Raw genomic sequence first — 57,671 nt, 5'->3', positions numbered from 1 at the left:
AGACATTTGGTTATGTTATGGACAATGCCGGCGCAAATTACCCGCGGCGCGACCCTGTAGATGAATTTCTTGCCGAAGAACTCGCTTCGGTCGGAATTTCCGGTGCACTGATCGCAGATGAAATGGATTTGCCTACCCGCGGTCCGGGAGAAGTATTCGGAGCGCCTCCTCTCCCGGATACCGATCGCGATGGTATTCCGGACAGCTGGGAGACAGCTAATGGTCTGGACCCGGACAATCCCTCGGACGCCATGCAGATAAGAGCAGACGGGTATGCCAATATAGAAGTTTATATAAACAGTCTGGCCGATACGCCGGCCCCCGATTTTTTGCGCCCGCCTTCCCGGTTAGAGACAGACTCGGTTTCCACCTCAAGCATAAGCCTGAAATGGAAAAATAACGATATCAGAACTATAGGGATCGTAATAGAACGCTCTGCAGACGGCACAAACTTTGAGGCTCTGGATACACTTGAGGGTGACATTATCACTTTTACGGATGAAGAACTCGAACCCGATACGGAATATTTTTATCGCCTTAGAGGGCAGAATGATAATTTTTCCTCCGTTTACACTGCTCCTTTCCCGGTTAAAACCTTTTCGGTACCCTCCGCTCCGGATATTCCTGTTTCCCCGTCACCGGAAGACGGGTCCGATTATATAGAAACTTCCGGCTTGCAAATGCGTTGGGCAGGCAGTGAGAATACCGAAGAATATACACTGTATTTTTCCACCGACCCGGACAGTCTTACCGCGGTTGCGACAACAACAGATGCTTTTTATGAAGCGGAAACCCTGGAGGCCGGTACAACCTATTACTGGAGAGTATATGCCATGAACGAACTTGGCACCACTATCGGCGAAGTATGGTCTTTTAACACACTTTCTCATTTTCCCGAAGGGCCTGTCGGTACCTGGCTGATGGATGAACAGGACGGCCCGGCAATTATAGATAGCTCAGATTACGGAAATCACGGGGAGATCAGGAATACGGACAATCATATACGTGCGGAAGGTAAAGTGAACAAAGCTGTAGACCTTGGCTCGGGGGAAACTACTTCGCATATCCGCATACCGCACCAAGATTACCTCTATCCTGCAAGACAGTCCTTCAGTATATCACTTTGGATGAAAGCTACGGCACCGACCGGACCGGTCTATCTGATTCATAAAGGGACTTTTGCAAAAGACGAAACAACGGGAGCCACCGGAAAATGGTACGGTATAGAAATAAAGGACGGGGACATACGCTTTGCTGTGGACGACAATATTACCAAAACCCAGGTATCAGCAGATGCAGCGCCTTTTTTTACGGACGAATGGGTACATCTTGTAGTAGTGAGGGATACGGATGGACAAAAGCTGAAACTTTACAGGGATGGAGAACTCTTAAATGAAGTAACAGATAATACCCTGGAAACCATCGGGCAGACAGATCCGGTTATTATAGGAAACAGCAGTGACCTGAATACTCCCTTCCGGGGCGATCTCGATGAATTTAGGATGTTTAATTACGGGTTGAGCCAGCAGGAAATACTGGAACTGTACCAAACGGAACCCACCCCTCTGCAAACACGTGCTCCTGACCCTTCCGATGCGGCTGTGCTCGAAGGGTTCGGAGAAAATACGGAAGCTAACTGGACAGGAGGAATTAATACCACATTATATAAAATCTATATCGGCACCGATGCGGAGAATATGTCCCTGGCAGGAGAAACGGATGTAGAGAGTCCCGGTTTTTCCTTTCAGGACCTCCAGAGAGATACCGATTATTACTGGCGTGTGGATGCCGTGGGGCCTGAAGGTACTACCACCGGGCAGATTTGGACGTTCCGGACAACGGCCCCGAAAGGCCTTGTCGGGTATTGGAAGATGGACGAAACCGAAGGTATACAGGTAGCCGATTATTCGTTTTATGAGCACACGGGCATGATCGCCGGATTTCCCGGAGTGGTCTGGGAAAAAGGCATGTCGGGCAATGCCTTCCGGTTTGAACAGCCTTCCGATACGGCAGCTAGTCATATACCACATGCCGATCATCTTATTTTTGACGAAACCTCATTCACCATCTCTCTTTGGGTTAAAATTCCCGAAGATACTTATGCTTACGGAACGGATTGCTACCTCATACATAAAGGAACTTTTGAGCCCGGTACCGGAAAATGGTACGGTATACAATTGCGCGACGGCCGACTAACCTTTGCCGTAGATGACGGAAGAACAAAGACCGACATATCTGCTTCCGTCAGCAATTCCTCATCTTCTCCGTTATTTACCGGCGAATGGAAAAATATAGTAGCAGTAAGAGATAGGGGAGCAGATCAGATACGGTTATATATGGATGGTATAGAAGTAGCCGAAAAGACAGACGCGACCGCTTCCATAGGGAAAACAGACCCTCTGAAACTGGGGAATTCCGAAGAAAACAAACCTTTCCGGGATCTTATGGATGAGGTAAAACTATACAATTATGCCCTTACGGAAGAAGAAATAGTACAGCTTGCCGATGGCCACCCGGTTAAGGTGCTTTATCGGGATGGTGAAAGAGGCAAGCCCGGAAATAATACAATCGGACCATTCCTGCGCATTGTCAATAATGACGGTATAGATATTCCGTACGGAGAATTGTCTGCCCGCTACTGGTTTACTCCGGAAGACTTCTCAGAGATAAATGCCTATATCGATTATGCCGCGTTGGGGACAGGTAACATTTCCGCGGTATATCATCCCCTGGAAATACCGCATGAAGGGGCTTACGGTTATGTAGAGTATGATTTTAAAGGTATGGAGGAGCTTAAAGCCGGGGAAGAAACCGGGGTTATAGAATCCCGGATAGCAAAGAAAAACTGGACGGATTTCGACGAATCTGATGACTATTCCTATCAATCAGGAGAAACCTATGGAGAAAATAAGCAGATAACGCTTTACCGCAACGGACAATTGATATGGGGAGTAGAACCAACTCAGCAGCACCCGGTTACGGCATTAAAAATAAATTCCAGGAACCGGAATGTAAATACGGAGACCAATACCATACGCACTTATGTTGATATCCGTAATGACGGCAATGTACCGTTGCAATATAACGACCTGGAGGTGCGATACTGGTTTACTGCCGAAGAAAATCCGGGGCTGAATTACTGGATAGACTATGCGGAGATCGGCAATGGCAGTATACAAGGCGCTTTCGTTAAACCCGATACCACTTTTGCAGGTGCCGACACCTTTTTTAAACTGACGTTTAATCCGTCGGCCGGACAGTTATATCCGCTCAGTGGTTCCGGAGATATACAATACCGTATAGCCAAAACCGATTGGAGTGCTTTTGACGAAACTGACGATCACTCTTTTCTGCCGGCAGGGTCCTATTCGGAAAATATGCATATCACAATTTACCACAAAGGAGAACTGGTTTACGGAACAGAACCGGGAGATACTGCCATTTTACAGGATTTATCCGCAACGGAAGAAGACAGCCCCCGGGAATATACAGGGGTGTCTGTATATCCCAATCCTGTCCGGGATCATGTAAATGTGCAGGTAGACGATCTCCGTAACGGGAGCATGACATTATTTGACGCCACCGGGCAACTACTTCTGAACCAGGAAATAAAACAAGATATATCGAAGATGGATATAAGACATTTTCCCGTAGGGGTCTATATTCTTCAGGTGAGAAACAACGGAAAAACAACAACACATAAAATTATCCGGAAATAAACATGCTTACCGATCTCCCCGGACATTGGAGATCGGAATGACCATACCCATAACCAAAATCTTAAATACCATGAAAAACAACTACTTTTTACCTGTTATCCTGCTTTTTGCAGGAGCCTTTAGTGTGCATGCCCAGCACCGGATGGAAGACCTCGATCGGGGTCTTGTCGCCGTTCGGACCGGACCGGATGCAGTATATGTAGCCTGGCGTTTGCTGGGAAATGACCCGGATTCACTGGCTTTTAACGTATATCGTGACGGGGTTTTACAAAATGCCGATCCCATAACACAAAGTACCAACTATATAGACAGCACTGCTGTAGACGGAGCGTACTACATTCGTCCCGTTGTCGGTGGAGAAGAACAAGACCCTTCGAAAACCATAGGGATGTGGCAGCAAAACTATCTGGAAATCCCCCTGCAACAGCCCCCCGGAGGGACCACCCCGGATGGAGTGGCATATACTTATACTGCGAACGATTGCAGCGTCGGAGATCTTAACGGGGATGGCCGGTATGAAGTAATTCTCAAATGGGACCCCACCAATTCCAAGGACAATTCACACAGTGGTTATACCGGGAATGTATTCCTGGATGCGTATACGATGGACGGGGACCAGCTATGGAGGATAGATCTTGGCCGCAATATAAGGGCCGGAGCGCATTACACCCAGTTTATGGTATATGATCTGGACAGTGACGGTAAGGCCGAAGTTGCCTGTAAAACGGCAGATGCGACTGTGGACGGCCAAGGAACGGTAATCGGAGATCCGAACGCGGATTACAGGAATAGCGCCGGTTATGTCCTGGATGGCCCCGAATTCCTCACCGTGTTTAACGGGGAAACAGGAGCGGCAATGGCTACCACGAATTACGTACCGGCAAGGGGAAATGTGGGTGATTGGGGCGATACTTATGGTAACCGTGTAGACCGTTTCCTGGCCGGGGTGGCCTATCTCGACGGGCAACGGCCCAGCCTGGTCATGTGCCGCGGATATTACACACGTTCTGTACTGGCTGCCTGGGACTGGAGAAACGGGCAGCTCACGCAGCGCTGGGTATTCGATTCCGATGATCCCGGGAATGAAGGCTATGCCGGTCAGGGTAACCACAGTCTCAGCATAGCCGATGTGGACGGTGATGGCCGGGATGAGATCGTTTATGGTTCCATGACCGTCAACAATGACGGTACGGGCCTGTATACCACCGGGCTGGGCCATGGGGACGCACTGCATGTTTCCGATCTGGACCCGTTGAGGCCCGGGTTAGAGGTCTATATGCCCCACGAAAATAAAAGGGACGGCATTACGTTTCGCGATGCCCGTACAGGAGAGATCATCTGGCAGCACAAAAGGGATACCGATGTAGGAAGGGGCCTTGCGGCCGATATAGATTCCACCCATATCGGGGTCGAATTCTGGGCTTCCAGCGGTTTGGGAGTGTACAACACCACGGGAGAACAGGTACATACCAGTATCCCGTCCATCAATCACGCGGTCTGGTGGGATGATGACCTCCAGAGAGAACTGCTCGACGGAACAAGTATTTCCAAATACGGAGTAGGGACAGTTTTTACGGCAGAAGGTTGTAGTTCCAATAACGGAACAAAGGCAAATCCCGGCCTGCAGGCCGACCTGTTCGGGGACTGGAGGGAAGAAGTGATTTTTCGTACCTCCAACAATACCGCTTTGCGTATTTATATGAATACCGAAGAATCGCACCGGAAGATGTATACGCTGATGCACGATCCGCAATACCGCGTAGCCATTGCCTGGCAGAATGCTGGATATAACCAGCCGCCACACCCCTCTTTTTATATTGGTACAGGTATGGAAACCCCGCCTCCTTCCCCCATAGCCAACAACATGCTTCGCTGGAACGGGGGAGACATATGGGATGTAGGAACCACTGCCAGCTGGGTGCGACAGGACACTACGTCTGTATTTAACCAGGGCGATGACGTATTGTTTGATGTTTCCGGAAATAATAACGGAAGTGTTGAAATCGCGGGAGAAATACATCCTTCGGTGGTTACAGTTAATGCTTCAGAGGATTATCGGTTTACAGGAACAGGCTCATTGTCCGGTTCCATGCAATTGGTAAAAAGAGGAACAGGAATACTGATCCTGGACAATGACAACACCTTTACCGGAACGACCACCATATGGGGAGGTACAATTATTCTGAATGGGAACTTAACCCAAAGCCGGGTAATTACCAAACCTTATGTAAACATAGGAGGGAATGGCACCTTTGGGAATGGTATAAACCTGCGAAAAGGGGTGACAATTCTGCCAGGAGGAGGAGAAGACACAGGTGTCCTGACTGTAATCGGTAATACGACAATTACGGAAGAGGTGGTATTTTCCTTTGACCTTTCCGAAGACCCACAGGGCGATAACGATAAGATAATCTGGAATGGCAATCTCGATATAGCAGCCGAAACAGAGCTTCGTGTCCATGTCCGTAACGAAGGACTGAATACCGGAACTTATACCCTGATGGAATATTCCGGGGACTTTACGGGCGATGTCGAAAATATACAGGTAACGGGAATACCAGGAGTAAAACACCAGCTTCGGAATTCGGGAAATGCCATCGTAATGGATGTGGAATGGGTGCGCAATCCCGCTACCGTGTTTTGGAGAGGTTTTGAAGACAATACCTGGGACATGGCCGAAACATACAACTGGTTTAACGGAGACACTACCGACCTTTTTGCCCCCAATGATACCGTAATTTTTAACGATTCCGGCATGTTGCATATGACGGTGAATAAAGTCGGATTTTTACCGATAGGAAAAATGATCGTGGACGCATCTGCGGATTATGTTGTGGAAGGAGAAGGTAGTATAAGCGGTAACGGGGGCCTCGAAAAGTCCGGTACGGGAAAACTGACCATGCTGGGTAACAATGACTATACGGGAAGTACCGTAATCCGGGAGGGAGTGCTGGCGTTGGAGGCCCTTTCTGACGGAGGTGTTCCCGGGCCCCTCGGAGCTGCCGGGAAAGAAGCGGAAAACCTGGTCCTTGACGGAGGAACAATGGCATTTCTCGGCAATATTCAATCCGACCGTGGCATGACCCTGGCGGTTGATAACGGAGTCGTAGATGTGCTTACAGGGGCTACAGCTGCTATAGGAGGTATCCTTAAAGGTGAAGGACAACTGATAAAGGAAGGCGAAGGAACCCTGGAACTTACCGGAAAAAATGCCCATTTGGGAAATACCGTGTTGAAGGAAGGAACTGTTTATCTAGGTTCGGAGGATGCCATATCCTCCGGTTTCGGAGAAGGAACCATAGTACTTAAAGGAGGAACTCTGCGTATGCGGGAAGACAATAATTCGTACAGTTCGGCATCCTGGAACGTGGAAGTTCCGTTCGGGGAACAGGCCGAATGGCGGCTGGATGGGCGTTGTACCTTTAACGGAAGTCTCACCGGAGGAGGGGAACTCGACCTCTATTCGCCCTGGATACGATCCGAGATGATGGGAGACTGGAGCACTTTCAACGGAAAGTTACGGGTCACTACAGATAATGATGGCGGCTGGCTTATTTTAGGTAATAATAAGGGTTATGCCGGAACTTCCCTGGAACTTACGGAGAATGTACAGGTGGTATACCGCCTTGGTTCCAGCGATACCATTGCTGTCGGTGAACTGTCCGGACCGGCTTCCTCCATGTTGGGAGCGGGCAATGGGAATACCCTTACCACCTGGAAAGTAGGAATAAAAAACACCGATGCTGTCTTTCATGGAACAATAAGCGATATACCGTTTAAAGATTCCGGTGCCAGGGCAGCTATTCTTAAGACCGGACAAGGATCGTGGACACTTACCGGAGCTAATACCTATTCCGGGGGAACATTGGTCGAAGCGGGAGAACTGGTCATAAGCAACGTTTTGGGCAGCGCTACCGGAAGCGGGAATGTCACGGTTACAGGAGGAGCCTTACTGTCCGGGAATGGCAGGATGGGCGGGAGCCTGACGATTGGCCATAGCGCCCTGCTCCTCCCCGGAGGCAGAAAGGAAACAGGGACCCTTGCTATTGAGAAAAACCTATACCTGTCCGAAGGAGCAAGGACGGAAATAGATATGGATAATGCTTCCGTTTACGATATTCTGGAAGTAAGCGATACCCTTTTCTTCGGGGGATTGTTAAAGATAAACAGGAGAGGGATGCGATTCCGGGAAGGGGACAGCTTTACGGTGTTTCAGGCCGCTCATTTCGAAGGGGCGTTCAAAAGGATAATTCCTTCTCCCGGGGGACCCCTGGAATGGGACACTTCGGAATTGTATGACAACGGAATACTGAAAGTGAGGCGTAAAAAGCAGGGTCGGGAAGAGATCTCGGAAGAAGAACAGGTTGTAGTATATCCCAACCCGGTACGGGATGACATCAATATTTATCTTCAGGAAATACCCGAAGAAAAAAATGAAGTACAACTGTACAATTTTTCAGGACAGTTGGTGAACCGTTATAGTTTTAAAGGAGGTAGCTATTCGTTTTCAACCCAATCCTTATCCCCGGGAATTTATATAGTTAAAGTTAAAAATGAGAAAGGAGAAATAATTCAGAAAATCGTAAAGAAATGATTACACTCCCCTGCCCCCCTCAAGTGGGGGCTATAACACTCTTAAAAAGAGACAAGACTTCCCCCTTGAGGGGGGCAGGGGGGTGTCAACCCAAAACCAAATAATGAAATGAAGAAAATAGTATGTATTATCATCGCTGGAATATCTGGTATACTACAGGCACAAACCCTTCCCGACAGGACAGAAATCCTCGGAAAAATGGAGCTGGCCAATAAGTATTTTATGGAGAAGTGGCCCGATGTGGGGAAAACCATTATTACCAATAAAGAACGTCCCAGCCACATCTGGACAAGGGCGGTGTATTACGAAGGGCTTATGGCTCTGCATGAAATATATCCGAGGGAAGAATACTATAACTATGCAAAAGACTGGGCCGATTTTCACCAATGGGGATTCTGGGGAGGTAATACCACCCGGAACGCCGATAATTATTGTGCGGCTCAGACCTATATAGACCTTTACAACCTTTCTCCTTCCCCCGAAAAACTGAAGAACACCAGGGCACAAACAGCAATGCTGCTACATACGCCGCAAAATGATGACTGGTCCTGGATAGATGCCATACAAATGGGAATGCCCGTACTGGCAAAAATGGGAGTACTGGAAAATGATGACAGGTATTTCGAGAAAATGTACAGCATGTATATGTTCACCAGGAACAAACATGGCAAAAACGGGCTTTTTAACGAAAAAGACGGCCTGTGGTGGCGCGATGCCGATTTTACGCCTCCATATAAAGAACCGAACGGAGAGGATTGTTACTGGAGCCGGGGCAACGGATGGGTTGTTGTCGCACTAGCGAAAGTATTGGATATTATTCCGGAAAACGCCCCGCACCGGGAGCAGTATGTTAAAGATCTGAAACAGATGGCCAAAGCCCTTTTACCCATACAACGCAAAGACGGTTTCTGGAATGTAAGTCTGCATGACCCTACCAATTACGGAGGAAAGGAATTAACAGGCACCGCCATGTTCGTCTACGGCATGGCATATGGTGTTAATAACGGTATCCTGGACAGGGACACTTACCTCCCCGCGATTCTCAAAGGATGGAATGCGATGGTAAATGAGAGCCTGCACGAGAATGGTTTCCTGGGGTATGTACAATCTACCGGGAAAGAACCTAAAGAAGGACAACCGCTCAGCCATACTAAAATTCCCGATTTTGAAGATTACGGACTGGGAAGCTTTTTGCTGGCGGGGAGTGAGGTTTATAAACTGGAAAAATAAGAAAGAGGACTGGCGATAAAGCCATTAGCGGAAAAATCAAAAATTATAGCTAAATTTGAGAAAAAGAAAAGATGATAGTTGAAAGAAAAAATAACGAAATTCTGGTTAGGTTCTCCGCTAAGGCTAAAGTTTCTAAAATTCAATCCATTCTCGATTATCTAAGGTACGAGGAGTTGACCTTCGACTCCAAGGCTACAAAAAAAGATCTGAGTAATTTGCTAAAAGAGACAAAAAAAGGCAGATGGGACAAAATTAAGAGAGAAATCGGATTGGATGACTAAGCTTATAGTAGATTCCAATATTGTTTTTAGTGCAATTCTTAATATCCATAGCCATATCGGTCAGATTTTGATTAATGGCAAGACCTTTTACGAATTTTATGCACCTAAATATACCAGAACTGAAATTTGGGAACATCAAAATAAAATAAAGAAAATCTCCCGACTTGAGGATGACCAGTTTATAGAAGTTTATGAGTTGGTTATGAAAAATATAATTGTTTTAGATCATTCCATCGTCCCCTTGGAAAATTATAAAAAAGCGATCGATATATGTAAGGAGATCGATGAGGATGATGCGGTATTTGTCGCATTTTCAGAATACTTGAAATGTAAACTATGGACAGGGGACAAAAAATTGATAAACGGTTTAATAAACAAAGGGTTTAAAGGTATAATGACTACAGAAGAATTATATAAAGATTTTCTCATTAAGAGTAAAAAACAGAGAAAATAGTACTAAAGGATGTATCATCATTAGAAAACTATGAGATTTACACTATCATTTTTCACTTTATTATTTTTAACGATAATCTATAGCCAGAATACTACGGTTAAGGTATGGCCCGAAACCATCCCCGGGGCCGTTGACAACCCGGACTACAAAACAGAGACCGTATATGATAACAACGGGAAATCGCCCCGGATAAGTAAAGTAACAGACCCCGTCATGGAAGTTTTCCTTCCCGGGAAGGAAAAAGCTAACGGGACTGCCGTACTGATCTGCCCCGGTGGAGGGTATGCCCGTCTCGCCATAGACCACGAAGGCAGGGACGTCGCTGCCTGGTTTAACGAGATGGGAATTGCAGCTTTCGTCCTGCAATACCGCCTGCCCAGCGATGTTATAATGAAAGATAAAAGTATAGGCCCTTTGCAGGACGGACAGGAAGCGATTCGTATACTGCGCAGAAATGCGGAAAAATGGAATATTCAGCCGGACAGGATAGGTATTATGGGGTTTTCGGCCGGGGGACATCTGGCATCTACCGTGTCTACTCATTTTACGGATGAAGTGTATGAGACAGATGACGAAACCAGTGCAAGACCTGACTTTTCCATGCTTATTTACCCGGTGATTTCCATGGATACGGAAATTACCCATAAAGGTTCCCGTGACAATCTCATCGGAGAGAACCCGGATACCGGGCTTACAGAACGGTTCTCTAACGAACTTCAGATAAACAAAGATACTCCGCCTGCGTTTCTCGTGCATTCTTCCGATGATGGAACCGTTCCGGTGGAAAACAGTATACGCTATTACCTGGGGCTAAAGGATCACGGAGTACCCGCAGAAATGCACATTTATACACAAGGAGGGCATGGCTATGGTATGGGAAGAACGGAAAATACCGAATCCGCATGGCCCGAAGCTTTAAAACACTGGCTGCGAATGAACGGCTGGCTGTAATATCAGTTTTTACCATAAGTGGTTTCCGGCCAGTCGTCCGTTCGGAAAGGGGAAGCGGGTAAACCCTCTTCGTTGAATAAGTTGTGCTCGGGGATATTTTCCCAACCGAAACGTACGGCAACAGGCTCGCGGACATCCGAATTAGAAACCACGATGGTATTACCTTCGATTTCTGCCCTGGCCTGGAGGAAATTTTTGTTTTCCCCCGCTATGGTAAAGCGAGTTAACGAATCTCCTTTGCATACCAGTCCAGAACCCGTATGATCGAAATACAGGCGAACCTTGTTTCCCTCTTTTTTCATTTTACTGTAAACAGGGCCCGAATAGACTAGGTTGGTCTCTTCGTAAGTTTTGGCCCTTGCCCACAAAGCGAGCCTTTCACCCACTACCTGTTTATTCAGGGGATGTATATTGGTGGCGTTACCCGCATCCGTAAGTACTGCCATTCCGGTATTGGTTACGGAGAGCATACTTAAAAGTTGTGCTTCCCTTATTTCCGGGTTTTGTCCGCGATGAGGTGCGATCTGCACAAAATAAAACGGAAAGTCTCCCTGTTTCCAATCGTTCCTCCAGTTTTTTATCATGGCAGGAAACAGTTTGCGATACTGGTATGCTCTTTCGGCATTACTCTCTCCCTGGTACCAGATAGCGCCGCGTATGGTATAGTTTAACAAGGGATATATCATGGCATTATAGATCAGTGAAGGAGATTTGCTGTATTGTGGACTTTTTGGTTTTTTCAGTGTTTCCGACACATCGTTACCGGCCTTGTGTTTTTGTGACTCGTATTCCTTTAATGCCGCTTTGTAGTTGTTATAAGTTTCTCGATAACGATCCAGTATGGGGACAAAATCGGAATCTCTTTCGAGGACTTCTCTTTTTGTCCAGGCTTCGGCTGGTGTCCCTCCCCAGGCGGATGTGATCAATCCCACTGGAACATTTTGACTGTGTAGTATTTCCCTGCCGAAAAAGTATCCTACTGCAGAGAAATCGTAAACACTTTCCGGACTGCATGCCTGCCACTTTCCTTCCACATCGGTCCGGAGGGAATCGGATGTTTTGAGGGCCACAGTAAAAAGCCGGATCAGGGGGTAATCAGCTTCTTTTACCTCTTTTTCATAGTTTAACACCCCGGTTTTCCAGGTTTTTTCGTATTTCCCGACAGGCATATGCATGTTGGACTGCCCGGAGCATATCCATACTTCTCCTATAAGTACATCAGATAGTGTTATTTTGTTTTCTCCCTGTAAAACAATAGTATAGGGCCCTCCGGCTTTTGGGGTGGAAACCGGTATTTTCCAGTTTCCCTGTCCATCGGCCGTAGTGCGTATTAATTCTTTTTGCCATCCCGGGGCGATAGTAACTTCCTCGCCGGGGTTTGCCCATCCCCAGATGTTTATTTCTGCCTGTTGCTGCAATACCATATGATCTCCCACCAGTGCAGGAAGCTTGATTTTTGCATTGGCAGGAAAACTCAAGGATAAAAAGAAGACAAGGGTGAGCACAAGTGATTTCATTTTCAGACTTTTATTTATAATTTTTTGTAAAACAAGATAAAATTAAATGAAGACAAAAAAAATACTGTCCTGTACTGTGATGCTTTCTGTCCCTGCCGGGCAGGACTGTACAGGATACGGTATTTAAATAAAAGAAAGAAATTGCGTAACGAACAAAAAACAGGCCCTTATGTATACCTTCCGGTTGTTGGTTATGCTTTTTGCTTTAAACCTTCTCTCCTGTGACGATCCTGAACCACCGGCAAAGGAGGTACAGGCTACTGCGTGGTGGCACGATAAGGAACGGGAAGTCCACTATCTGCCGGATGGAAGTGATTTTGTTTTACATAAGGGGAAACAAAGGTTCAACAGGGCCTTGTACGGCACCAATACAGGCTTCCGGGTGGAGGCCGGAGACCTTCCGGAATTCGCCATGTATATGCCGGGCATGGGAGGAAATTTTAAACTTGGGGTTATTCGGGGAGAAGATAGCAAGTGGATCATTGACTGCGACTCTATTGCCACCCGTTATCGTCCCGGCAGTATGCTATATACGATAAAGGATAAACTATTGGGTAAAGGAGCCCTGCATCTCCGGATATTAGCCCTTGCAGATGAAGAAGGTTTTGTTCTCAAGGCAGATATGGAGGCGATCCCGGAAGGGACCGAACTTCTTTGGGTATATGGCGGAGCGAGCGGAAAGAAATTTTCCCGTAACGGTGACATAGGAGCCGATCCGGAATCGGTATTTTATCTGAAACCGGAATATTGTACAGGAAACACCTACGAGATCAGGGAAAAATCGTTTATGCTCCGTTACGGTTCTGTTCATAATAAGAAAAAACGGGAAAACGATAAGTCTGTGTTCGGGATATTTCCGGAAAAATCCGTGATGCATATTGCAGATGCCGGACAACAATCCTCTCCCCTGTCCATAAATGCCTCCGAAGGGGACTCCCTTCCCGTAATTACAGGTAAACTAGAGGCACAAACTTCGGAAAGTCTGTTCTGGCTGCTCAAAAGAGGGGGAAAAGATGATTTTTCACTTCAGGACAACCCTTCGGAACAATTTCTGCATGCCGAAGAAGTACGGAAAGAACTCGCAAACCGGGTTAAGGTCCGTACTCCCGACCCTTATATCAATACTTTGGGAGGGGCCCTGGCCTTTGCCGCCGATGCTATCTGGGAGGCTCCCGCCTATCGCCATGGGGCGGTAGCATGGCGGATGCCGCTCAATGGCTGGCGGGGAGCATATGTGGCCGATCCGCTGGGCTGGCATGAGAGGGCTAGATTACATTTCGGCAGTTATGCGAATTCACAGGTTACCGAACCGGTCACAGGGCCGGTGGTGGCAGATACGCTGCTCAACCTGGCAAGACAAAAAGAAGAAATAGGAACGTCCTTGTTCAGCAGCGGATATATAAGCCGGAATCCCGATAATAATACCAAAGCACATCATTACGATATGAACCTGGTTTTTATCGATCAGTTGCTCGACCATTTCCGGTGGACGGGCGATATCGATTTCCTCCGGAAAATGTGGCCGGTCCTGGAAAGTCATCTCGCCTGGGAAAAACGCAATTTCGATTCGGACGGAGACGGGCTTTACGATGCCTATGCCTCCATATGGGCCAGTGACGCCCTTCAGTATAACAGTGGAGGTGTTACCCATTCTTCCGCATATAACTACCGTGCCAATAAGATAATGGCACAACTGGCCGAAAAGATCGGGGAAGATCCTGCTCCATACAAAAGAGAAGCACAGCATATCTATCGTTCGGTCTATGAACAATTATGGATGCCGGAAAACGGACGTTATGCAGAATATAAAGACCGGATGGGGAATAAATTGCTGCATCCTTATCCGGGATTATGGACAATATACCACGCTATGGAGGCCGGCATACCCGATCCCTTCCGGGCCTGGCAGCTGCTGCGGTATGCAGATACGGAAATACCGCACATCCCCGTACAGGCAAAAGGACTGGACAAACAGGGACTGTATACAATGTCCACTACCAATTGGCAGCCTTATACATGGTCGGTAAACAATGTGGCCCTGGCGGAAGTATTACATACCGCCCTGGCCTACTGGCAGGGAAACAGGCAGGAGGAAGCTTTTCGTCTGTGGCAGAGTGCGCTCATAGAAAGCATGTACCTCGGGGCCAGTCCCGGCGGATTTCACCAATTATCTTTTTACGATGCCATGAGAGGGGAACTGTATCGCGATTTTGCTGACCCGGTCGGAATGGCCGGACGAACCCTGGTACAAGGTCTTTTCGGAATACAACCCGATGCCATAAACGATACGTTGACCATTAGCCCGGGGTTCCCGGCGGATTGGGACCACGCATCCCTTGAAGTTCCGGATATTGTCTTTAACTATAAAAAAAGCGGAAACCGGGAAGAATTCACCATTATTCCAAGGTTTAAGACCAAAATGCACCTGAAGTTGATATTAAGGGCAACCAAAGACGCAATAAAGTCCGTAACCGTGAACGGAAAAGAAGTCGGATGGAAGGCAGATGAACAAGCTATAGACAGCCCGGTCCTGGAAATAACCGCTCCGGAACAATCCGGATACGATGTAGTGGTGGAATGGCAGGGCAATGACCTGAAAAAGAATTATCCGGATGGAGACGTACGGCCGTACGTCTCCACAGGGCAGCAAATTCAGATGGATTTCCGTCCTGCCGAAATACAAAAAATTCACGATCCTCAAAAGATATTGGAAAACCCGTCATTCTTGGGGGGCAAATTAATTGCACAGGTAAAGGATACCCCGGGAGAAAAATCGGTTTTTTTACAATTGAAACAAGGTCAATTCAGTTGGTGGGAGCCTTTGAATCTTTCGATACGGCCTAAAGTAGAGGTTGTCCGTTTGGTTAAGAAGGATACTGTAAAAAAAGAAAGAAAAGAGATCGTCTTGCGCAACAATACCCCGGAAGAGCTCACGGGTAAACTGGTGGTTAATCCCGGGGTAAAAGAATATGCGACAGATATTACTTTACCCGCCAACTCCGAAGCGTTCGTAAAGGTCCCTGCCGGAAATCTTATTCCGGGGAGCAATGTATTGGTGTTGAGGTCGGATGAAGAAGAGGTTTTAAACACGAATTTCCGGGATTGGGATGTAAAAACCCCGACCGGTTCACAATGGGAAACCCTGGACCTCTCGTCTTTTTTTAACAGCAGTGTCACTGACATTTTCAGAAATGAATACCTGTCTCCCCGGCCGGTGTCACCTACCTTGCAATTGCCCGTTCACGGTATAGGGAACTGGTGCTATCCGAAAGTGGAAACAGATATTGACGATTCCGGCTGGCGTAAAAAAGCAGGGAAAGACAACCATGTGGAGACACCACAGGGAATTCCCTTCATGACTCCCGGGGAGAAGGAAAAAGATAATATAGTCTTTACCTCTATGTGGGACAATTATCCGGAGGAAATAGCAATTCCTTTGTATGGTAAAGCTTCGCATTTGTATATGGTCATGGCCGGGTCTACCAACCCCATGCAGAGCAGGATTATTAACGGAGTGGTCACTGTGGAATATGAAGACGGGACCAAAGAAGAACTGACACTTAAAAATCCGGAAAACTGGTGGCCGATAGAACAGGACTATTTTATCGATGGATATGCCTTTACTACGGGAGAAACAAAACCACCACGTGTTTATCTGAAAAGCGGGAAGATTACCAGAGAATTTGAAGCATATACTCCGATAAAAGGATTTACTGAGTTTGGTGTGGAAGGAGGCGCGGCTACTATTCTGGATTTGCCGCTGAACCCGGAAAAGGAGTTAAAAATTATGGAACTGAGATCCGTAGCCAATGATGTGGTTATCGGCCTGATGAGCGCAACGCTTCTCCGTGATCTGAAATGATAAATTATGAATACCGGGAATGTTTATGAGCAATAAAGCCTTTATACATTCACATAAAACTTTAAAGTGTGGACCGAAAAGATTTTTTACAAAGTATATCCCTTTTTTCTGCTGGCCTCCTGATCCCGGGAACGGGATTTTCCGCAGGTAATCCGGAAAAAGAGGGAAACTTCGGATTTGCGGAAAGGCTTGTACCTGTAGGCAGAAGGCTGCAAATGGAAGGATATTATGTTTGGTGCAACAGCCCTATAGAAGGACCGGATGGTAAAATTCATGTGTTTTTCTCCAGGTGGGCCGCAGAAAAATCGATGAGCGGATGGATAAGGGGATCGGAAATATGTCATGCCGTAGCCGATCATCCCGAAGCGCCGTTCCGTTTTGTTAGCGTGGTATTGGCTCCACGTGACGGAGACTTTTGGGATGCAACTACATGCCATAATCCGCATATCCGGTATGTAGATGGAAAATACTGCCTGTTTTTCATGGGAAATTCCAATGGGAAAACCAATACCAAACGTATAGGCCTTGCTACTTCTTCTTCATTGTACGGTCCCTGGGAACGTCCGGACAGCCCCTTGTTGGAAACAGGTAAAGAGGGAGCGTGGGACGATCATTGTACAACGAACCCTTCTTTTGTAAAACACCCCAACGGAGAATATTGGCTGTTTTATAAATCGTGGAATACCCTGGAGTATGAGCAGGCAGCCGGGAAAAGTGTGAGGGGTAACCGGAAGTACGGGTTGGCCGTAGCGAAAGATTTGCAGGGGCCTTATGTGAAATACGAAGGAAATCCGATAGTGGATTTTTCGGGCAGGGGAGGAAACGCCCAGTTCGAAGATGCTTTTATCTGGCTCGAAAAAAACCGGTTCCGGATGCTGGCCAGGGATATGGGAGTTTTTAGTGATGATGTAGGGCTTTATCTGGAATCGACGGATGGAATAGATTGGGGAGAACCTTCCATCGGATATCATCCTCTCAAAGATTACGCAAACGAACCCCCACCTCCCGGATACTTAAAACGATATGGCAGACTGGAAAGGCCGCAGGTATTGTTTACAGATGGCAAACCTTCCTATCTTTTTACGGCGGGACAAGGAGGGAAATACGGAACTTCAACATCTTTTGTGTTTAAAATAGTGTAGAAAAAGAGATTTTCGTAGTCATAATTGTCCAGGGGATATGCCCATCCAAATACTGCACATATGAGTACTAAAAATAACCGCAAAAACCCAATCATAATAAGACATGAAATATAGAATATTAAATCCGGAAGGCATACCTAAAAAGATTGTTCTTGGCCTGTGGATACTGGCAGGGATAAGTTGTTCCGGCGTCAAGAAAGAAAAACATGAGACAGGGAAACATATAGACAGGAAAGCACTGGTACAAAGACATAATGTAGTAGTAGAAGAGGCGGATACACTGGCTTCGCTCTCTGTTGGAAATGGAAAATTCGCCTTTACAACAGATATTACGGGCTTACAAACCTTTCCGGAAACTTATCAGAATGGCATTCCCCTCGGAACGCAATCCGAATGGGGATGGGACAGTTTTAAAGACACGATAGGATACAATTTTGAGGAAAGTCTTAAATCTTATGACCAGTATGGGCGTAAAATCACATATGCCGTACAAAGGTCCTCCGAACCAGGGAGAAACAGGGATGCTGCCGACTGGTTCCGCAAAAACCCTCACCGTCTGCAACTCGGCAACCTGGGTTTTGAAATATACAAAGAGGACGGAAGCATGATCGCCGTAGAAGATGTAAAAGACATCCGGCAGGAGCTTGACTTATGGGCAGGGGAAATACGAAGTTCATTTACTGTGGAAGGAGAAAAGGTTGAAGTCCGGACCGATGCACACCCGGAAAAAGATATTATAGGGGTAGAGGTGAAATCCGCGCTTATAAAAGAAGGCCGCCTGAAAATCAGGCTTCGTTTTCCCTATCCTACGGGAGAATGGACAGATGTTGGTGTAAACCGGGGAAATGCCGGGAAGCACAAAACAGAACTGACTGTTTCGGAAGCGGACAAGGCGGAAATTATACATACCCTGGATACGATGTCCTATGCCGTTAAGATGCAATGGAAGGAAAAGGGAATGGCAGAGCAGAAAGAACCGCACTATTTTGTGGTGACTCCCGATAAAGGCTCAGACACTTTCAGTATGACCTGTTTGTTTGCTTCCCAAGGGAATAAAGAAACTTCTCTGCCTTCTTTCGCAGAGGTACAATCCGCGAGTACCGATGGATGGGAGTCTTTCTGGAATTCAGGGGGAGCAATAGATTTTTCGGAATGTACGGACCCCAGGGCGGCGGAACTGGAAAGGCGGGTAGTACTTTCCCAGTACCTTACCAGGATACAATGTGCAGGAAACGCCCCGCCACAGGAAACCGGGCTTACCCATAACAGTTGGTTCGGGAAACCGCATCTGGAAATGCACTGGTGGCACGGTGTACATTTCCCGTTATGGGGCCGGCCGGAATTGCTGGAGAAGAGTATGGACTGGTATGCCAAAGTCTCCTGGAAAGCCGGTAAAATTGCGGAAAGACAAGGATTTGAAGGAGTCCGATGGCAGAAAATGACCGATATATACGGTAATGAATGCCCGTCTTCCATAGGATCGGTACTTATCTGGCAGCAATCACATTATATTACCTTTGCCGAATTGCTCTACCGCGCTGACCAGGACAAGAAAACCCTGGAGAAATATAAGAAACTGGTTTATGCTACGGCAGATTTTATGGCGTCGTTCGCACATTATGATAAGGACAAAAAACGATATATGCTGGGGCCTGTGGTGATTCCGGCACAGGAACGTTTTAAAGCGGAAGAAACATTTAATCCCACATACGAACTGGCGTACTGGCGTTGGGGGCTGGAAACGGCGCAAGAATGGAAAGAACGCCTTGGTGAAGAACGAAGCGCTAAATGGGATGATGTGCTTAACGGACTTTCCCCGCTCCCGGTGCAGGACGGCGTTTATCTTGCCACCGAAAGCGCCACGGATTCTTATACCAATCCGAAGTATAAAACGGATCATCCGTCCGTATTCGGAACTTATGGTATGTTGCCTGAAACATCCGGGCTGGATAAGGAAATCATGCGCAATACATTCGATCTTATTTGGAAAGACTGGATGTGGGAAGATACCTGGGGCTGGGATTTTCCGATGACAGCCATGACAGCGGCAAGACTTGGCCTGCCGGAAAAGGCGGTGGATGCCCTGTTTATGGATATACCAACCAATACTTATTTGCCAAACGGGCATAATTACCAGGATAAGCGCCTGCGGTTGTACCTTCCAGGTAACGGAGGGATACTAACCGCAGTGGCTATGATGTGTGCCGGTTGGGACGGTAGCGAAGGTGAAAATCCCGGTTTTCCGAAAGACGGGGCATGGAATGTTCACTGGGAGGGCCTGTCAAAAATGCCGTAGCAAAAGGTATTCTTCCGAAGGACTACCGGATAAAGTCGCGATAAATATCCTGAATTTCCGCAGTGGTCAGGTTTCCCGGATGAACAATAAGCCGGTTTCGGAATTTCAAGGGCTTTTCCCTGGGAATAGGAATTGGGTTTTTCCCCGGAAAAGCAGCATTTTGCATGCTTTCGTTTTTTCTCAGTATCCAGCCCTGAAATGAAGGCAAGTTACCGGGATCGCAGAAAAGAACGATCCCGGTTTGTTCTTTTTTGCCTGTGTTATAATCCGGAATAGCTTGTACCCATCCACCGGTCTTTACCGGGGTGTTTTGGGGAACAACCTCGCCTTGCCCGGAGAAAAATGTTATTCCGTCAGACGATTTGATCCTGGCCGAAAATCCTCCGTATCCCTTATCGTCTTCCGAACCTCCTATCTCTACACCATCCGTCAGGGCGGTCAGGGAAATGTCAAAATCCATAAGATAATAACCTTCTTTCCGTGTATAGGAAATACTGGCCTTTTCGCGGATAACGGCTTCTTCCGAATCGGTAACCCAGTAAACAACAGTATTTAATATTCCGGAATTTTTACGAACTTCGGTTCGGGTTGAATCTACTTTCCACCGTATCCCTTCACATAACCAGGGGTCACTTACCCTTTTTCCCCGGACAAATAGTTGGTGCCAGGTCCAGAAAATGCCGCGGTGATGCAGGTGATCCTCCGGGAAATCTTCGGTAATAATATCCCCTTCGGGGCCATAGAGCGGGTGGATATAATTGGCCCTGGGGAATTTTCCGTTTTCCGATCTGGTTTCCTTTTGATACGAAAAACATGGAGAATCTCCCTCATAAAGGGTTATTTTATCACTTTCTTCTTTAAAATGCAGTTGCTGTGCGTAGCTGCCTGAACAAAAAAGGAAAAGCAGGAAATATGCACAGACGCTTTTTGAATTTGACATGGGCAATGGTTTCAATTCCTTAAAGATACGTCGATATTGCGTTATACCGAATTTCTGTCGAGAAAACGAAACACATTCTTTACCTGGTCTTTGCTATTATTGAGTAGCATATCCGCAGCGGTTTCTCCCATTACTTTGAAATCGGTGCTGATCACGGTAATACCTAAAAGTTCTTTAAGAGGAGTATCGTTATAGGAAATAATGCCGATGTCCTCTCCCAATACGAGATGTTGTTCCCGTACCTGTTTTACCAGGTTGACCAGGTCGTTTTCTTCAATGATAACATAGGCGTCACGCGATTGTAATCCCATATCGTCATATATTTCATTCAGCACCTCAAAATCGAAAGAGTGTTCCACACAGAATTTACGGAAGCCGTGGAGTATGCGAAGTGGATAGGGATATATGGATTTTTGGGGATAAACCAGGATGAGTTTATCGTAACGGCTCAGTTTTTCCAGTCCTTCGGTTAATGCCTGGTAGATGTCGTTTTCGAAATCCTGGTAAATAGAAGCATATTTTCCGGAAACGGACGGTTTGAGGTTGTCCATCAGGAGTAATTTATCTTTTGGGATCTTTTCTATGGCCTTTATTACCTGGTCCGTATTGCTGATATGCATCATTTTTTCATTTTTAAAATGCGGCATGATAACATAATAATCATAGGCCCCTATATTCTTTTCCAGGGTTTTTACAAAGAGGGACTCTTCGCAGTGATAAATAAAAAGGTTGACATGGCCGTTAACCCCCACACGGTCTACAAAGGAATTGTATATCCGCATTTTATAGGAGCTAAGTTTGTTTACCATAAAGAAAATATTGATCTTGGAAATAAGGTCCGTACGTGCCGTATAATACCCCTTGCCCTTAACGGAAACAATGATCTTTTTTTCTTTTAGCAACCGGTAGGCTTTCTCTACGGTATCCCTCGAAAGATAGCATTCTTCGCTCAGTTCGTTAATAGAAGGTATCTTCTGTCCTATTTTAAGATCTCCCCGCGCAATGCCCTCTATAATGGAATCTACGATCTGTTTGTATTTCGGCACTCGCGAATCTTCATTTATCCTTATGTCTGCAATAGCTGGTGCAATATTCATAGTTGGTATTTTTAGTGTTAATATATGGAGGTTTTGGTAAATTAGCGTATAATTTTTTTCGAAAAGGTAAAATTAAATAATTTTGGTGTATATTCTACACTATGTCATGAATATCTAATAATTAACCATTTGTGAGCAGCACACCACAGGATAGTTGTTTTGCGTATAACTTATATTTTCGTCCATGCTTGAATAGAGAATCTTAATCCATGAAACAAGACATAACCGGCCGGCCCCAGAGACAGGTCAGGGGTGTTCTTGGGAACTAAAAATGTAAATCGATGAAAATACTGGAAAAGAAAAATTTCAAATATGTGGACTACCTATGGGATGAGGAAAAGGCCGCCGCTATGGAGGGCAATGAAGTGGATCTGCTGCTCTACCGGTCCAACCTACTTGGATCGGACCTCCGGATAACGAACTACGGAGGAGGAAATACGAGTTGCCGTACCATAGAAAAAGATCCTCTCACCGGTGAGGATACGGAGATCATGTGGATCAAAGGTTCCGGGGGAGATATAGGCAGCCTGACCAGAAACGGACTGGCCGGACTATACGTGGATAAACTACGGTCCCTGAAAAAGGTATACCGGGGGTTGGAACATGAAGATGAGATGGTGGCCTTATTCAATCATTGCATATATGATCTGAATAGTAAGGCACCTTCTATAGACACACCACTGCACGGGCTTTTGCCTTTTAAGCATATAGATCACCTACACCCCGATGCCTTGATAGCAGTTGCAGCGGCAAAGGACAGTGAGCAAATAACCCGGGAGATCTGGGGAGGCACTATGGGCTGGGTACCGTGGCAGCGCCCGGGATTCGACCTGGGGCTGCAGATAGAAAAGTGCCTTGCGGATAATCCGGGAATACGGGGAATTATACTGGGCAGCCACGGATTGTTCACCTGGGGAGATACGGCCTATGAATGTTATATAAATAGTCTTGAGGTTATTGAACAGGCATCCGCATATATAGAAGACCGTATAAAATCCATTGGAGGTGTTTTTGGCGGGAAAAAGATAAAAAGCCTCGATCCGCAGAAAAGGAAAGATCAGGCGGCGACAATAGCGCCATTGTTAAGGGGTCTTTGTTCTTCCGAAAAAAGAATGATAGGACACTTTACGGATGCTGACAGGGTTTTGCAGTTTATAAACAGTAATGACCTGGAAAGACTGGCTCCTTTGGGAACTTCCTGTCCCGATCATTTTCTGCGCACAAAGATACAACCCCTGTTATTGCACCTGGATGCGGATACGGACCTGGCCAATCCGGCAGAGATACTTGAAAAACTGAAGCCGGCATTTGAGCAGTACCGTGAAGAATACAAGGAATATTACGAAAGTTGTAAGCGGGAAAACAGCCCTGCCATTCGCGATGCCAATCCGGTAGTGATCCTGTGGCCGGGGGTGGGCATGTTCACTTTTGCCAAAAACAAACAAACCGCACGTGTGGCATCGGAATTTTATATTAATGCCATTAATGTAATGCGCGGTGCTGAGGCCATAAGCGAATATACATCCCTGCCACGCCAGGAGGCTTTTGATATAGAATATTGGTTACTGGAGGAGGCAAAATTACAACGTATGCCCGCGGAGAAGACCCTCTCCAGAAAAGTTGCCGTTGTTACAGGGGCCACCGGAGGTATAGGCAAGGCCATAGCAGATAAACTGGTCGCGGAGGGAGCTAATGTGGTACTTACGGACCTGGACGAAAATCTTTTGAGAGAAGCCAAAGAAACCTATAAAAAAGATGAAGTTTCCTCAACGGTCTGTGACGTTACCAAAGCAGTGTCGGTTGAAGCGGCATTCCGGAAAGCATGTATGGATTTCGGAGGTGTGGATATCGTAGTTCATTCTGCGGGACTGGCCATTTCCAAATCCCTTCCGGATACTTCGGAAGAGGACTGGGAGCTGTTGCAAAACGTACTGGTAAAAGGACAGTTTCTGTTGGCAAAGGCCGGGGTAGATATTATGAAAAAACAAGATCTTGGAGGAGATATTATAAGTATAGCCAGCAAGAATGGCCTTGTAGCCGGGCCAAACAACGTGGGCTATGGTACGGCTAAAGCAGCCCAGCAACATATGTCGCGTCTTCTCGCAGCCGAACTGGGAGCGGACAAGATACGGGTGAATACCGTAAATCCGGACGGTGTAATCGTAGGGAGTAAAATATGGGAAGGCGAATGGGCCGAAGGAAGAGCCAGGGCTTACGGTATAACTGTAGAGGAACTTCCCGCACACTATGCCAAAAGGAATCTCCTGAATGAGATCATCCGCCCGGAAGATATTGCCAGAGGCGTGTATGCCCTGTTGGGAATACTGGATAAAAGCACCGGGAACACCATTAATGTAGATGGTGGTATGGCCAACGCTTTTGTACGATAAAAAAAGATGACATTAAATTTGACAAGATATACCTGGAATACAATAGAGTATGAGAATTGACCAGCAGGAAATAACCGATTTGAACAAAACCGGTACGGACACACATAAACGTAACCTGGAAGGATTGAAAGCAGCCTATTCCGAATCTCTTATAGAGACAGTAGTAAATAAGCTTTCGGACTTCCAGGTAGCACTACCGAGTTGGGCGTTGGGGGCCGGTGGAACGCGATTCGGGCGTTTCTCCTATGGTGGAGAACCCGGTTCCCTGGAACAAAAGATAGAAGATATCGGTATAATACATCAGCTTACCAAAACCGCAGGTGCGGTGTCTTTGCATATTCCCTGGGATATTCCGAAGGACGTACCGGCCGTAAAAGAACTGGCGGATTCCCTGGGAATTACTTTTGATGCCATGAATTCTAACACCTTCCAGGACCAGGAAGGCGCGGCCCAAAGTTACAGGCACGGTTCTCTGAGCAGTGTGCACCAGGCAGCCAGGGAACAGGCCGTTGAGCATAATATTGAAGTGATACGCATCGGGGAACAGCTCGGGTCCAAAAGCCTGACCGTATGGTTGGCAGACGGAGCTAATTTTCCGGGGCAATACAATTTTCAGACTACACTTAGACATACTGAAGACAGTTTAAAGACTATTTACAGGGAGTTACCGGAAGACTGGAAATTATTAATCGAATACAAGCCTTACGAGCCTAATTTCTACAGTACTGTAATCCAGGACTGGGGTACGTCGTTCATGCTGGCAAACGCTTGTGGAGAAAAGGCGTTTACTCTTGTAGATCTGGGGCATCACCTTCCCAACACCAATATAGAACAGATTGTTGCTACATTGATGATGCAGGGCAAACTCGGAGGATTCCATTTTAATGACAGCAAATACGGAGATGACGATCTTACTGTAGGTTCCGTAAAGCCATATAACCTTTTCCTTATTTTTAACGAACTGGTTTATGGTATGGAGAATAATCCGCAGAATCCTTCCCTGGCCTGGATGATCGATGCCAGTCACAACATAAAGGATCCGCTGGAAGACCTCATACAATCACTTGAAGCCATATTAATTGCCTATGCCCAGGCTCTGTTGGTAGACCGAAAAGCTATTACGAATGCACAACAGGACAGTGATGTGGTGCAATGCCAGGAAATTTTACAGGATGCCTACCGTACGGATGTAAGGCCTTTACTCCGGGAAGCCCGGCTTCGCTCGGGAGGTGCTATGTGTCCCATACAGGCCTACCGCGAACTGAAAGTGAGAAAACGACTGATTGAAGAAAGAGGAATGAGAGTAAGAGCAACAGGGCTGTAAAAACAAATAACGGGAAAATCTCCCGCCGCCAACCAAATTAAACAACTTTAACCGATGACCGCCAAAACCGAGGTAACCGCTGTTTTTGATATCGGAAAGACCAATAAGAAGTTTTTCCTGTTCGACACTAATTTCAAAGAAGTGTACAGGGAATATACCATGCTGGATGAAACAGAAGATGAAGACGGCTATGCCGCGGAAAACCTGGAACAGTTGCAACAATGGCTGAAAGGACTTCTCGATCGTATCCTTCATGCGGAAGAATACAAAGTAACAGCCATCAATTTTTCCAGTTACGGGGCCAGCTTTGTACATGTGGATGAAAAGGGAAATGTACTCACACCACTGTACAATTACACCAAACCTGTACCGGAAGAAATTACAAAGGAATTTTATGAGACCTATGGCGACGAACTGTCTTTTGCGACTGAAACCGCTTCTCCACAGGCGGGAATGCTGAATTCCGGAATGCAATTGTATTGGATAAAGAAGACCAAGCCGGAAATATTCGAAAAGATTAAATACGCTCTTCATTTTCCGCAATACCTGTCTTATTTGTTCACCGGTATTCCGCTTAGTGATTATACCAGTATAGGCTGCCATACCGGGCTGTGGAATTATGAAGCCAACGATTATCACAGTTGGGTATACAAAGAAGAAATAGATAAAAAACTTCCTCCGATTGTACCTTCTGGGACCAGTTTGAGCATGACTTATAAGCGGAAGAAAATCAAGATCGGGGTGGGGATACACGACAGTTCGGCTGCGCTTTTACCCTATATTCTGAGTGAAAAGAAACCGTTTTTGCTGGTGTCCACCGGAACCTGGAGTATTTCCCTGAACCCGTTTAATGAAGAAGGACTCTCCATGGAAGATGTGGAGAACAATTGTCTGAACTACATGCGCACCAACGGAAAAAGAATCAAAGCCACCCGCTTTTTTATGGGAAACGAATATCGTATACAGGTAAAAAAACTGGGAGAATATTACGGCAAAGCTTACGGATACCACCGGAAAGTGAAGTTCAACAAGAGATTATATCTTAAACTTATTTCCAACCCGTCCATGAATTTTAAGTTTGAAGGGATAAGACTCCGAAGGAAAAAACTGAATGAAACCGACCTGGCCCCCTTTTCCACTTTCGAAGAAGCTTTTCATAAGCTGATGATTGAACTTATGGAATTGCAGGTGGAAACTTCTCGGAGGGCCATAGGCAACACTGAAATAAATAAAATATTTATAGATGGTGGCTTTACGGATAACGATGTCTTCGTGAAGTTAATGTCCCACCATTTCCGGGAATTCAAGGTGAGGACAACACGGAATTCACTTGGGTCTGCCTTGGGTGCGGCTATGGTGATCTCCGAAGAAAAGCCCGGACCCAAATTTTTGAAGAAAACCTATAAAATGGAAAAACTAGCGCCCCTGCTTCTTTCTTCCAAAAGAGATGTAGTTTAAAACGGTGCTCCAACCAACCCTTAATTTTATATAATATGGAACAAACGCATACAGAAGAACAAATACTCGAACTGACCTCTTCCACCGGGGGAGAATACGAAAGGGAAGCGGTCCCGGAATCGCGGTGGAAAGGCTGGAAGAGTTTTCTTGGTATGTATGCCGGCGAACACGCAGCAGGGACCGAATTTGTTATAGGCCCCTTGTTCCTCACCACGGGGGTAAGTGCCTTTGATCTGATTATCGGATTGTTGTTGGGAAATTTCCTGGCTGTGCTGAGCTGGCGGTTCCTCACGGCGGAAATTGCAGTTAAATACCGATGGACGCTATACTATCAACTGGAAAAAATTTGTGGAAAACGCCTGGTTACCGGGTATAACCTTGCCAATGGTATATTGTTCTGCTTCCTCGCCGGATCTATGATTACCATATCTGCGACTGCAGTAGGGATTCCATTTAATATGGAAATGCCCCGGCTAACGGATACGATGCCAAACGGTATAACCTGGATTGTTATAGTTATAGCCATAGGCCTGGTGATCTCCGTCATTGCAGCACGGGGCTATGACATGGTATCCAAAGCGGCAAACTGGATGTCGCCGATTATCGTGCTGGCATTTCTTTTGTGCGGAATCGTAGCGTTAAATCAGCTTGGTGTTTCGAGTTTTTCGGATTTCTGGAATGTATGGGGTGAAGGTTCCGAGCCTTTTCCCGGGCAGGTAAAATATACCTTCTGGCATGTAATGTTATGGTCCTGGTTTGCCAACGCGGCCATGCATATAGGAATGTCAGACCTAAGCGTATTCCGATATGCCAAAAAAGCTTCGGTAGGATGGACCAGTGCGGCAGGAATGTATGTAGGGCATTACATGGCATGGATTGCAGCGGCATTGATCTATGCGGTATACCTGCGCTCTCCCGAGGTACAATCTATTCTGGCTGAAGGGCAGGCACCTTCTGTAGCTCCGGGACCACTTGCATATAATACTATCGGGATATTTGGTATCATAGCGGTAATCCTTGCCGGATGGACTACAGCCAATCCTACTATTTACAGGGCAGGGCTGGCATTTCAGGCTGTAATGCCCAAAGCATCTACATTTAAGGTTACCCTGCTGGCAGGGGGAATAGCTACTCTGGCAGGACTTTTCCCTGCGATAGCCATGAAGCTACTGGATTTTGTAGCGTTGTACGGATTTATCCTGGCACCTTTCGGGGCAATTATTGTTTTCGAACATTTTTTTGCCGATCGTTGCGGTGTGCGGAAGTTTTATGCAGAAAAGACCGGGAGCCGTTTCAATACTGCGGTGTTCCTAGCATGGATCATCAGTTTTGCGGTATTTTACTTTATTTCTCTGCAATTTGATATATTCCTGTCTTTTGTAACCCTTCCCACATGGATCTGTTGCGGGGTGTTGTTTTTAGTATTCAGCAGGTATTTTCAGAAGAAAATAGTAGTGAGTTAACAGATTGAATTAGTTAGTTGGTGTGTAAAACCCTGTCGGTCTTCCTTTTGTGGAAAAACATCGACAGGGTTTGTCTTTTTCGGATAAAATTATTGGTTTTAGAACGTATAGGAGAAATTAGCCGATATGTTCCTTGTCCACTGCGGGTTTATCGTAGACCATCCCGTATAGTATTCTTCATCCGTAATGTTGTTGAGTTTCAGGGTCACACGGAAATCTCTGCCGCCGTAAAATACAGAAGCATTGAGAACGGTATATTCCGGAAGAGTAAAAGTTCCTGCAACGTTCCTGTTCATGATCTTGTTCTCACCGGCATAATTACCGCCGAAGCCTAAGCCGAAACCTTTTAGTTTACCAGAAGTAAACTGATAATCCGCCCATAGGTTAGCCGTGTTTACAGGACCGGCGGATTCAGGTCTTTTCCCTTTGAAATCCTCATCTCCTTCTTCCAGTTCACTGTCTATGTAGCTATACCCTGCGATAAGGGTTAACCCGTGTACGGGATTGGCATTTACAGAAGCCTCAAAACCTTTGTTTCGTTGTTCTCCGTCCTGGGTATAGTGATAATTTTGGGCATCTTCGTCAATTCGAAGAGTCTTGTCGGAGACTTTTATGTCATAATAGCTCAGGGTAGCCTGCAGCTTGTCATTAAACAGGTTTAACTTGGTCCCGAATTCCAGTTGAGTGGCATGTTCCGGGTTAAAGGATCGTACGGTTTGCAATCCGTCCCTAACTTCTGGTTGAGGGGCCACATTGGTGAAACCATCCATATAGTTGGCAAATAAGGAAACCTGGTCCAGAATGGGCTGATAAACCAATCCGAATTTAGGAGAGAATGCGGTTTGGTTATACGTATTGTTCCAGAAACGGTCTACACGCAGACTGGCCATGGCAGATAGTTGGGGGGAAAAGTTAATCACATCAGAAGCATATGCACTGAATATTTCCTGTACTGCTCTCGAAGGGTTTATTTTGGAGCCGGAAAGCAAGGCATCAGTACCGGCCTGGGTAAGCACTCCGCTGTCATCGGTGTACTGTGCGGGATCAGAAATCTGTAATATTCCCTGGTTGAATGTTTCCAGGTCTGAGCCTATGTATACAAGCCCGTTCACTACATAAGGGCTGCTGTTATTGGTAGTGTTGGTTTTCAGGTAATCCAGCCCTACGACCAGCCTGTTTCGCATAGACCCAATTTTGAAGTCGCCGATAAAGTTTTGCTGTATATCCGTTCCTGTCGTTTCCGAGTTTTGTTTGCTTAGATACCTGGCGAGTACAATTCCATTATCTAAAGTCACGGAAGCATCAGCTTCTGCCGTTGTTGTCCCTTCATAGAGGTAGGAATAGTACCCGTCCGATTTGGCTGATGATGAAGACAAGGCGGTTTGCGATGTCCACTGATCGTTTATTTTATAATTCATCTGTGCCTGGAGGCTGAAGGTCGGGTTGTCCATATACAGGTCGTTGCTGGTATAGGACCTTTTATGATCGTAGCGCAGTTCGTCCATATTATGAACCCGTAACGGGTTTGTCCGATCCAGGAACAGCATGGTCTGGTTGGTCGTTCTTCCGTTATATATTTCTGTATTAACAAAGAAAGATAGTTTGTCATTTACTTCATAAGAGAGGGAAGGAGCGACGTAAAAAGACCTGCGGAATCCGGCATCCTGAAAGCTGTTCTGCGTGTGGTATGCACTGTTTACCCTCAGATAAATGTTTTTTTCGGTACTCAGCGGAGTATTCACATCTACGGTAACACGGTTTTGGCCATAGCTGCCCGCAGTATAAGAAATATTACCTCTGAAAGCGTTGAACGGTTTTTTGGTAACAATATTAATCAGCCCGCCGTAAGATATAAGGCTGCTGCCGTAAAGTGTTGCAGAAGGGCCTTTTATAACTTCTATGCGTTCGGTATTTGCAAGATCCGGGCTACCGTTGGTAAGGGCGGGAAGTCCGTTGAGCATGGTGGGCTGTACGGCAAATCCGCGTACGGCAAAGTACCCGGCCCCATCGGTCCCCCTTCCGGTGGGTTCCCATAGCATGGTTACTCCCGGAGCGTTTCGTAAGGCATCGTTAAAGTTAGTGACAACCTGGTCTTCCAGGAGTTGGCTTCCGATGCTGTTGGAGACCTGCGGATTCTCTATATCCTTTAAAGGCATTTTGGAAACATATGCACTCTCCTTCTGGGCATATTTGTTGGTTTTATTACCTTCCACGATCACTTCTTCCAGTTCTTCCTGTTGTTCCTTAAGGACGATTTCCGGAATTGTGGTTATTTCATTACTTCGGACTACGATCCTGGTTTCGCTGGTTTTGAAACCAACCGAGGAAGCTTTAAGGATATATGCTCCAGCTTGCACACCGGAAATCTCATAATTTCCTTTATGGTCGGTAAGCGTACCTTTTGCAGTACCGTTTTTGCCTACAGTAATGGTTACGTATTCTATAGGGGAGTTATTTAGGGAAACAATGGTACCTTTTATGGTTCCGGTTTGTGCCAGCGTTGTGGCGGAAAAACTCAGAATAGCAATAAAAAATAGCAACCTTCTCATAGGACTTGTTTTTATTTAGATTTATTTTAAACAGTGCAAAAGTATTTAACGGACTTTTAAGAACAAAGTTTTTTATGTTTTATTTCTACTTCTTTAATATGTTGTATATCAATGCGTAAAATATTTTTGTGTACATTTTCTTTCTCTGGTTGAAAGGATATATGGAGTTTCATTATGGACACACGGAGTATGTTTAAAAAAACCGTACAAAACCCGATTACATTGTTGAAAACAGATATTTTTATAGCATAAATCAAAACAGGAAATATATGAGACAAAAAACTACTACTTTTTTAGCTTTGATATTTTGTTGCTGTTGGGGATTCGGACAGGAGATAGTTTGGAATAGGGACTTATCAAAAATTCCTTTCAAGGTCCGCCTGGAGGAAGCTTTTCAGATAGTCGATGAAGATGAGGGAAATATAGCGCTGTTCCTTAAGGATAAACGCAATATTTATGGGTTTCTTTTAGACAGTTCATTTGTCCGGGAGGAATTTATGATGGGTGGAAATTTACCTTCCAAATACAAAAGAATTATAGGGAATAGTGTACAAGGAGGTAAGGACTACTACTTATATCTTGCCAACAACGCGAAAAGAAAATTTAATATTCTCAGGTTTTCTTTTACAAATAAGAAATATGATGTTGCAGAGCCGGACCTGGTATTGCAAAACGAGATTTTTGTGGAGGCATTTACGGTAGGAGAGCAGATGGTTATGCTTACAGTTACCAAGTTTACCTCAGAACTGAACTTCTATTATTTTGACGGTTTTGAGTATACCAGGAAAAGTTTAGATTTGGGACAAAAGGTGTGGTTTGGTGACAAGGAGGAAGATCTTGATCTTTATCACCGATTGGTTAGGATGGATGGTTTAGCCAATAATATAACTCTGGATAAAATAGATGAGAATACTCCTTATGCAATAGAATCTGTTTCTTCTTCTCAAAAAGTCTATCAAAAGGGAGATACGGTTATTTTTACCCTTGATGGGGGGAATAATTATACGGAGTTGATATCTATTAACCTTCTCACTCTCGAATTTAACATGGAGGGGATACCCAAACCTTTTACGGATACGGGCTACTTGACAAAACTAAGCACAAACTCTTTTATATATGAGAATAAATTATTTAACCTGTCTGTAAAGAAAGATGAAATGGTTTTTAGTATTTTCGATTATAAGTCACGTATGAAGATCAAAGAATTCAGGGTGACCAAAGAAGACACGATTTCTTTTAAAAATACCCCGATAATTCAGGAAGGTGGCTATTTGGAAGATTACAGGGAATTAGACAGGACGAAACAATTTCTACGAAAGATGTCTTCTTCCGAAGTGGGAATTGCAGTATATAAACGAAATGGGAAATATCAAATAACTTTAGGCGGGAAGCAGTCTGTTAGTGTAGGGAATCGAATGATGATGCCTGTGCCGGGAATGTCTGTTCCGATGGCCGGAGGGGGTAACACAGGTATTTTTGTTAATCCGGTCTATACGGCATTTTATTGGTATAGTTATACCAAGTCTGTCCATATTGTGGGATTATTTGACGAGAATTTTAATCATTTGGAAGGAAGAGTGGAGGAAAATACATTTGATAGAATAAAGGATTACAAAAAAGACAGCAAAAGGATTACTGCAGGAACCCTGTTTCGGTATAAGGATTACTTTATAATGGGAGAATATTCGAAAAATAGTGGGAGGTATACACTTGAGAAATTTAAGGATTGATAAAAAGCAAAACCCCTTCATGTATTTACATGAAGGGGTGGAACTTTTATGAAAAGAAGTTTCTTTTATGCCTCAAAAGGCACAATAGAAACATAAGATTTATTGTTCTTTTTCTTTTCGAATTTTACGATACCGTCAATTTTCGCGTGAAGGGTATGATCTTTACCCATGTACACATTTTCACCCGGATTGTGGGCTGTACCGCGCTGACGAATGATGATATTTCCGGCAATGGCAGCCTGCCCGCCGTATATCTTTACACCAAGACGTTTAGATTCTGATTCCCTACCGTTCTTGGAACTACCTACACCTTTCTTGTGAGCCATTTTTGTTCGGTTTTTTGCCTTGTTTTTACCCTGTGGTAAACAAGGGTGGGTTATACTTTAATTATTACTTCGGGGGGTTATTTTTCAATACCGCCGTCTAGTTTTTCCTGTAATTCTTTCAGTTCGTCCCATTTACCATCGGCAGCAAGCTGAGCTTGTTGCGGCCATGTATCGGGAATTTTGTTTGCATAGTTCGGACCGGCTTCGGTAAGAATGTCTTTCAACTTATCTACGGAAGTGGCAGCGAGGTCTGCATAAGTAAGGATTCCTGCACTGTTGAACAACTCGGCTATTTTAGGACCGATTCCTTCAACTTTTTTCAGGTCATCTCCTTTTTTGGCTGCTTTTTTTGCAGGTGCTTTTTTAGCGGGTTTTTCCGCACTGGCTTTAGAAGCCTGTTTTTTTGCTCCGGAAGCAACGATGCTTTCAACAACGATTTCAGTCAGGGCTTGTCTGTGACCGTTTTTCACTTTGTAACCCTTACGTCTTTTTTTCTTGAAAACGATTACTTTGTCACCTTTAAGGTGCTTTACTACTTTGGCTTCTACGGAAGCACCATCTATAGCCGGGGCGCCGATGGTAATGTCACCTGAATTGTCCAACAGAAGAACATTGTCAAAAGAAACTTTTGCTCCTTCATCTTCTGCCAGGCGGTGTACAAATACCTTCTGGTCTTTCGCAACTTTAAATTGCTGCCCTGCTATCTCTACAATTGCGTACATAGCGTTTAAATATAATTTAATTATCCAAAAAGCCCATGCCTATGGCAAAGGCGGGTGCAAATATACGCCTAAATACTTAAAAGGCAAATGGGTTACGACAATTTTTTATACTTTTTCAGGCACCTTTCGGGAGAGGTTCCAACTGGGTTTGAATTTTTGCATAAAAGCAAGGGTAAGTACTACGGACGAAGCGAAGCCCTCCACAGCAAGGATAAAGAGCAGTATGCCCGGACGCTGGTTATAGCTTTTGATCCAGGTATTCATTATCTTTTCCGGGAAAGTAGGGTCCAGGTGAAACATGTATATGCCCATAAACCCGACGAAAATGAGTGTGGCGATAAAGCCGGTGAATATTCCTGTAGTCGCTCCGGCATAATAATCGAATTTCTCGCGTAGCACAAGGCGTTTGAAGCGAATGGAAGCATATATACCATAGGCTACGATAACCCCGTTGAGCAAGCGAAGCCATATATTTTCGTGAAGGTTGAACAGTCTTACGATAAGAAAGTAGGCAATTAAAACTATTGCCGTTACGATACCATATCTGAGATGAATGTGTTTTGCTCCCATAATCTTTTTAAATTATTGGATTAGAGGTATTAAGTTACAAAAAAATATATGATCAAGCCAAAATCTTTGTTATTTTTAACCGTAGTTTTCTGAAAAAAGAGGATTTCCGTAACATTTGATGCCTATAGTATACTAATATTGTAATACAGATGTATATTGTGATTCTGAAAGGTTTTTTGGCTTTTTGAGTATCACAGAAGAAAAATAACACAAACACAACACCTATGAAAAAAAGATTTTTACCCATTGCTTTACTGGTAACTTCACTTTTTACGGCTACAGCCCAGCAGGTACCTTTCGAAGAGTATGACCTGGACAATGGCCTGCACGTTATTCTCCATCGGGACAATACGGCTCCGGTGGTGACTACGGCGGTAATGTACCATGTCGGTTCGAAGGACGAGAATCCGGAACGTACGGGGTTTGCCCATTTCTTTGAGCATTTGCTTTTTGAAGGGACGGAGAATATTGACCGCGGACAATGGTTTACAATTGTTACGGCCAACGGCGGACAAAACAACGCGAACACCACCCAGGACAGGACCTATTATTACGAAGTATTTCCTTCCAATAACCTGGAACTCGGATTGTGGATGGAATCCGAAAGAATGTTGCACCCTGTAATCAACCAGATAGGTGTAGATACACAAAATGAAGTGGTAAAGGAAGAAAAACGTATGCGGATGGACAACCAGCCTTACGGGCAGTTTGCCACGGCCCTTTTTACCAATTTGTTTGAAAAACACCCCTACCACTGGCCGGTAATAGGTTCTATGGAGCACCTCGATGCCGCTACTCTCAACGAGTTTCTCGCTTTTAACGACAAGTTCTATGTGCCTAACAACGCGGTTCTTGTTGTTACGGGTGATTTAGATACGGGCAAGACCAAAAAAATGATTGAGGATTATTTCGGAGCTATTCCGAGAGGAAAAGACATAAACAGGAAATCCTTTACGGAATCTCCCATAACAGAAACAAAAAAGGCACGTTTCGAAGACCCGAATATTCAGATTCCCGCTATCCTTACCGCATATCGTACACCCTCTATGAAAGACAGGGAAGCTTATGCGCTGGATATGATCTCTTCCATACTGAGTGACGGTAAATCGTCCCGGTTATATAAAAAACTGGTAGACGAAAAGAAAAAAGCCATGCAGGTAGGAGCTTTTAACTATTCTCTCGAAGATTACGGGGCTTACATTATATATGCGCTGCCACTCGGAGGGACTTCACTGGATGACCTGGTTGCGGAGATCGACGAGGAAGTGGCAAAACTGCAAAACGAACTTATCTCCGAAAGGGATTATGAAAAACTGCAAAACCAGTTCGAGAACAAGTTTGTAAATGCAAACTCCAGCATAGAAGGTATAGCTAATTCCCTTGCCAGGTATTACATGTTGTATGGTAATACCAAACTGATCAATGAGGAAATAGATATTTACCGTTCCATTACCCGTGAAGAAATAAAGGCCGTTGCTAAAAAATACCTGAACCCCGACCAGAGACTGCTTTTGGAATATGTTCCCAAAGAAGGAGGAGAAAACTGATACAATGATAAGAGGAAGTATTCTAAAAAATAAATTTTAGCGTTTTATTAAAAGACAAGTCTGATGAAAAAGTTAGTATTTACCATATTATTTATAAGTGCAATAGCCGTACAGGCCCAGATAGACCGGAGCAAACAGCCCCAGCCCGGACCGGCGCCGGAAATTCACCTCGGTACACCCAATACGTTCGAACTGAAAAACGGACTGAAGGTTATTGTAGTTGAAAATCACAAATTGCCAAGGGTTTCCTACACTCTTACCATTGATAACCCTCCTTTTACGGAAGGTGTAAAGGCAGGGGTTTCCTCCCTTACCGGAAACATGCTCGGCAAAGGATCGGTTCATATGGACAAGGATACGTTTAATGAGGAAGTGGACTATATGGGAGCCAGTATGAATTTTGGGGCGGGCAGTGCCTATGCAAGGGGATTGTCCAAATATGCGGAAAGAATACTGGAGCTTATGGCAGACGCCGCCCTGTATCCCGATTTTAAGGAAGAAGAGTTTCAGAAGGAAAAAGACCTGCTGCTCGAAGGCCTGAAAGCCGATGAGAAAAGCGTTTCCTCTACAGCGCAGAGGGTGGAATCGGCACTGGCTTATGGAAAAGACAGCCCCCAGGGAGAATTTGTCACAGAAGAGACCGTAAATAATGTATCCTTACAGGATGTCAAAAATTTCTACGGAAATTATTTTGTTCCGAAAAATGCCTATCTCGTTATAGTCGGCGATGTGAAGTTCCGCGATATTCGTAAACAGGTTGAGAAATATTTCAAAGCATGGAAAAAAAGCGCCCCGCCGATTGTCGATTTCCCGGCACCTTCCGATGCTCAGTATACCCAGATAAACATGGTGAATATGTCCAATGCCGTGCAGTCCGAAATAGCAGTGGAAAACCTGATGAATCTTAAAATGTCCGATCCGGATTATTTTCCTGCCTTGCTGGCCAATAAAATACTTGGAGGCGGAGGGGAAGCCAGGTTATTTCTCAATTTAAGAGAAGATAAAGGATACACTTACGGCGCGTATTCTAAAATAGGGGCGGACCTTAAAACCACGTCCAGGTTTCGTGCCTTTGCCAGTGTAAGGAATGAAGTGACCGACAGCGCGGTTGTCGCTTTCCTGAGTGAAATAGACCGTATAACTACCGAAAAAGTATCTGCACAGGAATTGGTGGTTGCCAAGGCCGATTATGTGGGCAACTTTGTCATGGCCCTCGAAAAACCCGAAACCATGGCCCGATATGCACTGCTGACCGAAACCCAGCAGTTGCCGGAAGATTTTTACCAGACGTATCTGGAAAAAATAAATGCCGTTACCGAAGACCAGGTCCTCGACGCAGCAAAGAAATACTTTAAAGGCAATAATGTCAGGATAGTAGTAACCGGGAAAGCCGGAGACATCGCCAAAAACCTGGAAAACCTGAAGTTTAAAGGGAAAAAGATCCCCGTGTTTTATTTTGATAAATATGCCAATCCGGCGGAAAAACCGAAAGAGAAAACCCTGGCCGCCGGTGTGACTGTAAAAAGTGTTTTGGATACGTATATACAGGCCATAGGTGGAGAAGAAAAACTGCAATCGGTAAAAAGTATGTTCAGCAAAATCACGGGAACAGTGCAGGGAATGAACCTTGAAATTGTTGCGAAGAACACATCGGATGGCAAAGTAGTTTCGGAAACCTTTATGATGGGAACTACCCTCAGCAAGCAGGTTTTCAACGGGGAAACGGGATACATGGTACAACAGGGACAGCGCCAGGAAATGGAGGGAGAGATGTTAACGTCTGCAAAAGAAAACGCATACCCTTTTCCCGAGCTGAGGCTGCGTGGCAAAGATGGAGTAACACTCGAAGGAATAGAAGAAGTGGATGGCAAAGATGCATACGTGCTTAAGAATGGAAAAACAACCTTGTATTTTGATATAGATTCCGGGTTAAAGATTTCCCAGGTCAATACTACCGAAATTAAAGGACAGCCGTTAACACAAACCTTCAAATTTGAAGATTACCGCGATGTGGAAGGTGTGAAAATTCCGTTTAAAACCACCCTGGATACGGGAATGGGTATGCAGATGGACCTTACCACTACCGAAGTGAAATTCAACGAAGGAGTGAGCGACGCGGATTTTGAATAAATAGAACAGGATTTTTACGAATCTAAATAAAACTGTTTTCCGGGGAGAGTAGTGCGAAACTCATATAATATGGAGATCAGGAGCACTTCTTCCGGAAAACAGTTTTATTTGTTTTCATACCCGCCCTTCCGGAAAGGTAAACCCCCAGTAATATAATGACAGCACCCAGCAATTGCTGATAATTCATTTTTTCACTGTCCAGAAAACCCCAGATAGAGGCAACTATCGGAATAAGATAAGTAACCGAAGTAGAAAATACCGGGGAGGAGATTTGTACCAGCCGGAAGAAAATAATATTGGCTATCCCTGTCCCCACTATACCCAGAATAAAAATAAAACCGATGGAAGTCAGGGTTTCCGGGGTATTTACATGTTCGAGTATTCCGGAAAATAACAGGATAATGAGTGCCGGAACCGATAATACAAGGAAATTTCCGGTTACAATACTCAACGGGGGAAGCTCCTGCAAATACTTCTTAAGGATATTTACATTAAGCGCATAACATACGGTGGCAATAATGATAAATATGGCAAAAAAATAGTTTTGTTGCGGGTTCATGGACGCACCGTTGAGAATAAGCAGAATACTTCCGGAAAGCCCGAACAAAACACCGAAAACCTGTTTCTTCTGAAAAGGAGCCCTGAAGAACAGTATCCCTATAATAAGAGCATTTAACGGCACGAGGGAGTTTAATATGGAAGTTACCGAACTGTCTATCTGTGTTTGTGCAATTGCAAAGAAATAAGCCGGAATAAATGTGCCCAGGAAAGAAGTGATAACAATATACTTCCATTGTGACCTTTGAATACGCTTAAGGCTTTTATAACCCGTTATGAATAGAAACAGTGCAGCAAATAAGATACGGAAAGATCCCAGCTCAATCGGAGAAAGCCCGGAAAGCCCTCTTTTTATCAGGATAAAAGAACTTCCCCATACAATGGCCAGTACAGATAGGAGTAGCCATTTGTTGTTTATGTTTTGATTCATGCTGTTGAAGTTGAGGTACGATGGACAAAGATGCATTGTTTTTAGCTAATTTTTATCCGCTTTCTTGCTTTTTGTACCTCCCCGCTAACATATTGTTCTTTAACGGCTTTTCAGAGAAGGGTCTTCCAGGTTCAGCATGTCCATGTTATATAAAATTTGTGCATTGTTTTACAGTTTTTCTTCCTTAATGGAGCACTCCCAATTGCCGTTTTGCTCTTTATTCCGGGTTTTGAGCACAACTCTATACAATTTTTCTTGCTTCCAGGCCCGCAATAATCTTGGGTCTTCGAGGGGCAGTTCTTCTATGGAAATATCGAACATACTTTCGGGGAAATAAAGGGAGACCTTTTTGTTGCCGTTTTTTTTCAGGGTTATTTTGCCATCACCTTCCGTTGCAGGGAGGGAGACCGTTATAAAGTGAAGAGAGGTACTACCCTTCACTTTTCCCAGTTCAAAATGGTCTTTTATTATTAATTCGGGAGCGGAAGATCGTTTTAACGTATAAGTTCTCTTCCAGGAAGTACAGGCGGCATCAGCAGGATAAGCAGATGCTATGTCTGTTGTAAAGTGCAATTCCGATTTACGGTTGTCAAACGAAACCTCCGAAGCTTTGTACTTCTTTCCGTAAGCCTGGGAAACCCCGTTTATCAAAGGAAGGTTGTGATAATCGGACTGCATCGTCCAGATGGAATATCTTTCGGAACTAAATGTTTTTCCGGTATAGGTCTCTACTCCCACATCTACGATAAGGGGCTGCCCTTCGTGAAAAAGTATAAAACTTCCCGCGTCATTGTGATTATGACTTTCGTCATTATACCCGCCTTTGGCAGCAAAGAAAAAGCCTTTCCCGGCATCCGGGCTTGTACGGCCTCCGCCAATTTCGGTCTGGGGATACCAGAAATGCAGGGAATTGTTTTTTTCCGGAGAGGTGTTTTTAATCTTGTCATAATTGAAAAGATTGTGCAGGGAACGGTCCAGGCTATGACCCAGGGGATCAGAGAAAAAATCATCCTGATTCGCTATAAAAGAGCCGAATTTTTCCAGGGAAGAATTTCGTATGTAAGAACCAAAACGGTAAATAATACCGGCATCGGCATGCAGCCTGGCGGGAGAGTCCGCAAAGTTTACAAAATAGTCGCCGGCTATATGTGCGTCGAGGATATACGTTCCCATATTCCGGATAAGTTCCCGGTCTCCGATATATATTTTTCCGGAGGAAATGTGTTGCAGCAGTTCCAGGTATTCCATCATTTTTCCACCGGCGTGATCCCAGTAGGCAGGCCCTTCTTCACAGGCCCCGTCGTCCTTGTAGTAATTTATGAATTTATCTACGGAGCGCATGGTTTTCGATACGATCTCATTTTTGGTGTCTGTATCCACAGAAGACCCCAGAAGGAGGGTGCTGATGAGTACATTGTAATTGCACCAGGGATTCCAGTTGTTAACAAAACCGTCCTTTTTCAATGCCTGCCACCAGAAGTCATCCCTTTCCAGATAGGGTATAATAATACGGTTCCTGATCTCGTCCGGGATACGTTTTTTGAGGAAAGGGGAGATTTCGGCAAATTTTTCCCGGAAAAAGTAATAGGTCCAGCCGAGCAGGTTTGCCGTTTCTCCTGCGCCAAGATCAATAATGGGTTCTCTGACATTAGGAATTCCTGCTCCTCCTTTCTGCGAGGGTAAATGTGCGGACAATACCCAGGTAGACTGTTCGCAGATAGCCCACGATCCGTTGACGATAGCATCCAGAAAACGACCTTTGTTTTCCAGTAATTCACCCAATACCAGTTTTTTGAGGGTATTTCCTCTTTTACGGCTGTATTGTTGCATCACTTCCCGGTCGCCGGTACGTTTAAAATCGAGGTAAACGGTAACAGGAATGGAAGGCCAGTCATATGTCATGGCCACTTCGGCATCGGCAATAATTTGTTCCCGGGTTTTTTCGGGTAGTTTCTCCAGGTATATTTTTACGGAATCTCTGGCATAAGGGATATATTCCGTGGCAATCATACCCTGTATGGTCTGCCCTTTTAAAAAAGTACCGAGCAGATTGCGCTTTTGTTGGGCCTCAACAACTTGTATCCATATCAATAAAATACCGGTGATGAGGAATAGTGAAACGTGTTTAATTGTCCATTTCATTTTTTTCGTTTATCATGTGAAACAGGTTGAAGGAGGTAGCCCCGGTTGGTCCGGGTACTGCCTCCTTCGGTTGTTTTATTCTGAATAGGTCCCCGAATCCTGAGTGGTCCCCATAATTAAAGTTACCATCCCGGGTTTTGTTCCAGGCTGGGATTCAGAGATAATTGTTCCGTAGAAAAGGGCCATAAATAATCTTTAGCCGGGTCAAAAAACCGGTTTCCCGCCCTTTGCAGTAATATGATGTTATCTTCTGTAAGGAGGGGATCCGTTCCTTCCTGTTCTTTGAATTCGTCGAAGTAATAGTTGCCCAGAATATCTCTTTTAAGGACGTCCTCAGCTATTTTCCATCGTATGATATCCCAGTAGCGGAAGCCTTCGAGGGCAAGTTCCACCCGGCGTTCCCTGCGGATTTCCTCCCGCATATCCAGATCATTACCGGTCACAAAGGCGTTGGTGAGCGGGGGCATGTTTACGCTTTCCCTGCTTCGCAATTCGTTAATGGAAATATTGAGGTCTTCATCGCTGATAGACCCGTTCAGCTCGTAAGTCGCTTCCGCATAGATGAGCAGAACCTCGGCATAACGGATAATGGCCCTGTCTATGTAAGAGCGCGATACCTGCCAGTCGTCCAGGTTGGCATATCTGCGGTTACCGAACCCGGTTTTCTGAAAGCTGAGCGGGGGAATGGTATACACCGGCCTGGACCCTATATATTCGTCTCCCGCTTTAAAGAAAGTGTCTCCCATACGCGGATCACGATTGTTAAATACTTCTACCGTATTGGTGGGCTGTTCGTACAGGGAGGATTGGTCTATCGGTAAGCCGTCGGTCATCAGGTAGGAATCGGCAAGGTATTTTGTGGGATTGGCGGCCCCGGTTTCCAGGTTTCTTTGTGTAACATGAGAGGATATACTGTTATCGGTATTCTGACCGTACATTCTCACCAGTATGTTTTCCTTATTATTTCTGCCGTTTCCTTCGTACTGGAAAAGGTCGAAATAACTGGGAAAAATATCATGTTCACCGGCCTGGATAATTTCCAGTGTTGCTTCCCTGGCGATGGCCAGGTGACTTTGCGGATCGCCGTATTCGTGAAATTTGGCACGTGTGCCTTCAAACAAAGCAGCTCTTGCTTTCAGGGCCAGTGCTGCGGTACGGGTAATCCGGCCATAGTCGGAAGCCTCCTGTTCGCTCGGATCGGGTAATAATGAAATGGCTAGATCCAGGTCATCGTATATGCTCTGAATGATATCTTCCCGGTGAACTTTTGGTTCCAGTAACTCCGGGGCATCTTCGGTAAGGGTTTTTAGAATTAACGGAACGCCACCGTAGCGTTGAAACAGTTCAAAATATCCCCAGGCACGAAAAAACCGAGCTTCCCCCAGGTAAGGGTCAACCAGCTCCTGAGATGTACCGTTTTCCAGTACGATTTCCGATTTTTCCATGATGTTATTAGCCCAACGGATAAGAGCATACTGATTACTGTAAAAACTATCCGTTCCGGGTGTTATCCTGGTACCGTCGCTTACGGAATTATTGTCTGTTCCGTAGGCGTCGTCAGACCATACGTCGTTGGTGACCGGGAGACCAGGTAAATAGGTATAAAGCCTGTTTGCCCCCATTTTCAGGTCGGCTTCGTTTTGCCAGAAAGACGGGTCGGTAATATCGGTTTCCGGAATCCTGTTTACTTCACAGGAGGTAAATCCTATGGCGGAGATAAGAATGCCTGTAGCTATTTTATATAATGTGGATTTCATAGGTTTTCATATTTATGGATTTTTTCCTTAATGGTTTTTGTTTCCTTAACATTTAGAATGCCAGGTTGATTCCCAGGGCCAGCTTACCCGACAAGGGATAATCGGAGTTGGAAAGGTCTCGTTGTTCCGGATCAATAACTCCTTTGAAAGGGCCAAGATTGGTAAACGTCAGAATATCCTCGGCCGAACAGTATATACGGAAGCGGGAAAATCCTATTTTCTCGAGCACACTTTCCGGTAAAGAATAACCGATCTGCATATTTTTCAGTCGCACATAGGCTGCGTTGAGGACCCATCGGTCGGAGGCTACGAAATTGTGCCCGCCTGCAAGGTAAGGTCGTGGGAAATCGGCATCCGGATTTTCGGGAGTATAGTAGTCCATATGGTATTTTCTGGGTTGTATCCATGAGGCCTGAAGCGGCTGTCTTACGTAAATACTTGGAATAATATATCGTTTGCCTACGCCCTGGAAAAAGAAATTGAAATCGAGATTCTTCCAGTTTCCGCCAAGTGTGACGCCAAAGAGGTAACGGGGATCCGTGGTTCCCATCATTTTAAGGTCTCCGGGGTTTTCCAGGTTACCATCCCCGGGAGTGATCCTACCGTCCCCGTCCACATCCATGTATGCGATATCCCCGATGCCGGTATTATTGTGATAAAAAGGAGCTGCGGCCAGTTGTTCTTCGGATTCAATGTATCCGGGTGCGGTTTGATATCCCCACAGTGTCCGGAGCGGCATTCCTTCTACTCTTGTATTATTTCCGGCGCTTATCACACTTACACCGCCGTAGTTTATCAATTTGTTCTGATTATCGGAGAGATTGAGACCAACATTGTAATTGAAGTTTTCCCCGATACGATCTCTGTAGTTGAGGTTTAATTCCCATCCCCAGCTTTTGAGTTCCCCGGTGTTTACCATAGGTGGAGTAACCCCAAGCGTGGCCGGACGGGGAATGCGGACCAGCATATTTTTGTTGAACTTTTCGTAAAAGTCAAAACTTCCTGTCAGTTTGTTAGCAAAGAAACCGAAATCTATTCCGTAGTTGAATGTTTCAATGGTTTCCCAGGCGAGGGTCGAGGAAGGGATGCTGCCTTGTGAAACATAAGTATTCCTCCCTTTATCTTCTCCGAGGACCAGGTTATTGGATACGGAAAGTATGGGGAGATAGGAATAATTGCCTATAATATTTTCGGAATTGGCGCCTCCTAGCTGTCCCCAGGAAAATCGCGGTTTTAATTGGGTCATAAAGGAAATATTATCCGAAAACCAGTTTTCGCGGTGTATATTCCATCCTCCGGATGCGGAGGTAAACCATTTTACCCTCTGCCCGGGTGCCAGGCGTGAACTTTCGTCGGATCGGATGGTTAACTCTACCAGGTATTTGTCATCGTAGGTATAGTTAAATCTTCCGAGTAAGGACTGGTTTGCGAATTCAGCTTTACTTTCGCTGTTGTTGAGATTTTCCTGGTCGGCAAAATTTAAGCTGGGCAGGTCGTTGGTAAACATGTTACGGGCAGATGCCACTACGGTTTTCCGGGTAAAATCTTCCCATTGATATCCTGCAAGGACGTGGAAGTTGTGTTTTTCGGCAATAGACAGGTCATAATCTACCAGGAACTGGAAATTCTGTGTTACGATATTCCTGCGGTTAACTTCATAAAAATTGGGATTGTTCAACTGGTATACCGGGGTGTCTGCCCGGTCCCACAGGTCTACGGTGCGCCGGAAAGTATCGAGATCTCTCCGCTGGTCTTCCCGGCCGTAGATGGTGCGGATTTCCAGGCCTTTTACAAAGTCTTTGGCCGTAAGGGTAAAAACGCTGTTTAATCCCCCGAAATTATCGTGAATGTATCCGCCTTCCTTAAGGAGTGCATAGGTGTTGTTTCCCGAAGTTCCGGCCCCGCCGTACAGGTTGCCTTCCGGGGTGAATATGGGAAACCTTGTACGTGCCTGGTACACTTGCTGAAATAATCCGTAACCATTAATGGTTGAAGAGGATTTTTGCTTGTATTCGTCAGTGTAATAAATCCGGGAATCGAAATTGAGATGTTTGGTAAGGTCTGCGTTTACATTGGCCCTTACGTTCCACCGGGTATACTGATCGGGACCTATTTTGAAAATCCCTTCCTGATCCTGGTAACCCAAAGAAAAATTATAAGTCATTTTTTCCGATCCGCCACGGGCACTGAAGTTATGGTTGTGCATAAAATAGACTTTTCTCAGAACGTCTTCGGAAATATGCCTTTGGTTATACATGATGTATTTGTTGGGGTTTTCCGGGTCCACCACGTGCTGTATGCCGTTTCGTATGTTTTGCAGGTCGAATTCACTGTATTCCGGGCCGATCCCGGCATTGGCACGGGCAAGGTTTACATATTCCGCTTCATCGAGCAGGGATAGCCTGTCAGGAACATTCAGGGCCCATTGCGCGGTGACCTGTCCGGTGTATTCGAACACAGCTTTGCCTTTAATGCCGGTTTTTGTAGTGATCAGTATAACGCCCCCGGCAGCTCTTGCACCGTAAATAGCAGCGGCGGCACCGTCTTTGAGGACTGATACCGATTCTACATCCGATGGGTTTAGCCCTTGCAAAGCTTCGGGCCGGGAGGTAACGCCATCAATAATGACCAGGGGAGGTGTGGCGCCGTTGGCGGAGCTGACTCCCCGGATCTCCATGGCAAGACCTTCATCTCCGGGTTGTCCCGTACTACGTGTTATGGAAAGTCCCGGGACAGTACCTTGCAAGGCGGTGGTCATACCTGTGGCGGGTCTGTTTTGTATCGTTTCCGAGGATACGGTACTTACGGCACCGGTCATGGTAGCCTTCTTTTGGGTTCCGTAACCTACTACCACTACTTCGTCCAGTTCGGAAATATCCTCTTTAAGGGATACATTTACAACAGACTTTCCTTCTATCGGCACTTCCTGTGTGATATAACCGATATAACTGAATACCAGGACGGCGTTGTTGGCAGGGACCGAAATTTCGTAATTGCCATCAAAGTCAGTTGCTACACCAGTGGCAGTATTTTTAAGTACCACGGTAACTCCGGGTAGAGGCATATTGTCACTGGCAGAAGTAACTACACCACTTACCGGTGTCTGGGCATAAGCTGCGGAGAAACTGCACAGCAGTAGAAACAGGCACATCAGGTAGTGCCATTTTTTGCAAAAGTGTTTCATGTTTTGATCAGTTTTTGAATTAATTAGTTTATGTTAACGAGCACATTATTGGATAAAAATATCCTTTGGTGTAGTGCTTATAGAATGAATGGTTCGGATAAGGATAAATTACACATTATACAATCGGTAATTAAAAATTAAATAATTATGGGCTCGAACACATTTTTACTTTAATATTAGATCCAAGAGTTAATTCGGACTTAAAAATTTATGGATTATTCGGTTTAAATCTTAAAAGAGTGGCTAATGTATACTATTGAAAAATAAAAAACAAACAAATCGACGAAAAAATACAATCGATTGTTTTTATGTGTGCAATGTATATACTTTTCCCTGTTTCCGTAAAAGCATCTCTCCGGGATCATACGAAAACCGGAATAATAAGAAAGCGACCAATGCCTATGGCCTGGTCGCTTTCGGATAGGATATATGACTATAATTTATCAGCGAATGACGATTTTGGTACTTCGTTCTTTACCGGAATTGTCCGTTTCGCTTATGATATATACACCTGGTGATAAACCGGAAATGTTGAGCCTGGTGTTATAGGATCCGTTTTTCACCTGGATTTTTTGTCTCAGCACAGGATTGCCGGACAGGTTGTAGAGATGTATTGTAGCCGGGCCATCGTGTAAAAGTTTTCCTTCTATACTTACTTCAGAACTGGCCGGATTAGGATATGCCATTATTCCTTCTGATATATTGTTTTCTTCGGTTACATCTTTCCTCAGCATTCCGGGATACGTGTGATCCGAACAAGCTCCCAATGTGGCGCCTATGGCGAGAAGTGCGCCTATGGCCCGCGGACTTATACAAAGTTGTTTTCCGCGATGACATATGGCGATTTTTTTGCCTTTGCAACTTACATCTTTCACGTTAACGGTAACAGATACGGATTCTGTGCAGCCAATAGCATCGGTAACTACCAGGTCGTATTGGTGTTTTCCGGGTTCTTCCGGGGCTGCGAGAAGGGTGTTTCCGGTAGTTCCGTTACTCCACTCATAATGATAAGGGGCAACTCCGCCATTTACTTCCGCATGGAAAAGAAGCTCTTCCGGTCCGTAACCCAGGTAAATGGTATTGGGAAGTCCGCCCGGGTTTATGGCAAACACATCTTCTACTGTAACAGATAGCGGGCTGGCTACCGGATACTGGGCAAAGATCAGCTGACTGTCCGGCATGCCCGGAGCAGGGGAAGTGAAGTAGAGGTCCTCTCCCTGGTTAATACCGGGGCCGGTACTTATCCACTCCTCCGTTGCCTGGGGTGCCCGTTTATGGAGTTGGAGTTGTTGTGTACAATCTGCCACTCCTTTCAGGATAACGGTTTGTATTCTATATTCTTCGTCATTAGCATAGTTTTTTGCGATCCAATAAGAAGATTTATAAAGGGGCATTTCCGGAGCCTGGTAAGGAGAAGAATCCAATCGGCTTATTACGGTTTCTCCGTTCGGATCAACTTCATCGTCATCGTATATCAGCGCCATACCGGTTTCCCCGAAATCATAAGTACCTGCCCCGTCTACCACAAGTGTTTTACTTATTCCTTTTGCGACGGGTGCCGAAGATATTACCCTGGCAGGAGTGTTAAAGACCCTTACGGGAAGTCCGTGATCGGACAGATCTGCGATAAGATCCGCTTTTTCGGTTTCCTGAAATTGCAGGTATAGTTTCAATCCCGGTTCGATCCCTTCGAGTGTGTGGTACATGTTTTCCCGGATCTCCTGCGGCGTTCGGGCTGCTTCCCACATACGGAATTCGTCTATTTCACCGTCTATGGTATTGGAGTCCGGACTTCCGATCCGGAAAACGGACCACATGGGAGGAGCATCGGATGATGTTTTACTGTCTATTAACTCTCCGTCCATATAAATTCTGGCTTCCCCGTTATGAAATGTATATGCGAAGTGATGCCAGTTACCGGTATCACTAAACGCTCCGGGTACCGTCATCCGGGAATTATTGTTGTTAGCCACTCCTATGCTGAGGTCTCCGGAACTTCCGGCATGAATAAGGAAGGATCCCCAGCCATTGCCTATCTGCTGGTTGTAATTATTGTATGAATTTGCTTTATGCCACCATTCTATGGTAAATTCGGCAGGCTGCCAGTTTAAGTCCTGTATTTCCAGATAATCCGAATTGCCATTAAAACTAAGGGCTTTACCCGCTGTTATTTCCGGTTCTATAGCTTCCTGCATCACCCGGATACTGTCCAGCACCGCGGCACCGGAGAGAATTTTAATATGTCCCTCGTGATTGCCCGCGGCTTTCGGTGCGAACCTGGCATACAATTTAGTACTTTTTATTTCATTGTTTCCCGGACTTATGTCCAGTGAAGCACTATTGTCAATGTAAATACTGTCGTTGACGGATATTTCAAACCCTTCCGGTGGAATTACGGAAATATCCCCTGAAAGGTTAGCTCCCGAAATATCAAAATCCACAGATTGTGTAACCGCATCTACCCTGGTATCGGAAAGAAAAAGCGAATCCCTGGTAGCATATACGAACGGGTTTTCATCCCGCAGAAAAAGATATTGGGTATAGGATGTCCTGTTGTTCAGGGTCACGGAGTTTTGTTGCGCATGCGCAGAATCTGCTGCACTGTCGTATATCCAGGCTTCGGAAGTATAAGGGGCTCTGCTAAAGAGGTGGATATAGCCGGGATTTTGTTCGTCGTTTTCCGTAATGCCGGCAGAACTTTTAAAAGAAATATCCATATTGAGGGTATCTGTACTTTGCGTGTAGCGATGACCTATCCAGAATTCGTTGCCGAGAATAGAGGCCGACGGGGAAAATCCGTCGAATTTTACGGAAGTCAGTGTTATCCTGGAAAAGGAGGCTTCTGTTTCTATCGGTGCATTATAATGTGCTGTGACACCTACATTTTCGCTAAATACTACACTGCCGGGAACTTCCGGTTTTACGGATGTATTTCCTTCTCCGAAAGGATATTCGGCCTTTGCTTTCAGGGGATTTCCGGTATAGGACAATCCACCTCTGCTCCGCACCTCATACGTTTCCGGTCCCATATGATCGAAATTTATATAGTATTCGAGCCCTTCTTCTACACCGGAAAGCGGATGGTGCATGTTTTCCCTGATTTGGGAAGCGGTGCGCACAGTGCTCCATATGCGTATTTCATCCATTTCACCCTTATAGAATTTATCTCCTCCGTTATTTCGTGCACCGAGACGGATATTACCGGGTATCGTGTTCAATTCCCCGCCGGTATTCCAGGTATCCCATAAAATACCGTCGTAATATAGTTCTGCTGTGGTGTTTTCCGGATTGTAGGTAATGGCCATGTGATGCCATTGTCCCTTGTTTTCGGGCAGGGTATAGCTTCGGGTGACATTCCAGAGGGATAGTTTCCACCGGCCTTCACCTCCGTTGGTGGACAGGGTAAAGTCGCCCCTGGTAGTACCTGCACCACCGGGAAGGTTTATCACGCCGCCATCGGAATTATAGGTATCCGTACGAACCCAGCATTCGATGGTTCGGGCCTTATTGCCATTTACGGCATCATTAGGGCCGACGATTATGGTTTCTCCCCCGTTAAATACCATGGAATTTCCGGGTGATGGCTGAAAAGTATGGCTTTCCCCATATACGTCCTCCCCATCCAGTTTCCCTTTAAGGCGATAATGCCAGGTTTCTCCGGATTGAAGGTTGAGCATTGCCGTCCGTTGGATTTGGGTAAACCGGGTTCCCGTATATGTCCCGGGAACGGAAAGTTCGGAGCCATAGGAGGCTGTGGGGCCGTATTCGAACTTTATATCTGCCAGGGTTTTGCCCATCGCATTTATTTCCCCGGTAAGGAGAACGGAATCTTTTCTTACTTCAAAAGCCGCGGAGGTAATGACGGGACTGCATTTGAACTGCCCCTCACTTTTCCGAACGGCATTTGCTCTAAGGCTTACCTGGCCTTCGGGTCCGATAGCCCTTATGGAAAACCACTCTTCCGATCCCGCATCTGTAACCGGAAATATAAAGAGGGAATCTGTGGTAGTCCCTATGGTTTCCATATATTTTTCTCCGAGCCTGAATAATTCATATTCGGACGCTTCGGGAACTTTATCCCAGGAAAGCTGGACGGCATCTTCACAAGCCCAGTCCACTTTAAAATCCGTAGGTGCAGGGAAAATGCTGAAAGGCTCGGATACGGATACTTGCTCTCCTCTTTTCACTCTTACAAGAATATCGGTTTCCAATTCAGGGACCGTCCAGCGATATTGGCGTTGGTCTTCGGGGAGATTGGCAGCAATCGAATTCCAGGTAGCACCGTTGTCTGTGGAATAATCCAGGTCGAATGTTCCGGGATCGCCGTAGGCATCCCACCGGATATATTCTTCATCTCCGGGAGCCATAGGGGTGTTTCCTATAGGATGCGTCAGGATAACTTCTTCGCGGAGGAATTCATATACGACAAAGAACTCCTGGGGCCCCTCCGGGATGTTATAGCCCTTTACGGAGACGGTATACGATCCGGTTGACGGATTATCTATGGTAACCTGCTCCACATTGTTTATATGGTCTTCATTCCTGGAAGGCAGGGCATTGAGGTTGGCCGGATTGGGAATGGTGTCCAGAACCCAGGGTAATGTTTCGGTATTACCGGGATCTTTTACCACAATATCCAGGTCATTTACCAGTGCTCTTGCTGCACCGGGAGTAGCTTCGTAGTCGTGCCAGTATACCATTACGCGGAACTGTGAGATACCGGAAGGAACCTGGATTGCAAAAGTCTGTTCCTGTCCGTTTGCCACAGATCCCGCAAAATGCTGACCGTCCTTTATAACCTCATAGGCTCTGCGTACGTTGGGACGACCGAACCCTGTTTTAAAATCGATACCTTTGTTGTGTATGTCGTCTGCGGTATTTAGCAGAATGGCTTTGATAAGGGCACTTGGAGCCATGCTACCCGATGTTTCTTCCTTGTACGCCTGATGCAGGATAGTGAATATTCCGGATATCTTGGGTGCGGCAAATGAAGTCCCGCCCTGTCCTTCTATGGAAAGGTCGGGTTTAATGCGGCCGTCGTATGCCGGTCCCTTGCAGGTCCATTCCAGGAAAGTGTCTTCATAGTCCGTTCCGCTTATCGTAAGCAGGTTTTTGGCATGCTTGGCATGTCCGGAGATATTGGCCCAACCCGTTATGCCGTTGTAGAGTCCTCCGATGGGAGTATATCCCCCCACATTTCCGGAGGAATACACAAGCATGGCTTCCGGCCTGGTACGAATAAAATTATCGTGTTCCTGGCTCAGCGAGTTATAACCGGCCTGTACGGTCTGGTTATCCGTATTCCACCAGCCATAAGACATATTGGTTACGCGTATTTTTCTTTCCGGGTCATCGTATAGCTCATAAGTGTTCTGTCCGGATACAGAGAGAATATCTGCGCCCCATGCATTGGATCGGTCACGGGGATTGCCGTTACCTGCGCCGGCCAGGTAGGAAGCTACTCCCGTGGAATGCGAAGAGGGACTGTTGCCGAGATCAGAGCCATCCATTAGCCGTCCGTGTGTGTCTATGGAAGGGTATATGCTGTTTTCCCGTACCATGACGTTTACGCCTTCCCCGTTGTATAATATACCTCCGAAGCCGGTATTCAGAAAGTTACTGCGACTGTGCCCGTTGCTGAATTTATCTTCCGGAGCAGGCCGGTCGTCTTCTGCCCGGGGTTCACCGCTGGCAGGTTCTATGTATAGGATCCCGTTGACAGTTGCCAGGTCCCGGAGTTTATCCGGACTCACCAGTACCTGCCAGTGCCGATCGGACCTTTTGGAAATTACAGAAGCGTATCTGCCGATCTCTCTTTGTATAGCCGAAGTGTTTATACCTTCAAAGAGGGTGATTTCTACTTCCAGATTAGTTCCCTTGCGTAGATGGGATGGTATTCTGTCGGCATGAAGTTCTCCGGACAGTTTAAAGTCTTCATCTATTGGAAGAATGGTTCTCAGCTTAAAACCGGTAAGATTGCCGGTGTGGACCTCTTTATCGAAACGGGCGTAATAAGCCATATTGGGAATGTAGTCCAGTAAGTTTATGCCCAGCTGCCGTAAACGATCTTTCTGTTGACGGGTAGGAAGTTCTTCAAATTGGATAATGAAATACCTGTCCTCATCGTAAACTACCGCAGAGGGGTCGGTGTTTGCCCGGTGACTGCTTTTTGCATCCGGGGCAAAGCCCTTCTTCGGAGTGAACTTTTTGTTGACATGAAGTATCCGGTAATCCTTTTTCGGGGACGGATTAACCTGTGGATAAAGGGAAACTGACAATAGGAATGCCAGTAGCAAAAGTAAAATTTGTTTCATAGAACATAAGTTTAAGGTTAATAAAATGTGTTAGATAAGAATATGGGTTGAGCATAATTGTTCTTTATTAGGGTAATTTTATTGCATATGAGCAAAAGTGTTATCGATAACACTTATTGATGTACTCCTCCGGAAATCGGTCGTTTTACAAAATCCTGTTTTCTCCGGATGGCTGGATGACCCCGAAAATAATATTTTAACATAAATTAAACAAAGTTTTGCTTAAAAAAATGAATATCACGAACTTCTGTTGGGCAGAAAATTCTTTCGTAACAGGCTTTTAAGGACAATTTCCCGGAAAAACCGGTTATTTTTTATCCGAAGACCCTCGTTCCAAAAGGGAGGGATTGAGTATTATGGTCTGGTTGGATAAACCTGCTTCGTCGTTTTGTATATTACTTACGAGCAGATCGCAGGCAATTTTTCCTATCTCGAAGGCAGACTGGTCTACTGTGGTCAGGGAAGGCTCTATGACTTCAGAGCTCGGTTCGTTGCTAAAACCGACTATGGCAACATCTTCCGGAATTTTTTTTCCTATTTTCTTGAGATATTTTACGGCTCCTATGGCAGATACGTCATTGGCGGAGAAAATACCGTCGAGATCGGGGTGATCCTGCAGGATTTTTTTTATGGAAGCACTCCCGTCAGATTCCATCAGCGTGGAGGTCAGAACGATTTTCGGATTGTATGCAATATGGTGATCTTTCAGGGCTTTTTTATAACCCTTAAGACGGTTTTTGTAGATTTCCAATTCCTGAGGGCCGCTGAAGTGCGCAATTTTTTTACATCCTTTGGCGATCAGGTGCGTTACGGCATCGTATGCAGCCTGAAAGTCATTTATGAGGACTTTACTGGCGTTGGGCATGTTTTTGCAATGGCGATCGAAGAAAACCAGGGGAGTGCCGTTGTCCTGTAAATATTGCAGGTGACCGCTTTCGGTGGTTTCCATGGACACAGAGATAAGAATGCCGTCAACTCTGTTGGCAACAAGGTTTTTGACAATCCGTTGTTCGCGATCCAGTTTTTCAAGGGATTGACATATAATAACGTTGAATCCGGAGATAAAGGCTGCTTCTTCTATCCCGGCGATTGCCGAGGAAAAAAAGTGCCTGGAAATTCTCGGAACAACCACACCTATGGTATTGGTTTGGTTACGACGAAGGTTAGAAGCCAGCAGATTGCGCTGGTAGCCGAGCTCCTCGGCTTTGGCCCAGACTTTTTCCTTTGTCTTCTGCGTTACCCTGTTGCTGTTGTTAAGGGCCCTGGATACGGTTGAACTATTGATATTCAGGACCCTGGCAATTTCATGTATGGTTGGCTTCCCTTTTTTCATAGATGTGAATTTTCTGAAATCGGTAATGTAAATATACTATCATCTACGAATTGGAGAAGGAACTATTGTGAATTGTTCTTCTTTTTCGGGGAACCTGCCGTTTAACATATATATGATTATTTCTGCTGTATTTCTTTTTTCCGGAGCATGGCTTCCAGGAAATAGTAGTCGGCATAGTTTAAGGGAACATTGACCTCTACTTCATGTGGTTTGCTGCCTACGGAATGCATGAGTAAAAAGTCTCCGTTGCTCCCCGGTTTGGCGAAATAGGCGGATGAGCTCAGGCTTTCCATGATCTTGTCGGCAAAATCAAGATGATTTTCCGCATTTTTATTTTCGGTAAATGTACTTAGTTCATAAAGTGCAGAGGCTGCTATTGCCGCTGCCGATGCGTCCCTTGGAGTATTTTCGGAAGCCGGGGCGTTGTAATCCCAATAGGGGATTTCATCTTCGGGAAGATTGGGGTTATTTTTGATAAAGGAGGCAATTTTCTGTGCCTGTTCGAGATATTTGAGGTCTCCGGTCCGCCGGTAGCACATGGTAAAGCCGTACAATCCCCAGGCCTGACCTCTTGCCCATGCCGAATCGTCCCGAAGGCCCTGATGCGTGTTTTTTTGTATCACCTGCCCGGTTATGGTATCATAATCCACCACATGATACGAACTGTAATCTTCCCTGTAGTGGTTTTTCATGGTTTGATCGGCGTGGGATACCGCAATATCGTAATAGGCGGAGTCGCCGGATATGCTTGTGGCGTGGAAGAGAAGTTCCAGGTTCATCATATTGTCAATGATAACCGGGCATTCCCATTTTTTAGACCAGTCCCAGGATTGGATAACTCCCGCTTTGGGACGAAATCTTGCCGAAAGGGATCTGGCCGTTTGCACTATAACAGAATCATAGGCCGGGGTGTCGATGTATTTCAGGGCATTGCCATAAGAACATTCCATAATGAAGCCTACATCGTGGTTGCCTTCCCAGTATTGTATAGTGTCCAGTTTTTCGGTGTACTCCGTAGCACGGTCCTTCCATTTATTGTCTTTCGTAAGACCGTACAGATACCACAGCGACCCCGGAAAAAAACCACTGGTCCAGTCGTATATGCCTACGGGTAGCAGTTCCCCGTCTTTCGTGGTACGCGGCATCATTTTTTGGTTTTCCTTTAATGGGGCGATGGATTTACATAGGGAATCGTACTGGTCCCGGGCAAGGTCAAGTACGGATCCTGATGTGTTCTGAACGGGTTTTTCGGAACACCCGGCTACAATTGCAGACAGCAATAGCAGAAAGAATGTGTATTTCATAAGATATAGTCTTTTGGTTAGTTGACATGAGTTGTCGCTACAGTAAAACAATAAATGTTTTCGAGCACAACAAATATATGTATTTTCCTGAAAAAACAATCGATTGTATTCGTTTTTTATTCCCATTTCAGGGATTCCATCAGTCTCCGTATGTCTTTGTTAAGGTATTCTGCGGCGGGAAGAATGGAGTCGTAATTGGGTTTTGTGTAGAAATACAGGGAGCCGGTAAGAAAATGTGAGGTGCTGTCCGTTACATAGAACTGGGTTTGGGATGCCGCGTTTCCGGCAATTTCATACAATCTGCCGTACACATTTTCCGTTTTGTTTTCAAATTGTCCGCCTACGCCTATTTCATCTGCTTTGATAACATGATCGAAGGTGAGTTTTTCCGCATCCCGGAGCAGGGATTTAAGATTGTCCCGAACGGGCATGTAGGTAAGGAATATCGTAGCTTTCATACCGGGATATTCGATATTCAGACGGCAGTTGTCTTTGTTTTTTATCACGGCCAGGGTGTTATGTTGAAACCGGAAAGGGCAGTCGTCGGTTCTTGCAATCCTGTAAGAGGCTTCCGGGTATTCCAGTCGCAAAACAGCTTTGGGTTTGGGTAGTGGGTCCCTGCCACATGCAATAAGGAATAATAACAGTAAAATGCAATATATAAAACCGGATTTCTTCACTATGTGTTTTTTGGGTTACGTCAGGCTGTGGCACCTTGCGCATTGGGCTCTATGGTAACCTTAATTTGCTTGATACGTTTTTCGTCCAGGGCCTCTATAATAAACGTAAAGTTATGGAAGTTTATTTTTTCCCGGATACGGGGAAATTTTCCGGCAATCTCCAGTACAAATCCGGCGACAGTTTCGGATTCCCCCTTGTTTTCTTCAAAAATCTCTTCGTTGTTCAGCCGTAATACCCGGTAAAAGTCTTTCAGGGTGGTTTTCCCTTCGAATACGTAGTTGTTTTCGTCCAGTTTGGAGAAAATAAGGTCTTCGTCGTCAAACTCGTCACTTATATCCCCGACAATTTCTTCGATAATATCTTCCAGGGTAACCAGTCCTGAGGTCCCTCCGTATTCATCAACTACGATAGCCAGGTGCATTTTCATTTCCTGGAATTCCTTAAGCAGGTCGTCCAGCTTTTTGTTTTCGGGAACGAAATAGGCTTCTCTTTTCAGTTTGGACCAGTTAAGGGTTTTTTTGTCGATATGAGGTAACAGGTCCTTTACGTACAATACTCCGGTAACATTATCTACATTATCCCTGAAAACGGGAATTCTCGAATATCCGTTCTTTACAATTTCCCGGATGACATCCGGAAATTTCATTTCTTCATTGAGCGCGAAAACATCGATACGCGGACACATTACCTGTTTGGTATCTGTATTCCCGAAAGAAACGATACCCCTAAGGATCTTTTGCTCTTCCTTGGTCGTGTCTTCTTCAGATGTCAGTTCCAGGGCATGGGATAGCTGGTCTACCGACAGGTTGGTTTTTTCCCTCCCCAGCCTGTCCTGCAGAAAAGATGTGGAAGCCTTCATGGGTATACTGAAGGGGGCGAGCAGTTTGTCGAGCACCATAAGAGGGTAAGCCATAAAATGTACAAACTTGATACGGTTTCGGCTTGCGTATATTTTTGGCAGGATTTCACCGAACAGAAGGATCATGGCAGTGGCTACAACTACTTCGAGCAGAAACCGAAGTTCCACGACCCCGAAGATTTTCTGTTCCAGCCCGCTGAATAGCGATTTACCGAGTGAGCTGAACAGCAGCACTATGGCGATATTTATAAAGTTATTGGCTATCAGTACAGTGGCCAGTAATCTTTTAGGACGCAGAAGCAGTTTTACGATGAGGTTGCCCCGGGCTGTTTTAGATGCTTCTTCTTCGTTGAGGTCGGTTTGTGTCATGGAAAAGAAAGCAACTTCCGTCCCCGAAACCAATGCGGAGCAACCAAGCAATATAAAAAGTATGACGAACTTGAAAATATTTACGCCTTCTGTATCGGAAAGGAAAATTAAAAAACTCGAGGGTTCAGGGTCCAATCTCTGGGATTTTGGTTAAACTTCGTTAAAACGGTAAATCGTCGTCCTCTCCCGTATCCTGGGAAGGAGCGGGATTATTGGCAGCAGGCTTGTTTTCCGTCGAAGGGGAAGAGCCTGACTGGGAGAAATTGTTGTCGCTGCTTTCCTTTTTAGTGGACAGAAAGGTAAAATCGGTTACCTGTATTTCCGTAGAATACCTGGTATTGCCGTCTTCTCCCTGCCATTGTCTTGTCTTTATACGCCCTTCCACATATATCTTGTCTCCTTTGCTAAGATATTTTTCACAAACTTCAGCAGCCTTATTTCGTACCAC

At 45.4% G+C, this 57,671-nt stretch carries 33 protein-coding genes (2 of these 33 only partly in view); 16 read left to right on the top strand and 17 right to left on the bottom strand.

The window, feature by feature from the left end:
• From ACVBDU_RS10105 to ACVBDU_RS10080, 6 genes are all read left to right on the top strand, one after another.
• A protein-coding gene (locus ACVBDU_RS10105; RefSeq protein ID WP_447179624.1) for a cellulose binding domain-containing protein crosses the window boundary here: on the top strand, positions 1-3,719 show its 3' portion. 988 nt of this gene lie to the left of the window's left edge; 3,719 of the gene's 4,707 nt are visible here — the last part of the coding sequence; its start codon lies beyond the left edge, outside the window; its stop codon occupies positions 3,717-3,719.
• Between the two features lie 70 nt (positions 3,720-3,789).
• Positions 3,790-8,313: a rhamnogalacturonan lyase family protein gene (locus ACVBDU_RS10100; RefSeq protein ID WP_447179623.1), complete on the top strand. Its 4,524-nt coding sequence runs from the start codon at positions 3,790-3,792 to the stop codon at positions 8,311-8,313.
• 108 nt (positions 8,314-8,421) lie between these two features.
• Positions 8,422-9,543: a glycoside hydrolase family 88/105 protein gene (locus tag ACVBDU_RS10095; protein WP_447179622.1), complete on the top strand. Its 1,122-nt coding sequence runs from the start codon at positions 8,422-8,424 to the stop codon at positions 9,541-9,543.
• A 71-nt stretch (positions 9,544-9,614) separates the two neighbouring features.
• Positions 9,615-9,824 (top strand): hypothetical protein, encoded by a 210-nt coding sequence (locus ACVBDU_RS10090; protein WP_447179621.1) that lies wholly within the window; start codon positions 9,615-9,617, stop codon positions 9,822-9,824.
• Positions 9,817-10,278, top strand: a complete 462-nt coding sequence (locus ACVBDU_RS10085; RefSeq protein ID WP_447179620.1) for a PIN domain-containing protein — start codon at positions 9,817-9,819, stop codon at positions 10,276-10,278. The genes ACVBDU_RS10090 and ACVBDU_RS10085 overlap by 8 nt, the downstream gene beginning before the upstream one ends.
• 30 nt (positions 10,279-10,308) lie before the next feature.
• Positions 10,309-11,229 carry an alpha/beta hydrolase gene (locus ACVBDU_RS10080; RefSeq protein ID WP_447179619.1) on the top strand — a complete coding sequence of 307 codons (921 nt, stop codon included), beginning with the start codon at positions 10,309-10,311 and terminating at the stop codon, positions 11,227-11,229.
• A 2-nt stretch (positions 11,230-11,231) separates the two neighbouring features.
• On the opposite strand, the gene ACVBDU_RS10075 is transcribed toward ACVBDU_RS10080, so the two are convergent.
• Positions 11,232-12,746 (bottom strand): sialate O-acetylesterase, encoded by a 1,515-nt coding sequence (locus ACVBDU_RS10075; protein WP_447179618.1) that lies wholly within the window; start codon positions 12,744-12,746, stop codon positions 11,232-11,234.
• A gap of 169 nt (positions 12,747-12,915) precedes the next feature.
• On the opposite strand from ACVBDU_RS10075, the gene ACVBDU_RS10070 reads away from it, so the two are divergent.
• The 3 genes from ACVBDU_RS10070 to ACVBDU_RS10060 all read left to right on the top strand — a co-directional run bounded on the left by ACVBDU_RS10070 (position 12,916) and on the right by ACVBDU_RS10060 (position 20,046).
• Positions 12,916-16,608, top strand: a complete 3,693-nt coding sequence (locus ACVBDU_RS10070) for a DUF4450 domain-containing protein (RefSeq protein WP_447179617.1) — start codon at positions 12,916-12,918, stop codon at positions 16,606-16,608.
• Positions 16,609-16,676: 68 nt separating this feature from the next.
• Positions 16,677-17,750, top strand: coding sequence for a glycoside hydrolase family protein (locus ACVBDU_RS10065; protein WP_447179616.1), 1,074 nt, complete (start codon positions 16,677-16,679; stop codon positions 17,748-17,750).
• A gap of 103 nt (positions 17,751-17,853) precedes the next feature.
• The gene (locus ACVBDU_RS10060) at positions 17,854-20,046 is read left to right on the top strand and encodes an RNA methyltransferase (protein ID WP_447179615.1); all 2,193 of its coding nucleotides are present in this window, start codon (positions 17,854-17,856) and stop codon (positions 20,044-20,046) included.
• A 22-nt stretch (positions 20,047-20,068) separates the two neighbouring features.
• Here ACVBDU_RS10060 and ACVBDU_RS10055 read toward each other — a convergent pair whose 3' ends face one another.
• Both ACVBDU_RS10055 and ACVBDU_RS10050 read right to left on the bottom strand, forming a co-directional pair.
• Positions 20,069-20,986 (bottom strand): DUF6807 family protein, encoded by a 918-nt coding sequence (locus ACVBDU_RS10055; protein WP_447179614.1) that lies wholly within the window; start codon positions 20,984-20,986, stop codon positions 20,069-20,071.
• A gap of 41 nt (positions 20,987-21,027) precedes the next feature.
• Entirely contained in the window at positions 21,028-22,083 is a 1,056-nt protein-coding gene (locus ACVBDU_RS10050) for a GntR family transcriptional regulator (RefSeq protein WP_447179613.1), read from the bottom strand.
• Between the two features lie 281 nt (positions 22,084-22,364).
• On the opposite strand from ACVBDU_RS10050, the gene ACVBDU_RS10045 reads away from it, so the two are divergent.
• From ACVBDU_RS10045 to ACVBDU_RS10030, 4 genes are read left to right on the top strand one after another with little or no spacing between them, the layout of a single operon-like run.
• Positions 22,365-24,473 (top strand): bifunctional aldolase/short-chain dehydrogenase, encoded by a 2,109-nt coding sequence (locus ACVBDU_RS10045; protein WP_447179612.1) that lies wholly within the window; start codon positions 22,365-22,367, stop codon positions 24,471-24,473.
• 49 nt (positions 24,474-24,522) lie between these two features.
• Positions 24,523-25,797 (top strand): sugar isomerase, encoded by a 1,275-nt coding sequence (locus ACVBDU_RS10040; RefSeq protein WP_447179611.1) that lies wholly within the window; start codon positions 24,523-24,525, stop codon positions 25,795-25,797.
• Between the two features lie 54 nt (positions 25,798-25,851).
• Complete coding sequence (locus ACVBDU_RS10035; RefSeq protein ID WP_447179610.1) at positions 25,852-27,255, top strand: FGGY-family carbohydrate kinase; 1,404 nt, start codon at positions 25,852-25,854, stop codon at positions 27,253-27,255.
• Positions 27,256-27,290: 35 nt separating this feature from the next.
• Positions 27,291-28,718 carry a purine-cytosine permease family protein gene (locus ACVBDU_RS10030; RefSeq protein WP_447179609.1) on the top strand — a complete coding sequence of 476 codons (1,428 nt, stop codon included), beginning with the start codon at positions 27,291-27,293 and terminating at the stop codon, positions 28,716-28,718.
• Positions 28,719-28,816: 98 nt separating this feature from the next.
• On the opposite strand, the gene ACVBDU_RS10025 is transcribed toward ACVBDU_RS10030, so the two are convergent.
• Positions 28,817-31,267 carry a TonB-dependent siderophore receptor gene (locus ACVBDU_RS10025; protein ID WP_447179608.1) on the bottom strand — a complete coding sequence of 817 codons (2,451 nt, stop codon included), beginning with the start codon at positions 31,265-31,267 and terminating at the stop codon, positions 28,817-28,819.
• 269 nt (positions 31,268-31,536) lie between these two features.
• Between ACVBDU_RS10025 and ACVBDU_RS10020 the strand changes: the two genes are divergently transcribed.
• Positions 31,537-32,997, top strand: a complete 1,461-nt coding sequence (locus ACVBDU_RS10020) for a hypothetical protein (RefSeq protein WP_447179607.1) — start codon at positions 31,537-31,539, stop codon at positions 32,995-32,997.
• Between the two features lie 65 nt (positions 32,998-33,062).
• Here ACVBDU_RS10020 and rpmA read toward each other — a convergent pair whose 3' ends face one another.
• The 3 genes from rpmA to ACVBDU_RS10005 all read right to left on the bottom strand — a co-directional run bounded on the left by rpmA (position 33,063) and on the right by ACVBDU_RS10005 (position 34,615).
• The gene (gene rpmA, locus ACVBDU_RS10015) at positions 33,063-33,323 is read right to left on the bottom strand and encodes a 50S ribosomal protein L27 (RefSeq protein ID WP_447177000.1); all 261 of its coding nucleotides are present in this window, start codon (positions 33,321-33,323) and stop codon (positions 33,063-33,065) included.
• A gap of 77 nt (positions 33,324-33,400) precedes the next feature.
• Positions 33,401-34,045: a 50S ribosomal protein L21 gene (gene rplU, locus ACVBDU_RS10010; RefSeq protein WP_447177001.1), complete on the bottom strand. Its 645-nt coding sequence runs from the start codon at positions 34,043-34,045 to the stop codon at positions 33,401-33,403.
• A 105-nt stretch (positions 34,046-34,150) separates the two neighbouring features.
• Positions 34,151-34,615, bottom strand: coding sequence for a DUF4199 domain-containing protein (locus tag ACVBDU_RS10005; RefSeq protein WP_447177002.1), 465 nt, complete (start codon positions 34,613-34,615; stop codon positions 34,151-34,153).
• Between the two features lie 224 nt (positions 34,616-34,839).
• Between ACVBDU_RS10005 and ACVBDU_RS10000 the strand changes: the two genes are divergently transcribed.
• Complete coding sequence (locus tag ACVBDU_RS10000; RefSeq protein WP_447179606.1) at positions 34,840-36,162, top strand: M16 family metallopeptidase; 1,323 nt, start codon at positions 34,840-34,842, stop codon at positions 36,160-36,162.
• A 63-nt stretch (positions 36,163-36,225) separates the two neighbouring features.
• Positions 36,226-38,292 carry an insulinase family protein gene (locus ACVBDU_RS09995; RefSeq protein WP_447179605.1) on the top strand — a complete coding sequence of 689 codons (2,067 nt, stop codon included), beginning with the start codon at positions 36,226-36,228 and terminating at the stop codon, positions 38,290-38,292.
• A gap of 76 nt (positions 38,293-38,368) precedes the next feature.
• On the opposite strand, the gene ACVBDU_RS09990 is transcribed toward ACVBDU_RS09995, so the two are convergent.
• From ACVBDU_RS09990 to ACVBDU_RS09945, 10 genes are all read right to left on the bottom strand, one after another.
• Positions 38,369-39,280 carry a DMT family transporter gene (locus ACVBDU_RS09990; protein WP_447179604.1) on the bottom strand — a complete coding sequence of 304 codons (912 nt, stop codon included), beginning with the start codon at positions 39,278-39,280 and terminating at the stop codon, positions 38,369-38,371.
• Positions 39,281-39,448: 168 nt separating this feature from the next.
• Positions 39,449-41,422 (bottom strand): heparinase II/III domain-containing protein, encoded by a 1,974-nt coding sequence (locus tag ACVBDU_RS09985; protein WP_447179603.1) that lies wholly within the window; start codon positions 41,420-41,422, stop codon positions 39,449-39,451.
• Between the two features lie 122 nt (positions 41,423-41,544).
• Entirely contained in the window at positions 41,545-43,179 is a 1,635-nt protein-coding gene (locus ACVBDU_RS09980; RefSeq protein WP_447179602.1) for a RagB/SusD family nutrient uptake outer membrane protein, read from the bottom strand.
• 52 nt (positions 43,180-43,231) lie between these two features.
• On the bottom strand, positions 43,232-46,363 hold the full coding sequence (locus ACVBDU_RS09975; RefSeq protein ID WP_447179601.1) for a SusC/RagA family TonB-linked outer membrane protein: 3,132 nt from the start codon (positions 46,361-46,363) through the stop codon (positions 43,232-43,234).
• Positions 46,364-46,806: 443 nt separating this feature from the next.
• Positions 46,807-52,677: a LamG-like jellyroll fold domain-containing protein gene (locus ACVBDU_RS09970; protein ID WP_447179600.1), complete on the bottom strand. Its 5,871-nt coding sequence runs from the start codon at positions 52,675-52,677 to the stop codon at positions 46,807-46,809.
• Between the two features lie 307 nt (positions 52,678-52,984).
• The gene (locus ACVBDU_RS09965; RefSeq protein WP_447179599.1) at positions 52,985-54,010 is read right to left on the bottom strand and encodes a LacI family DNA-binding transcriptional regulator; all 1,026 of its coding nucleotides are present in this window, start codon (positions 54,008-54,010) and stop codon (positions 52,985-52,987) included.
• Between the two features lie 116 nt (positions 54,011-54,126).
• The gene (locus ACVBDU_RS09960) at positions 54,127-55,314 is read right to left on the bottom strand and encodes a glycoside hydrolase family 88 protein (RefSeq protein WP_447179598.1); all 1,188 of its coding nucleotides are present in this window, start codon (positions 55,312-55,314) and stop codon (positions 54,127-54,129) included.
• Positions 55,315-55,430: 116 nt separating this feature from the next.
• Positions 55,431-55,994, bottom strand: coding sequence for a gliding motility lipoprotein GldD (gene gldD, locus ACVBDU_RS09955; protein WP_447179597.1), 564 nt, complete (start codon positions 55,992-55,994; stop codon positions 55,431-55,433).
• Between the two features lie 20 nt (positions 55,995-56,014).
• Complete coding sequence (locus ACVBDU_RS09950; RefSeq protein ID WP_447179596.1) at positions 56,015-57,358, bottom strand: gliding motility-associated protein GldE; 1,344 nt, start codon at positions 57,356-57,358, stop codon at positions 56,015-56,017.
• Between the two features lie 25 nt (positions 57,359-57,383).
• Positions 57,384-57,671 carry the 3' portion of a single-stranded DNA-binding protein gene (locus ACVBDU_RS09945; protein ID WP_447179595.1) on the bottom strand. 171 nt of this gene lie beyond the right edge of the window, so 288 of the gene's 459 nt are visible here — the last part of the coding sequence; its start codon lies off the right edge, out of view; the stop codon is at positions 57,384-57,386.

It is taken from the genome of Sinomicrobium endophyticum, from assembly GCF_052983315.1.
This window is presented reverse-complemented; position numbering and strand designations above follow the sequence as displayed.

Coding starts and splice junctions, on each gene's coding strand:
- ACVBDU_RS10100 (WP_447179623.1), top strand. CDS start 3,790: ATGAAAAACAACTACTTTTTACCTGTTATCCTGCTTTTTGCAGGAGCC.
- ACVBDU_RS10095 (WP_447179622.1), top strand. CDS start 8,422: ATGAAGAAAATAGTATGTATTATCATCGCTGGAATATCTGGTATACTA.
- ACVBDU_RS10090 (WP_447179621.1), top strand. CDS start 9,615: ATGATAGTTGAAAGAAAAAATAACGAAATTCTGGTTAGGTTCTCCGCT.
- ACVBDU_RS10085 (WP_447179620.1), top strand. CDS start 9,817: ATGACTAAGCTTATAGTAGATTCCAATATTGTTTTTAGTGCAATTCTT.
- ACVBDU_RS10080 (WP_447179619.1), top strand. CDS start 10,309: ATGAGATTTACACTATCATTTTTCACTTTATTATTTTTAACGATAATC.
- ACVBDU_RS10075 (WP_447179618.1), bottom strand. CDS start 12,746: ATGAAATCACTTGTGCTCACCCTTGTCTTCTTTTTATCCTTGAGTTTT.
- ACVBDU_RS10070 (WP_447179617.1), top strand. CDS start 12,916: ATGTATACCTTCCGGTTGTTGGTTATGCTTTTTGCTTTAAACCTTCTC.
- ACVBDU_RS10060 (WP_447179615.1), top strand. CDS start 17,854: ATGAAATATAGAATATTAAATCCGGAAGGCATACCTAAAAAGATTGTT.
- ACVBDU_RS10055 (WP_447179614.1), bottom strand. CDS start 20,986: ATGTCAAATTCAAAAAGCGTCTGTGCATATTTCCTGCTTTTCCTTTTT.
- ACVBDU_RS10050 (WP_447179613.1), bottom strand. CDS start 22,083: ATGAATATTGCACCAGCTATTGCAGACATAAGGATAAATGAAGATTCG.
- ACVBDU_RS10045 (WP_447179612.1), top strand. CDS start 22,365: ATGAAAATACTGGAAAAGAAAAATTTCAAATATGTGGACTACCTATGG.
- ACVBDU_RS10040 (WP_447179611.1), top strand. CDS start 24,523: ATGAGAATTGACCAGCAGGAAATAACCGATTTGAACAAAACCGGTACG.
- ACVBDU_RS10035 (WP_447179610.1), top strand. CDS start 25,852: ATGACCGCCAAAACCGAGGTAACCGCTGTTTTTGATATCGGAAAGACC.
- ACVBDU_RS10030 (WP_447179609.1), top strand. CDS start 27,291: ATGGAACAAACGCATACAGAAGAACAAATACTCGAACTGACCTCTTCC.
- ACVBDU_RS10025 (WP_447179608.1), bottom strand. CDS start 31,267: ATGAGAAGGTTGCTATTTTTTATTGCTATTCTGAGTTTTTCCGCCACA.
- ACVBDU_RS10020 (WP_447179607.1), top strand. CDS start 31,537: ATGAGACAAAAAACTACTACTTTTTTAGCTTTGATATTTTGTTGCTGT.
- rpmA (WP_447177000.1), bottom strand. CDS start 33,323: ATGGCTCACAAGAAAGGTGTAGGTAGTTCCAAGAACGGTAGGGAATCA.
- rplU (WP_447177001.1), bottom strand. CDS start 34,045: ATGTACGCAATTGTAGAGATAGCAGGGCAGCAATTTAAAGTTGCGAAA.
- ACVBDU_RS10005 (WP_447177002.1), bottom strand. CDS start 34,615: ATGGGAGCAAAACACATTCATCTCAGATATGGTATCGTAACGGCAATA.
- ACVBDU_RS10000 (WP_447179606.1), top strand. CDS start 34,840: ATGAAAAAAAGATTTTTACCCATTGCTTTACTGGTAACTTCACTTTTT.
- ACVBDU_RS09995 (WP_447179605.1), top strand. CDS start 36,226: ATGAAAAAGTTAGTATTTACCATATTATTTATAAGTGCAATAGCCGTA.
- ACVBDU_RS09990 (WP_447179604.1), bottom strand. CDS start 39,280: ATGAATCAAAACATAAACAACAAATGGCTACTCCTATCTGTACTGGCC.
- ACVBDU_RS09985 (WP_447179603.1), bottom strand. CDS start 41,422: ATGAAATGGACAATTAAACACGTTTCACTATTCCTCATCACCGGTATT.
- ACVBDU_RS09980 (WP_447179602.1), bottom strand. CDS start 43,179: ATGAAATCCACATTATATAAAATAGCTACAGGCATTCTTATCTCCGCC.
- ACVBDU_RS09975 (WP_447179601.1), bottom strand. CDS start 46,363: ATGAAACACTTTTGCAAAAAATGGCACTACCTGATGTGCCTGTTTCTA.
- ACVBDU_RS09970 (WP_447179600.1), bottom strand. CDS start 52,677: ATGAAACAAATTTTACTTTTGCTACTGGCATTCCTATTGTCAGTTTCC.
- ACVBDU_RS09965 (WP_447179599.1), bottom strand. CDS start 54,010: ATGAAAAAAGGGAAGCCAACCATACATGAAATTGCCAGGGTCCTGAAT.
- ACVBDU_RS09960 (WP_447179598.1), bottom strand. CDS start 55,314: ATGAAATACACATTCTTTCTGCTATTGCTGTCTGCAATTGTAGCCGGG.